Below are 57,671 nucleotides of genomic sequence, written 5' to 3'. Positions count from 1 at the left end.
GCATTATCAATTTCATCATTAACCGATTTTGAACCTTCTGCAATGTCGCCATAAGCTTCAGCCAACGCCTCATCCTGAGCCACTTTTTCTTTCATACGCTCAAGCATAGACACGGTTCCAGCACTATCCAATTCCGCCATTTGCTTGTTTAAGTTTTTGGTAGCGTTACTTACCTTAACACGTGCTTTCAGGGTTTTCAATTCATTTTCCCAATTCCCAATATTCGATTTAATACTTTGAATATTTTTTTGAAGTTGCCCTACATTATTATCAAACTTAACTGTCTCTTCTTTAGCTCTTAAAAGCTGATTTTCTGCAGCTTCTTTTTGCTCCAATGCCAGTTTAGCTAAACGATCGGCTTCAGTAGCTTCAAGCTCTTGTGCGTGACCCTTTTTCAAAATTATAATCGCTTTATTTTTATATTCATCGACTTTATTTTGAAACGCTTCCTGGTCATTTTTAGCACGTATGGCCAAGGCTTTTACTTGCGCTAAAGCTTCTAAACTTTTTTCAAGATCAGATTTCATATCCCTTATGCCTTGCTCGGTCATTTTAATGGGATCTTCCATTTTATCAATTGCAGAATTTGTTTCTGCCTCTCCTATTTTAAATAATCTTCTAAAGATGTTCATAATGTTTGTTTTTAGTATTTTGAAAATTCAATGATTTTATCTGAGTATTCACTCATTAATAGACTTAAAGAATTTAAAGAACCTTCTAATTCATTTAAATCCATATTTTGCACTTGTAAAGTATCCCTAAAAATTACTTTTTCGCCAGAATCGTCTAACACAAAAGCGCCATGAACAATGTCTCTATTCTTTTGTAAAAGGCTTTTAAATATTTTCTCTGACTGATTATTGATCTTAAAAATAAACTGCTCCATGATTAAAATTGGTGGCGCAACGCCTATAATAAGATTTCGAATTCCAGAATTTTCTTTTTGAATTACCAACAAACCATCGTCAGGATTTTCTCGGGTTATATTAAAGTTTAATTCAAGTAAAAAATCTCTCGTAATTTGGAAATGATTTTTCATAATTGGTTTTTACAGTTAGTACTATTTTTTTTAGCAGGCTAATAATACGAAAAAGTATTAAGACCGTGTCAAAGAATCCTACAAGTTACCATTTAAAGCGCTTTAAAAGTGCTCATAAAATTCAGAATTAAGCGCATTAAAGCAGCTGGTTATTTTACTTTAAAATGCATTTTAAACTAAAAATATTAGCAACATATTTTTATTTTCGCTAATATTGTTAGACTAAATTAAGAAAAATAATTCAATTTGCAAATAAAATTAGCAAAAAAATGTCTTTATTCGGAAAAAACATAAAAAAAATAAGAAGTGTAAAATCATTAAGCCAACAGGCTTTTGCTGATATATTTGACTTAAAACGCGGAACCTTAGGCGCTTACGAAGAAGGGCGTAGCGAACCCAAAATAGAGACTATTATTAAGATTGCTAATTATTTTAGCATAACCATAGATGCTATCTTAACTAAGGAACTTACTGTAAATCAATTATTCAAATTTCGTGGTGAACTGGAAGGTAATCATGACATGGTTATAAAGAAGAAATTTACCGAAATACCATGCATCACATTTGAGGATCATAATAATTACATCAAACTGGCTTCAAACACCAATTTTATAAATGACTTAACACCCATCACTTTACCTATTAACAGCGACAAAAAGCTAAGAGCATTTGTGGTAAATAATTTAGAAATGTCTTCTGAAAACAATGGGTTATTCCCAAAGGACATTGTTATTGGTGAGTGGACCTCAAAAAATGATTATGAAAAAATAACCCGTCCGGATGTTTTTTTAATTCTAACCAAGGAGGCATTGCTTCTAAAAAGAATATTTGCCAGCAATAATGAATTTATTCTAAGGGCAGACCACGCTGGCATAGACGAAAGCATATTACCCTATTCTGAAATCATTGAGCTTTGGCATATTAAATATGTATTCCACAACAGAGTTCCAGACATAAAAAACAGTCAAGTTTTAAACAAACTGGCCTTTTTAGAAAATGAGTTTAAAAAATTAAAGGATTCGCTATAGTTTTATAAAGCAAATAGCAATCCTTTTATTTATAAACTGGTTGTCCGAAAACCGTCATGATATTTAAATTATCTTGATTTTGTTATTCAGAAGGCGTTACGACTGAAGCCTTATTTCATAATACGTGAGATTCCTCAATACCATCGCATGACAAAAAAATAAAAACCCGTAGAAAAAAAAACATGCAGCGTTTTAAAGCTAGTTTTTACTCCATCTCGAAACGTACCAAATAAGCTTCTCCCTTTTTAACCTTCATGGCAATACCCCAACCAGGCGTGTTTTCACCTTGATTTCCATCTTCCAAATCAGGACGATATAAGCCTGGCGCTTTAGGCATGTTAGTTAAACCATCTACTAAAGTTGTAAAATGCACACCATCTTTGGCGTAATTAATGGTTTTACTAATGGATGCTAACGATGCTACGCCTCCATCTTTTTTCCAAATAAGTACTTCATGACTTTTATCTAAAAGGGCACCTTCATGCTTAATAAAAGGACCTTCTGGGTTTTCCGCGTAAGCGACACTCATTTCGGTTAATTTTGGACCTTTAGAGCCGTGAATAATGGACCTCCCTTTGTAGTATAACCAGATTTTGTTGTCTTTAACCAACAGGCTGGCATCATCAATTCTATAACTATCAAAAGCCTCAGGGGTCTCACTTATATCCAGCACAGGATTATTTTCAATACGTTTGAATGGCCCGTCAGGACTGTTGGAAACCGCAAGTCCGATGGCTGTAAAATCTGTAGTATGATTACCTTCAAACTCAGCCTTTGCATGGCCTGGCGTTGGTTTTACACCTGTATAATACAGGTAATATTTCCCGTTTCTCACTAATATATTTGGCGTAAACACAGAATGACTATCGAAGGCGCTTTGGGCTCCCAAATCTAAAGCCAAACCTTGTTCTTGCCAAGTGTACCCTTCATCTTTAGAGGTCGCATACCATATATTTGCCCAATACCCAGAAGTTACCGGACTATCCATTCGCGAATACCAGACATAATAGGTGTCTCCAACTTTTATAATATCACTATTATCCCGTCTGTTATACTTGCTGTCTTTTCCAATACCTGTTATATCTTGATATGAAAAGCTTATCGTTTTTGTTAATGTATCGGATGGCTTATCTGTAATTAATTGTGCATCGGTTTTGCTTTTAAAGTTACAACTGGTTAAAACACCCAAAATCATAACTATAAATATGTTCTGTAATCGAATATTTAGTGTCATTCTTTTTTTCATTGGGATGGTTTTATTTTTTATTCATAAAATTTTCAAAAACAGCGCTCAGCTCTAAAGGATCTTTCATTGCCGTTTGTAATGTTTGATATTCCTTAAATAAAGTTTTTAACAGCGTTTGATAAGCCTGTTTATCTTCAGCTAAATCCTTCATTTCCATGGGATCTTTATTCATATCGTATAACCTAATAACATTAGCCGTTGGATAAATAATCATTTTATAATCTTTGGTTCTATACATTCTTTGAGAACCAAAATAAGCACCATAAACCACGGGGTAATTGCTGTTTTTCGCCTTTCCTGTGGCCATTGGTAATAGACTATTGAAATCTATATGAGATGGTTTTTCTAGGCCTGCAAGCTCTAAAGTAGTAGGCATTATATCTTGTAAATAAACAAACTCATCTATAACCTTTCCTTTTGGAATATTAGGCCCGCACACAATCATGGGAACTCGCATACTACTCTCGTACATGTTTTGTTTTCCCATAAAACCATGTTCTCCTACTGCTAAACCATGATCGGAAGTAAAAAAGATATATGTATTATCTGCTTTCCCCGAGGCGTCCAAAGCGTTTAATATTTTCCCAATCTGCTCGTCCATATGAGTGATACTGGCATAATATTCTTGCCTATTAACTTGTACTGAGTATGGCGTTCTAGGAAAAGGCGCTAACTTTTCATCACGTAATTTTCTGCCCGCTCCGGCTTGTACATTATAAGGATATTCAGGTATAAAATTTTCTGGAACTTCAATAGCTTCTGCAGGATACCCATCTACAAATTTTTTAGGAGCTTGTCTGGGGTCGTGTGGCGCATTAAATGCCAAATACATAAAAAACGGATGATCACGTGTTTTAGCAGCCTCTAAAAATTCAGCGCTATTATCTGCTAACACTTCGCTCCAATGTTTACCTCCTTTCCAATACCCTCCTAAGGTTTTATCGTAAGGTGACCAAGTGTCTGGTTTATCTTTTTCAAAAGTACGCTCATATCTTTTAGGTGCTTGATTTGGCATGCCTCTACGCACATCTTTAGTAAAATCAAATATATCTTTAGCTTTTACTTCTGCAACATGCCATTTTCCAGCCATATAAGTATCATAACCAGCTTCTTTCAAATATTGAGGCCAATATTTCTCGGGCATTTTAAAAGGTATATTAAACTTAAAAGTCTGGTTTGGACTATTAGGACCATTAATATTCTGTGCTTTTTTAGAATAAGATGCTGCTCGCCAAAGATGACCACCTGTAGCCAACATGGTTCTGCTCGCCACACAAACCGCAGCCGTAAAAGAACCTTGATTGTAAGTATGAGAAAAGGACACCCCGCGCTCCATTAGCTTGTCTAAGTTAGGCGTTTTTACTGGACAGTTCTCAAGTGCTCCGATGGTATTGAATGCTTGGTCGTCTGCAAAAATAAAAAGGATATTCGGTTTTTTAGTTTCTTGCTTACTTTGAGCGTACAAGCTAGAAGTAAACATAATTAGCATTATAAATAAGAGTTTCAATTGCATCTTTTTTCGGTTATTTAGTTTTAATTCTCGGGAAACACAGGATTAATAATCATTTCCCTCATCACTGTTTTTGCATGATTTAATCCAATCTTGTAATTGAATCTTCATCTTCTCAACCATTTTTGAATGATTGGCCGCTATATTAGCCAAACCATAAATGCTGGTACACGAACCTCACCTTCATACAACGCCACTTTGCTTCCTCTAAAACAGCCTCAAACGGCACATAGGTAAATCGAGAATAATAGTCCGAATCTAAAAAGCTTCATATTTTAAGGCCTATTTTTAGTTGAAAGCGGCTTTAATATCATCAACAGTTACGCCAAATAATTCCTTTATAATAGGGTTTAAACTTTCCGAATCTCCTTCTAAATGACAAGTTAACTGTATATGTGTTCCACTTTCTCCCGCCTTTAAAGCTAAGGCCGGCGATGATGTTTCTAACTCGTAAAACGGCCCTAAAGGTTTTGCTCCAGGTTCTGGTTCGCCATCGTTATAGGCATTAATAACATCGCCTTCAAACGGTTTGTCTTGAATTTCCCACATGGAGTTCACATAATCTGTAATCCCTGCTGGCTTGTTATATTTTACAATAGTTAACACGCCGTTTTCAGAATCGTAAGAGCCTGCAATACTTTTGGCACGCCTAGGCGACAGTCCTATTTTACTGCGGTATTCACCATCACCTTTAAAATAGATGACACCGTCTTTTACCTTTAAACGGTCTGAAGGTACTTTTCCGAAATAATTATCGTTTACCACCTGACCTAATTCGGCGTCATCACCTTTAATAAACGGAATTAATATAGTAGTATGTGGTGAATGATTAAACATTCCAAGCATCCACATAGAGAGTAACCCCGTGTCTTTTTCCCAAGCTGTTTCCCCTAGATTGGTCATGGTATTTTTAGTTTGATAGCCCACTGTTTTAATGCCATCTGCAAGCGATGATAATCCCAATGCTTTTTGAAGTTCTGATTTAGATAGAATACTAATTTCACGCTCAATACCCATATCGAATGTGAATCCAGAATAATTCTCTAAAGACGCTTTTTTAGTAAACACAGCTTTTTCTGAAGACACACTTTTCACCTCAAAAGGCTCTAAATCGATTAGTCTCGGTGTGTACCAATTCTCTAAGGTAAATTCCGCTCCTTTTTTAAAGAAAATAGAATATTGACCGCCCTCTGGCCCTAACCAAAACCGCTCTTCGCCTCCAAACACATTAATATGGTCCAAGGTGTCGCGAGAGGCAAACAACTCACGATTAATCCAACCGTAACTTCTGCCTTGGTCTCCAAATGCACTACTCGTCATAACACGTCCTTGAAGCGCTGCGGATAGGGCTACTTTTGATTCCTGAGATGCATCGGTAAGCTGAATCACATCAATATAATCGGCCATAAATTTAACATCATCTGCATAGTTTATTGAGGCTTCATGGCCTTCTGTATTTTGTAGACTGTCCGCTGAATGGTTTTCTTTTTCCAACTGAGATTTCTTTTTAGACGTACAGGATACGGTTAATAGTATAGCTGAAAAAAGGACGAGATAATTCATATTAACAAGTTTTAGTTTCATAGTTGTGTATTTTAAGCCAATTCTTTAATCATAACAGCATCAATCTTCGGAATCTGTCCTAAATGGATAGGCTGGTAAATTCGCGCCATTTACCAAATTCACATCTGGTTTTCCCGAAAAAGCATAACGAATATATATTGGCCTTTTTATAGCTTTTGATTTTAAAATAACGGTCTCACCCTTGATTTTTGCTTGGGCAGATTTCCATTGCATTGTCTCATCTGAAATCCAAAACCCTGTTGGCGATTTACCATCGGTAGTTTTTAAACCTTCAGCATTATAAAAATTTACAATCAGCTTTTGTTTTTTAAGGACTATCAGCTTCATTTTTGGTCCTTCAGCAATAATATTTTGCCCAAGTGTTTGTTTAGCCGCTTCTAAAGCCAAACGTTGCCCAATTGGTAGTTTATCCTTTGGGTGAATGTTTTTAATCGCACCTAAATCTATCGTATTTATAACACTGGTGTTTGGAAGTTTTAATACTTGAAGTTGTGATTCTCGCATCCACGCCCAAGATTCTGCGGTAGGATCATTCGGGTCAATTTCTGGCGTGTTCACCGTTCCTTTTCCATATCCTGGTAACATAACTACCATAAATTCCATAGCATCATTTTGCCATACTTTTCGATACTCTTCGATCCAAGCGCTCAAAATACCACCATATTCTTTCATCCCAGACACCTTATGAAACCAATTGGCTTTTGTAACTTCTGGAACACCTGAGATGTACCGTGTATTGCGCTCTCCTTGATACCAAACGAGGCCTCGTACAGCGTAAGGAGCCAAGGGTTTCATCATGGCATTGTATAAAATGTTTGGCTGTCTACGAAGAAAAACATCTTCCTTAATCGTGCGGTTTTCACCTTTAGCTACGATATATTTAATACGATTTTGAGTTAAAGTATCATCATCAAAATCATCCATTATAGTCTTGTAATAATCAAACTCCTTGGTCATGGCTCTTGGCATCCAAGCTTCTATAGAAGAACTTCCCCAAGAGTTATGAATAATACCAACAGGCATATCGCCAGCTTCTTCTAAAAAACACGCAAAGGAAAACCCAACAGCACTTTTAGAAGTTTGGGCTGACCATGAACCGTTTACCTCAGCTTCTTCTTGCAATGAAACCGTGCGATTGACTTCGAAACTTCTTATGTGTTTGGCTTTAGAAACTAAGGCTTCAATCTCTGGAACGGCCTTAGGCTGCATGGCCATATTGGATTGTCCAGAGCAAATCCAAACTTCGCCCACCAAAACATCGGAAATAACGGTGTCTTTTTCACCTGAAATAATCAAATCACGTCCTGTTTTTGAGGGTTGCAGTGTATCTAACTGAACATGCCATGAACCATAAACATCTGCTCTTGCGGTTTTCTGTTGTCCAGCAAACGAAACAATAACTTCTTGACTGGCCTTTGCTGTTCCCCAAACTGGTACATGCATGCCGCGTTGAAGCACCATATGATCGCTAAAAAGATTTGCTGGCTTCACATCCGAATTAATGAATTGTGCTTTTAAAAAGGCATAACTTTTTTGCATTAATTCGGTATAAACAATTTTATCGGCTTTATTTCCACGAAAAAAAGAACTATTAAAAAATCCATGACCTTTAGCTTCAAAAGCTTCTAATTGGCAGGTATTTCCAGCTTCTTTCATCGCGCTATAAAAGCGTTCTGCATTTTCAAAAGGCACCGTTTTATCAGCCTTACCATGACATATTAAAGTGGGCACCATACCTTTTTTAATATGATGATTGGGTGAAATATCTGTTTTACGCGATTCTCCAACTTTAGCTAAACCATAGCCTTTCTCGGTAGTATCTAACACAGGGTTATAGAGAATCATCGCATTAGGTTTCGAACTGATGGATAAATCTTCTCCTACTTCGTCATAGCCTTCAATACTACCAGTACAGGCCGCCACATGACCACCTGCAGAGCCTCCTGCTGCCACAATTTTATTAGGATCAATGCCTAAATCGGAAGCGTGTTCACGTACCCAACGCATGACCGATTTTCCATCGGTAACCGCATCAAAAGGCGTGCTCCCATGCGTTTTATGGACTCTATATTCTGCTGAAATAGCCACAACACCACGGTCTGCAAAATAGCGGGATTGCTCATAAAATTGTTTCGGATTACCACCAACCCATCCGCCACCAAAGAAAAAGACAATAACAGGAGTTTGATGGGTGATTTGATGGCCTTTCGGATTAAAAACATGAAGCGATAACTTCGTATTATCTATGGTTTTATAGACCATCGTTTTATCAGGCGTGATGGTATCTTTAATACGAATTGATTCTGCCCGTACGAGTAGGTTTGAAACCAATAGAAAAAATGCCACTAAAAACACCTTCATATATATTTATTTATTTTTGGTTAGCGGTTTAATTGTAATCATAATTTGTTGGAATATTTTGTCTGTCTTAATAGGTCCAAGTCTTAGACTCTCCTGTTTTCAAAGTAATAACATTACTGAGTTTTCCTTCGGAATATACTCTGAAAGCACCATCTGTGGTGGCGTGAATTTTAGCTTCCTTGAGTTTGCCGTTTTCCCAGGCTACATCTACTTCAAATCCGCCACGCGCTCGCAATCCTTTTACGCTTCCTTTAGACCAAGCTGAAGGTAAAGCCGGTAACAAATGTAAAATATAAGGAGCCTCTGCTAAAGTCTCATTAGGCGCAACAGCGATAAAATGATTTGGTGTTTTAGGGTCTTGCTGATAGGCCACAAATGCTGCGGCGTCTATTGTTTTTGCCGTATTATCGGCACTTCTTAGATGACTCTGTAATAACATGTCGCAAACCCCTGAAACACCACCAAAGTTTCCATCGATTTGAAAGGGTGGATGAAAATCGAACAGATTAGCATAGGCCCGCTGAGACGTTAAAAACTGATAAAACTGATGGGCTTTATCGCCGTTATGAAGCCTTGCCCAAAAATTAGTTTTCCAAGCCGTACTCCAACCCGTAGAAATATCGCCGCGATGCTTCATGGTTATAAGGGCTGCATCTGTTAATTCTGGGGTGGTTAATGGTGAAAAATCACGTCCCGGATGCAAGGCAATTAAATGTGAAATATGCCGATGCTGATCGGTTGGGCTATCCCAATCTTCTGGCCACTCTTGTACTTGTCCGTATTGCCCTATTTTTTGAGGTGATAGCTTCGGAATTATCCGCTGAAGGCTTGCTCTAAAGGCTGCGTCTTTATTTAAAACCGTTGCAGCCTCAATACAATCGGTAAATAAATTCAACACCATTTGCTGATCCCAAGCGGCGCCATAGGTTTGCTTATTTAACTTGCCAAATTCTTTAGACAAGTAGGTGTTCTCAGGCGACCAAGTTGGATAAACTACTAGCGAGCCATCTTTCCAAGGTGCTAAAAAGTCCACATAAAACTCAGCCGCACCTTTTAGTATGGGATAGATATCTTCTAAATAAGTTTTATCTTGATTGAAGGCGTAATGCTCGAAAAGATTCTGGCACAACCAAGCGCCAGATTGTTGCATGCGCCTGCCATGAACGTTAGGTGCCGTGAACCCAAAGACATTCGAATTGAGCCCCACACTCCAACCATTTTGTACACCATAGGCCTCTTTAGCTACATATTCACCAGATTCTGCTAGAATTTTCATCCAGTCCACATAGGGCTTAAAAGACTTTGGTAAGTTTGCGGTTTCGACCATCCAGTAATTCATAGCCACATTTATATCGTTATGATAATCGGCATTCCAAGCGGGTTTGAGATGACCATTCCAAAGGCCTTGTAAGTTTGAAGGTACAGGCGCCGTGCGTGAACTACTTATTTGAAGATAGCGCGAATAATTAAAATATAAATTTTCTAATTCTATACTGGCGCCTCTTTTTATTAATTGATCGGTAGTCAACCCTGAAGGTTTGTAATCCAATTTTAACTGACAACGGTCCATAAGTGCAGACACATCGGTTACATGAGCACTCTTTAACTTGCTATAACCCATTGCTAGTGCTTCATCCATCTTATTTTGGGAATCCGTTTTATAATCGCGTCCTTTAAACCTGGGATAAACAGGGAGATAATCGATATAAGCTGTGACATAAATTTTCACATCTGTAGCGCCTTTAACCTGTAAAAAACCATCTTCATTTTGAATTAATTCTCCTTCACCAGCATCGACAAACATGAGTTGTTGAAAGCGGATAGGATCTTGTACCATGGGCGCTTCACCAGTCAATATTATATAAGCTCCATCTGAGGTCACTTGATGAACATCATGCAAAGTAGTCGTCGAAATTTTCAGATTTAATGTCGCATTTTGTGCGGTATACCGCATAGCCATCACCTCGTTTGGATGGCTACAAAAATATTCACGTGTAAAATACCCACTACCTATATTATAATCCACGGTTCCAATGCCTGAGTGAGCATCTAAGCTTCGCGTATAATTTGAAACTGAAGTACTATCATGACCCGTGGTAATAAACACATCTGTAAATGGCGCGTAACTCCCTAGAGGTTGGGTGGAGCTCAAATATTTAGTCGACATCGCTTCCATACTGCCTTCACCGGTTCCGTAACGTCCTTCTTCGTAGACTGCTCGTACTTCTTCAAAATGTTTGTAACCACCCATTTTCACACCAGATTGTGCTACCGAATCTAGGCCGCGCTTAGTATTCATCCAAAGCGTGATATCGTTTAGCATGATGTGGTCTTCTGCGATTCCTCCTGAAAACATGGCGCCCAAACGGCCATTACCTAAAGGGAGTGCCTCTTGCATAAATCCCATTTTTCGGTAATTGTTACGTTCTGCTTTTGTAAACGGACTGGCAGGCGTATCATAGTTTAAAACAGTCTGTGCTCTAGTTTGCCATGAAACTACAGTGAACAGTATTAAAAATAAGGCGTGTTTTTTCATTCTAGTTTTAATTAATAATCGTTTCTATTTGTTTCCAACCGTCCATACCTTCATTTTCCTGAATCGCGCCAGGTGTACTTCTGCCGTCCAAGATGATTGTTTTAAGTGCGGCTTTTAATTCTTCAGCTTGCTCTGGATATTGCTTGATAAGATTTTTTGTCTCACCAATATCATCTTTCAAATTATATAATTGCATGTCTGGTAAATCCAAGTGTTCTTTTTTCACATCTTGTGGTGTTGGGTAAGACCAACCTCCAGAATCTGGACATAAAATCAATTTCCAATCGCTTTTTCTAATGGCAAAAGATCCATTAACCGAATGATGTATGGTATATTCTCGAATTTCGGCATCTTGCTTTCCTGTAATTAAAGGCAACATGCTGTAACTATCTTCGCCTTCAGCATCCTTCATTTTATAACCTGTTACCTCGGCACAAGTCGCGAAAAAATCAGTTGTACAAATGGTTTTATCTGAACTTGACTTTTTCAAACCCCTTGCTGGCCATTCAACAATGAAAGGCACGCGGTGACCCCCTTCAAAAATATCGGCTTTTGTTCCTCGGAAGGTATAACTCGGATCATGATCGACTTTCGCTAATTCTTCAAAATCTGCCTTTGGTGAACAGCCATTATCACTGGTAAACACCAACAAGGTATTTTCTGAAATGCCTTGTTCCTTTAACACGTCTCTAATCTGACGTAACACATCGTCCACTTGCATCACGAAATCGCCATACATATTGGTGTTACTTTTTCCTAAAAATTCTGTAGTTGGTAAAATTGGTGTATGTGGTGCTGGTAATGGGAAATACAAAAAGAATGGTGCCTCAGCATTGGATTCTTTTTTAATATAAGTTACGGCACGATCGGTTAAATCTTGCAACACATTGGTATGATTAAAATCGTCTGACGTTAATCCTGCTCTCCAAATCCCTTTTTCATCAACTGAAACTGTCGTTTTAGTAGGCACCATGGTTGGCTTATCATTTTCAACATATACATAAGGCGCCATATCTAAGGATCCACAAAATCCGAAAGAATAATCGAAACCATGTGTAGAAGGTCCATTAGTAATTGGCGCACTAAAATCTACTTCTGGCTTGGCCTTTAGTTTATCTATGTTTAGGTTTTTGTTATTATTTATAAGTTTCCAATCCCAACCCATATGCCATTTTCCAATATAAGCCGTGTTATACCCTTGTGTTTTTAGCATGTTGGCAACTGTGACACGTTCTGGCTTTATAAGCGATTTTGAATAGCCGCTTAACACAAAACTTTTTAGAGGTGTTCTCCAATTGTAACGCCCGGTTAATATGCCATAGCGCGTTGGCGTACATACAGCAGACGAGGTATGCGCATCGGTAAACATGATACCATTTTCTGCCATTTTATCCATGTTTGGCGTTGGAATTTTCCCTTCAGGATTAAAACTTTTCACATCGCCATAACCTAAATCGTCTGCCAAAATGTAGATAATATTTGGTGATTGTGTCTTCTGTGTTTGACTTACCATAAATAAAGGAGACAAGCACAGCATTAGTAAAAAATATTTCATTAGTTCGTTTGTTTTTTATTAGTAACAATCATTTATAATCCACATACAATGGCCACTAACAGCAACTAATTAAGGTTAAAATAAAACTTATGATAACGCGTGTTTTCTTCATTTTGAAAATGATTTCAATTTTTTCACAATGACTTCTGAATGTCTTTTTTTTAGTTATTTTACTCGTGTCGGTACAAGAATACCTATTTAATTTAAAATTAGATTTACTCAATTCAACCGAAATTATGTACTATTTACACATCTTCAGGAACGTCAATCTCAATAATAGAATATGATGCTTCTGAAGTGGATACCACCCATAAATCCTATATAAAAAACTGGGTACCATTACCAAACGAATTTAAAACCGAAGATCAAAAGCAAAAAGAAAATAAACAAATAGCGAAACGCACCATACTTATTGTTGAAGATGAGGATGATGTTCAAATATTTTTACAAAGTTACTTCGCAAACCATCATAATATTTTAATTACTGAAGATGGTTTAGACGGACTAGAAAAACTTAAAACACTAAAACCAGACCTCATCATTAGTGATGTCATGATGCCTAACATGGATGGTTTTGAGTTTTGTGAAAAAATAAAATCAGATCCAGAGCTGTGCCATATCCCTGTACTGCTTTTAACCGCCTTAGGTGATGACGAAAACCTGATAAAAGGTTTTGAGTTTGGCGCAGACGAATACATTAGCAAACCCTTTTCTTTAAAACATTTAGCTTTACGTGCCGATAAACTCATTCAGAACAATCTTAAATTAAAAGAACACTTTAAAAAACAGTACGCTTCCTAAAGGGGATGTTCAAATGTCTGAACGCGATGAAAAATTTCTAAATGATACTATAAAAATTATTGAAAAAAACCTTCCGAATTCAAATTTTAGAGTGGAAGAATTAGCCTCTCAACTAGGTGTGAGTTCCTCACATTTTTACAGACGTTTAAAACAACTTACTGGACAAGTGCCCAATGCATATCTAAGAAATTTTAGATTGCAACGTGCTGCCGAATTATTAAAAAGCAACAAAGGATATAACGTCACCGAAGTAATGTATCAAATTGGAATAGAATCGCCACCTTACTTTTCAACTTCATTTAAAAAATTATATGGTGTCTCGCCGTCGGAGTTTTTGAAGAAGTAGAATTTTTAACGTCTGAAAAGGTAGGAAAAGAAAAACAATAGAAAAATAACTATACTGGAACGAGCAAAAAACAAAAAAAGCTCCCAATTTCTTGGAAGCCTTATAAACATTGGTGGAGAATACCGGAGTCGAACCGGTGACCTCTTGACTGCCAGTCAAACGCTCTAGCCAGCTGAGCTAATCCCCCATTGATTTTTATTGTAAAATCTACTTGGTAAATGTATAAATTAATATTGTATAATTTATAACTATTTTTTCTTTTTATACTTGCGTCCGTACCAAATTAAAAAGCCTGTAAAAGGTAAACTTGCTATTAACAAACTCGCTAAAAAGGCTAGTATTTTGGTTGGTAAGCCGCAAATAGCACCAACGTGTAAATCGTAGTTGAGCGCTTGTATTTTTTCACCGTTATTTTTATCAGCAAATGTAAAAGTATCTAATAATTCAGCCGTGGTTCTGTCAAAATACAATTCGGTACGCTTATAGTTTTGTTCGCCTTTTTTATAAACACGAACAATGTACGGGATACTAGGTTTAGGGTGTTTACGTATCAGTAGAAACTCATATTCAGGATAATCTGAGACTACCGTATTTAATATCACATCAAACGGTTGTTCTGGGTTTGTGTTTTGTACGGGTTTAGAAAGTGCCGCGTACGGAATCGTTTTTCCACCGTTTGCTACCCATTTCACAGAACTATTAAAACTTTTTGAGGCCCACATTAAACCAGTTAAGGCTAGAATTAGAGCAATAGAAAGCATGTAGAAACCAAAAATACGGTGTAAATCGTAGTTTTTACGTCTCCATTTGGAGCTTTTCTTCCATCGAAAACTAAAGCTTTGTTTACGCTGTGATTTTTTAGGCCACCATAAGACTAAGCCAGAAATAAGCATAAAAACAAAAGTCCATGTGGCACCAGCAATTATGTAATGACTTACATCATTGTAACCCATGAAGAAATTCATGTGTATGGCCAGAGCGACATTAAAAAATTCCCACTTAGTGTTTTCTATAAAAATTATTTTTCCGTTGTAGGGATTTAAGGAAACGGTTTTATAGAACTTCATGTAATTATGATAACCAAAAACCGTATTATCAACCTCTGTAAAGCTAACGCTTACGGCATGATTGGGGTCATCTGTAATAATTACATTTTGGAAGCTATAAGTGTTATTAAAAGCGCCTTCAGCAGTTTCTATAAGCTGCGATATAGGTACTCTAGTAGGGTTTTCAGGAATTGAAACATGATGTCTATCTTTATAGACAACATCTTTTATTTCATATGAAAACACATAAATACAACCTGTAATAGCCACAACAAACACAATCAAGCCAGAGGCCATGCCTAGCCAAAGGTGTAATTTGTGGAGTATATTTTTTAGTCGTGCTTTCATAGAAAAAACAAACCCCAACCCAAATAACATCGTTGGGTTGGGGCTCGCAAATATTCAAAATTTAACTGGATTATATAGCTATATAAAAGTTAAAAATCTTTATAATTAGTTTACTTTTTGTAGCACGTCTACATACACATTGCTACCATCTAACTTCGCTCCTTTTGTAAAGCCATTAGCACCGCCATCAATATTAATTTCATAAATGTTAGCCTCGCCTCCAGCAATACTTACAGGGATATAGAAGTTACCATTTTCAACGCAGTCTAAGGTGAAAATATTCACGAAAGGCGCTTTTGGTAAATTCAATTCAGTGATGGTTTCATTATATAAGTCAATTTCAACTAAAGCACCTGTGTTTTGTGATAAATCACCCCACTCAGGAACATCAGCAGCGCGTACTACGTTCGCGTAAGCGATACCGTTTGCAGCGTACCAAGCATTCCAAATAGTAACAGGCTCACCAAAGTGTGCAGATACATTTAATACGTAAGAGTCGTCATAATCACCATTCGAAATTTTAACAAAAACAGAAGGCTTATCAGCAACTTCTTCGTTTCCGTACCATAACGGACTTGTGATGTTGTATTGGTATAAATCGCCAGTTTCAGTAGCAAAGGTACCGTTAGTTCTATATCCAGCAGTCATTCCGGCAGAAGCAGAAGATTCTAAAACCTCAGGGTTTGTAATAGAAGGGTAATCAAAAGCTACTGTAATTAAATTCTCTTCTAAATTTGCCCAACTAGCATCACCATATAAAGAACCAAAGTAGATTTTTCCATTTTGAACCAAACCATTAGCCCATAAATTCACCTTACCATTTACTTCCGGAAATTCAATAAACCCATTACTTGCAGCAGTAAAAGTATCTAAATCAATAATTCCGTAAGGCATTTTACCACTTTCTTTCTCTGGACTACTTGATAAGAATAAATCACCGTTATCTGTAGCTTGGATATAACGGAAAAAAGCTCCAGGAGCCAATACAGCATTTGAAATAGCATCTACTTTTACAGGACCATTTTCAGTTAATTCAAACTTTTCAGTTAAGCCTTCTGTATTATTAACGATATACAAGTAACCATCTACAGTTACTGATATAGACGCCCAACCTTCAGCTCCATGACCTTGAATAGATAAAGAACCAGATGTAATATTATCGGTTGTAAAATAATAACCTTCTTCATCTACAGCAGCACCTACTAAATACGCCACATCTTGAGTTGAATCTCCATCATCAGTACTGTCATCGTCATTGCTACATCCAAAAAATGTAAGATTTAAAGCGATAAACAAACAAGCTGTTACAGCTTTCCAAGTTTTATTAGTTTTCATAAGTTTTAAATTCATGTTTATAATATTTATTAATTTCTGATTTATTCTGATTTATAGTTTTCTAAAGGAATTGGTAGTTTAATTTTAAGAAAATCGCTCGACCTGGTTTTTGCAGTAAAAAATTATCATAGACCTGCTCGTTTAAAAAGTTTGAAAAATCTACTGAAACATTCAGTTTTTCATTAGGAAACGTATAGCCTAATCCTGCATCAAAGACCAATTGGGTTGGGATTTTATTTTTAGTATCGGCACTTCCAAGGCTTGACCAATTCAGAAAAAACTCGTGCACATAACTGGATTGCAAGTACATAAAAAGCCTAGATTTTTTTTGGATGACATCTTCTAAGGTGTACTCGACACCAGCATTAGCCATCAGATAAGGTTCATTTTTAAGGCGGTCGCCATAAATGATATTGTCATTACCGTTCTCATCAACTTTTAGCGTATTTCTGAAATCTAAATAAGTTCCATTGATATTGAATTTAAATTTCTGATTCAAATCATAGACAACATCCAATTCAACACCTGTTCCGGAAACCTCTTTTATGTTTTCAAATTTCCCTGTTGCTTGTCCGCCTTGAACATTCATCTGAAGTTTATCAGTGGTATTTCTGTAGAAGGCATTCATTTCTAATTTTATACCTTGGTTTCCCCCTAACGGCAGTCTGCCTAATATAAAACCTACATTCGCATTAAAACTTTGTTCTGGTTTGATATCAGGGTTATTGGTAATCGTCACCCCATTACCTAAGGCTTCAGTAGCATTTGGCAATCTCGTGGCTTGTTCTAGAGAAGATTTCAGTAAAAACCTTTGAAAAAGCTTATAGGACATAGCGAATCCACCACCCCAGTTAGAAATATTACTCGTCACGGGTCTCACCTCATATTCGGTGGTATAAACCAATTCATTAATAGAAGAATTAAAACCATACCACTTGACAAATGCATTCGCCCGAAGCCTGTTGTTGAATTTAATGGTCTCTAAAGAAAGTCCTGCAAAATGTGACGCTATGTTTTGAGGGTCGAAATAAGCCAATCTATGCGGTGGTGAGAACGGGTCTTCTCCAGTGCGGCTGGTACTGGTATACAAATAATTGAATCCTAATTTGAAATCTTTAGGCAGCTGGTAGGTGCCATTAAATCTCGCAATAGCAGAATTATCGGTTTGGGTATACAAAGAACGCCCATTTCGGCTGGTTTCGCCTCCAGAAGGATTGGTGCCTATCACCTCACCTCTCCAATCGTATCGTGCTGTGGTCGTATCAATCACCTCAGCTTTGGTATGCGAATACGCCGCAAAAGTACTCACATCTAGGCCTTTTGTAAAAATATCTTTTTTCTTGTATGTTAAACTAGGCATGAGCACCTGTTCATTATTACGCATTTCACCGTACACATGCCCCATGGTTTGCCCAGTTTGAACGCCTTTTTTAAGATCGGAACCCAAAATACTTAAGAAGAGCTGATCGGCCCATGTTTTATTAGTAAAACCAACATCTAGTTTTGTACTGAAGGTTTGAAAATCATCATTAAAACGTTCGGCGGGATTGTCTTTGGTAAATTCAATGGCCTTTCCTGTGCCTTCTTCTCCATAATAAACACCTCTTCCCCAAACCTTATAATTATTGTCTGAATAGGTATAAAAACTAGACAAGCGTGTGGTAAATCCAGAGTCAAATTTCCACTGTCCATTCAAGGCGACTTTATGCGTATTAAAAGAACCAAAGGAATAAGAGACTTCAGCAAAATTTTCAACCTGTTGCTTAGTCACCAAATTTATAGCGCCACCTAAAGCATCAGAGCCTAACTCCACAGGCACCACACCTTTAAAGATATCAATTCGCTCAATAAGCGCAATTGGTAAGTTATTTACAGAATATGAAGAACCAAAATAATCCATTGGAATACCGTCAATAAAAAAACGAATCGCATTTCCAGACATACCATTTAAGGAGTATTCAAAATCAGAGCCTACTCCTCCGGTAGTTCTTACACGTACCCCAACAGAATTATCTAAAACGGTGTTTAGAGCTATACTTTGGGTTTTTATCTTTTGAGTTTCAATAGCATTAACACTAAACCCAACTTCTTTAATTTTATCGGCTTTAGTTTTACCTACCACAAGCACTTGGTCTAATTCCGAGGTGTCTTCTTTTAAAACAAAATTTTTAATGATGTTTTCTTCCGAAACTACCACCACATCGATCTCTTCAGTTTGGTAGCCTATGGCAGAAATTTTTAGTGTATAATTTCCGTAGCGTACGCTATTTATAACATAGTGTCCGTCTAAATCGGTTGCGGTGCCTTGACTTGTATTTTTAAGTAATACTGTAACGCCTAATAGGTTCTGACCAGATTCATCAGTTACCCGCCCCTGAATTTGCCCGAATTGAGATTGGGCTCCAGCAAACACACTGAGAATCATAAAAAACAATACTACGAAACGGTTCATTTATTTAGACTTATTACAAATAGCTGCAAAAATATATATCCTAGCGTACATCTGCAAGTTATTTAAATCAATTATAAATAATGAAATTTGGACCCAAATCACATAGAATAAATAGCGTATAACCTATGATATACCATGAAATAATTAGAATAAAACAAAATATTCTATCAATCAAATAATTAGGCCCCTGGCGTTAATTTGAATTTTTCCTACAAGATTCAAATCATAAGAAATTAAAATGATTAATCTATTAGTAATAAACGTTGTAGTACTATATTTACATGGTAAGTTTTAATTAAAAAAAACCCTTCATGAAACCTCTAAATGCCTACTTACTAACTGTGTTCACTTTATTATTTGGTTTTTCAATCACGGCACAAAACCCTTTTGGTGTTAACCTGGCAGGTGCCGATTTTGGCTCCAACATGCCCGGAACTTTTGGTGTAGATTACACTTACCCTACCGAAAATGAATTAGATTATTACAAAAGCAAAGGGCTTACTTTAGTTCGTTTACCATTTAAATGGGAGCGTATACAACCGAGCCTAAATGGTAGTTTAAATTTAAATGAATTACGACGTATTAAAGACGTTTTAAATGCCGCAGAAAACCGAAATATGCAAGTCATTCTAGATTTGCATAACTACTGTCGTTATAAATTAAACGGACAAGAAGTTATTATTGGTTCAAGTCAATTAAGCATCGCGCATATCAAAGACCTCTGGACAAAATTGGCCATTGAACTTAAAGACCATTCAAACATTTGGGGTTACGGCATCATGAATGAACCTCACGACCTTCTCGCCAATGCGCCTTGGTTTGATACCGCACAAAACATTATTGATGGTATAAGAACCAACGATACACAAACAAACATTATCGTTGGTGGAGACAGTTGGAGTTCGGCTGAACGCTGGATGCAGTACAGTGATAACTTAAAAAATTTAAACGACCCGGCTAACAAGCTCATTTTTGAAGCCCATGTGTATTTTGATAATGACGCCTCTGGGACTTACAAAGGCAGTTATGATGCTGAAGGGGCCTACCCCAATATTGGTATAGATCGTGTTGCGCCCTTTGTAAACTGGTTACAAGCCAATGATCTTAATGGTTTTGTTGGCGAATATGGTGTTCCTGCAAACGACAACCGTTGGTTAACGGCTTTAGATAATTTTTTAAATCATTTAAAACAAAACTGCATTAACGGGACCTATTGGGCAGGTGGTCCGTGGTGGGGAAATTACATCCTTTCTGTAGAACCGGATGGCTCAACAGACAAACCACAAATGGCTATTTTAGAAAAACACTTGAGCACGGCATCGTCTTGCAGTACATTAAGTTCAAATAACATAGAAAGTGATATCAAGTTTCAACTGTTTCCCAATCCCTTTAACGACCATATTATGATTAAAGGTCTTAAAACTGGTGCCGAAATTAATATCTGGGATTTGCAAGGGCGATTGGTTGCTTCACAAGTGGTAGAAAACTCTAAAATATCGAATTTAGACGGACTTCATTCAGGGGTTTATATTCTTAAACATGAACATAAGTTTATTGGACGGGTGGTTAAATAAAACAGCTCTCTTATTTTCCAAAACGTTGAAACGATTACTAAAATTTTATTCCTACACTTATACCATAAGATCTAAAGAAAATGGAGACAGGGTCTTCATTTCCAAATACCAAAGGATCAGTGTCTTCTAGGTCAAAATGATTGATGTCGCCAAAAACATTAAGATTTAAATTGAAGTCATCTCTTTTTAAGAAAGGAAAACCAATACCTAGTCTTAAATTATTCCCGTTACTAAATTTATCTTTATCTACAGTAATGTTTCTAGCGTAACGTAGATAAGCAAAGACATTATCATCATCAACGAAATAAAACTTCAAATTACCGCCTAATCTTAACATAAAAAAATCAGCTTCAAATTGATTGAATATTCCTGCTAACCCACCACACTTAATTTTTTAAAGATTTTGTAATTCATTGAATAATGTAAACCAGCACCGACTTTAGAATCTAAATTAATATGTGTAACAGAATTCATAAACCTATAATGATAGTCTATTTTACTAGGAACAACAAATTCCATTTCTACAGTAGAAAACCATTTATCTTGTGCATAACTGTTTATACAACACAGTGATACTATTGTTATTAAAAATATTTTTTTCATAATGATTGATTTATAACTATTCTACTTTTCAAGCTCAAATATAAGTATATACTTACTTTATTGCCGCTTTAGTTTATTCTAAATAGTATTTGCTTTAATATCATATGATGAAATTAAAGTAGAGTCATTCCGTTAAAAAAAGGAAACAATACCTAATTTCAGGTAAAACTCCTCAAATACCCCAAAACCAAACAAAACGTTAAACATTTTTTTATTTCTAAACGATTGTTTAGTTTTGTAGTGTATTTAAAGGTCATGGCAAGAAAGAAAGCATATATAGAAGAAGAAGTTATCGAAAAAGCCATGCATTTGTTCTGGAAAAATGGTTATGAAACCACCTCGATGCAAATGCTTGAAAAAGAAATGGGCATTAATAAATTCTCTATCTATTCTAGCTTCGGAAACAAAAATGGTGTATTTCTTGAAAGTTTAAAGTGTTATAAAAAGAAATTAAACGCTTTAATTGACGACTTAAAATCGAAGTCTAACGGTGTTTTAGGCATCAAAGCATATTTCTATAATTTTATTGAATTCACTAAAGAAACCGAATTTGGTAAAGGCTGTTTGGTAACCAATACGGCTAACGAATTAGGTGCTCAAGCTGAAGACCGCATAAAAAATGTGCTTTCAGCATTTACAGATGATGTTAAGCAGGTCTTCATTAAAAGCCTCAAACAAGACGCCACGAAGGATGAAGCCACAATTGAACAGCAAGCCGATTTTTTACTTATTGCCATGTTCGGATTAGCCTCTGCAACGAAGGTTTTTAGTAAACCTCAGCTTGATAACTATATTGAAAATACCTTTAAAAATATTTAATACGAATTAAAACTATTTTTTTAATCAATAACTAAACGATTGTTTAGTTATAAATATCTTAAAATTAATATTATGAGCACAACAACAGAAAATTTAACGATTCACGATACCACATCGGCACCAGAAGGAAGCAAAGCATTACTTGAAAAATCTCAAAACGCTTATGGTTACGTTCCAAATTTACACGGCGTATTAGCAGGAGCACCTGGTTTATTAGAAGGTTACCAAGTATTACACGAATTATTTTCAAATTCATCATTCAACAACGATGAGCTTACCGTAGTTTGGCAAACCATTAACGTAGAGCACGAATGTCACTACTGTGTTCCAGCACACACCGGTATCGCTAAATTCATGAAAGTTGACGATGCCATTACTGAAGCATTAAGAAACAAAACGGAATTGCCGAATGCTAAATTACAAGCTCTACACAATATGACTTTATCGGTAACTAAAAACCGTGGTAAGGTATCTCAAGAAGAAATTAATACCTTTTATGAAGCTGGATACAACCAGAGACATGTATTAGAAATCATTCTAGGTTTATCTCAAAAAGTGATTAGTAATTACACAAACAGTATTGCTGAAACTCCTATTGATAAGAGCTTTCAACAATTTGCTTGGAATAAATAAGTAACTCTAAAAAGCCTTTGCAGTCATGCAGAGGCTTTTCTTTTTTAAAACATTTAAAGGAGTATAAAAAGGCATAAATAGCATATAGAATATTAGTTTTGCAGGATAGCTTTTAATGCATTTCCAACAATAAATGATAACTAATATCACCTTAAAACAAATAAATAAGCTTGCTATTCCAGCCTTAATCGCTGGGGTGTCCGAACCTATTTTATCACTTACCGATGCCGCCATCGTTGGAAACATCCCCATTAACGCTACCGAATCCCTTGCTGCCGTTGGCATTGTAACTACTTTCATTTCAATGCTTATCTGGGTTTTAGGGCAAACACGAAGTGCTATATCCTCTATAGTATCTCAATACGTGGGCGCAAATAAGGTAGAGCAAATAAAAAACCTGCCCGCTCAGGCTATTTTTATTATCACTTCCTTAAGTTTACTCATCATCTTAAGCACCTACCCGTTTGCCAAACCCATTTTCAAACTATATAATGCGACCAATCTTATTTTAGATTATAGTATCGCATACTATAAAATTCGTGTTTTAGGCTTCCCTTTTACCTTATTTACCATAGCAATTTTTGGTGTATTCAGAGGTTTACAAAACACCTACTACCCTATGGTTATTGCTATTATCGGGGCAACATCAAATATTATTTTAGATGTGATTTTTGTTTACGGCATCAAGGGTTACGTCCCAGCCATGCATATTGAGGGCGCTGCTTACGCCAGTGTGCTAGCTCAAATTTTAATGGCTGGGTTATCGGCTTATTTTTTACTGAAGAAAACCGATATTCCGCTAAGGCCTACATTTCCTTTTAATCCAGAAATTAAGCGCTTTATTGCCATGATCCTCAATTTATTTATAAGAACCATAGCACTTAATGTAACATTATACTTGGCCAGTGCTAAGGCCACCAGCTATGGCGCCGAATACATTGCAGCCTACACCATCGCCATAAATTTATGGTTTCTGGGTGCCTTTATTGTAGATGGTTATGCCAGTGCGGGTAATATTCTCTCCGGAAAACTATTCGGTGCTAAAGCTTATGACACCCTCATTCTTTTAAGTAATAAACTTATTAAATACGGTCTATTAGTTGGGCTAGCACTTGCAGCCGTAGGTGCTTTATTTTACTATCCTATCGGACGCATATTCACGAAAGAACCTGAGGTTTTAGAGGCTTTTTATAGCGTTTTTTGGATTGTCCTTGCCATGCAACCGCTTTGTACTTTAGCCTTTATTTTTGATGGTATATTTAAAGGACTCGGTAAAATGGGCTACCTTAGAAATGTGTTACTCTTTTCTACCTTTATCGTGTTTGTTCCCATTGTTTTTTGGCTCGATGCCCTAAATTACAAACTGCACGGCATTTTCATCGCCATCACCTTTTGGATCATCGCTAGAGGGGTACCACTAATCATAAAATTTCGTAAAACCTTTATTCCCCTAGCCCAAAACACTTAACTTTGTAAAGAAGTAATTAAGCCCCAATGAAATTTTACCTAACCATTCTTCAAGAAATAAACATTGAAGAAAAAATAAAAGACGCCCCAGATGGCCAATATGAAATCGGTGTATTTATTGGTTCTATGCTCCCCTTTGTCCTGCTTGTATTACTTGCCTATTTAATTTATTATTTCAACAAAAAAAAGAATCAATAAAAGTTATGGATATCATGTCATTTTTAAGCGGAAACGGTTTGTTTCTCATTCTAGCCTTAGTTTTAATTATAGTTTACATCGTAAACCGTAAGCGCCGCCCATAAAAACTGTCCCCTAGAGGGGACCACAGGGGTGTTTTTTCGCAATATTCAAGAGCCCGCAAATCAGCGCGTCTTCAACCAACCCGTTATACTCAAACGTTCCGTTTTTACAGGACGCACTTCATGCTCGATAAGCTGACTTTCAAAAATAACAAGACGCCCAGGGAATGGATAAATAACCTTTTCGGTTTCTTCTCCGTTTTTGTTTAAATACATAACCAGTTCGCCACCATTTTCTGGTAGCCAACCTTCTTCATTTAGATAGCACACGAAAGATAATTTTCGTCGGTCGTCATTCTGAAAAGTATCTAAATGCCTTTTATAAAAGGTGTTTGTAGGGTAAATGGCGTAGTGAAACTCCTTGTGTAAAATTCCTAAGAAACAAGTGCGATTCAGATAACTTACCAAATCATTAATCTGCTCAAAAAAGAATTTTTCTTTAGCCGTTGCTTTGGTTTCATCCATCCAAAGAATCAAATCACCGCGAACAGCTGTTTCAATGGTTTCATTAAGGCGGTTCCCAATGGCGGCCTTTTTAAACCGGTCTTCCTCATACCTCGTGCTCATGGCTTGCCTTAAGATTTCCACCACTTCCAAAGAAAAGAAGTTTTCAATAACACTAAACTGTTGTTTTCCGATATCGGAAATAATTTGCTCATAAAGCGGATTTTCAACAAAATCCAAACCCTCAAAAAGATGACTCATAATTTTCAAAATAAAAGCCTATCCTTAAGTAGATAAAAGCGGGCAAATGTAAACTAAATATCATTTGAATTAACAAAATGAATATCTTTGTAAAACCAACACAAAAAAACAATGGCAAACAACATTCGCATCACTAAACAATTCTCTTTTGAAACCGGTCATGCCCTTTACGGATACGACGGAAAATGTAAAAATGTGCACGGTCACAGTTACAAACTTTCGGTTACGGTTATCGGAAAACCCATTGCCGATAAAGCCAACGTAAAATACGGCATGGTTATCGATTTTGGGGATCTTAAAAAGATTGTAAAAGAAGAGATTGTTGATGTTTTCGACCACGCTACTGTTTTTAACAAAAATACACCGCATGTTGAGTTGGCTAAAGAATTACAAGAACGCGATCATAACGTACTACTTGTAGACTACCAACCTACCAGCGAAATGATGGTTTTAGATTTCGCTAGTAAAATAGCCAAACGTTTACCAGACCATATCAAATTACACTCTCTAAAACTTCAGGAAACCGACAGCTCTTTCGCACAGTGGTTTGCATACGATAATATTTAGGGCGTTACCGCAAGGGTCGGGCTTTTCACTATATCTTTTTTATTACAGGCTTATAGCAACAAAGGGAGTAGCTATGTTTTAAGTCATGGTTAACTACTGGTGTTCGTTATTTTTAATAAAAAAGGATGCCGTTTCAATCCCTAACGCGCTTCACAACAAAAACCAAAGATTTCCGTTAAAACAAGTATTTCAATAACCAATGAAAAAACTACTAATCCTATTCACATTCTGTACATTTACCACCATTTCAAAATCTCAAAATGCAAGCGTAGAAAAATCTACCTACGGCATACAAACCGGATTTTTAGGAATTTGGGCACACAACGAAGCCAAATTAACTAACCGCATCGCATTACGCACAGAATTAGGACTAGATGCAGGCATTTCGGTAAGCAGTTATAACGATTCCACTAAGTTTTTATTAGCTCCTGTTATTACTTTAGAACCCCGATGGTACTACAATTTAAATAAAAGAATAAAAAAATCTAGACGTATTGATGGTAACAGTGGAAATTTTATTTCACTAAAAACCAGTTTTCATCCCGATTGGTTTGTAATAACAAACCACGACAATGCACACGTCATTCCTAATTTAGCAATCATTCCCACTTGGGGCATCAGAAGAAACCTAGGCAACCATTTTAATTACGAAACAGGTATTGGACTAGGTTATTCTCATAACTTTAATAATGACACATATTACATGGTAAATAAGGGTGAAGCCATTTTAAATTTGCACCTACGCATCGGGTATCGTTTTTAACAAAGCTATTTAAACCAATCTACTAGGTCAGCATTTACTAGATTTTTCTATTTTTGGTAGGTGGCATAAATCTATTACACATGGGCACCTTTTTTCTAGCTTTTTCGGCTGGGCTAATCATTTTAAGCATTTTACCGTTTAGTAAAAATCAGCATTGGTTTTTTCGTGTGCCCGAATTTCTTAAAATTCAACTGCTCTCTTTTCAAATTATCGCTTTATTAGGCATGTTTGTTTTTAGTAATAAAACCAGTTGGTTTTGGCTTTTAGCAGGCACTCAAACAGCTTTAATCATCTACCATATTTATATTTTAGCACGCTTTACTAAGTTTTATAAAACACAAGATTACGGTCCAAAACAAGCCAAAACTCTTAAAGTTATTTCGACCAATATTTATCAATACAATCAAGATTTTGAGCGTTTTAAAACTTTCATTAAAAAAGAAAACCCTGATTTATTCATAACCATAGAAAGTAATAGCGATTGGGAAAAAGCCATGCGCGATTTAGAACAAAGCTATCCACATACCCAAAAAATTACTTTGGAGAATACTTACGGCATGCATTTATACTCTAAACTGCCGTTCGAAAAAGTTAACACACACTATTTTGTGGCCAACGACATACCTAGTATCGAAGCCCATTTAAAAACCAAAGATGGCGAGGATTTTGTCCTATTCTCGGTACACCCACCACCACCAAGTCCTACCGAAGAAGACACCTCTAAGGAACGTGATGGCGATTTACTGTCTATAGCAAAACGAGTAAAAGAACTAAATAAACCCACTATGGTTATAGGCGATTTTAACACGGTAGCCTGGTCTAAAATAGCAGCGTTATTTCGTAAAAATAGCGGATTAATAGATGGGCGCACGGGGCGTGGTATACTTTCTACCTACCATGCGAAATATTGGTTTTTCCGTGCACCTTTAGATCTTGTTTTCCATAGTACCACTATTTTCTTGAAAGAATTAAAACTCCTGGAGCACATAGGTTCCGATCATTTCCCGATATGCTGTATCTTTTGTGTGGACTCTAACGCCTATTCATTTACACAAAAAAAAGAAGTGGAACATATTTCTTCCGAAGAAAAAGATGAAACTAATGCACTTATTCAAGACGGTAAAGACGAAATAAACACGAACAGGATGGCTCCGTAAAAATGTGTTAGCACAACAATTTTACACCTAAGCATACGCTTCTCGAAACCTAATTAGGCAAAAAAAGAGAAAAACAATTTATTCTAGACGAATTTACTATGATTTTTTTGTAATATTCCACCTTCATTGTGTCGAATACAATACGGAATATGCTAAAGCCAAAAAAGCACTTTATTATCACGGCAAACGAAGTAGAAAACAATCTCAAAAAACCTATAAAATATTGATAATACCTACTTTAAAACATATTAAATTAAATAAAATAGATTTCAAAAAAACCCAAGCCCTACTGTTTTATATGTTTTTTTCGATGGCTTATAGTCAACAAAAAATAATAAAAACAATTGTTAATCAAGAAACATTATTAACTGTAGCCCATGCAGATGTTGTAAGTAATGACGGTTATACTATCGCTAATTCTGAGGGGAAATTTGAATTGTTTACAGATTCAAAAAAAATTAAAATTAGAAGGATTGGTTATGAAGATTACGAAATTCTTATTGAAAAACTCAAAAAAGTAGATTCTATTTTTTTAAAAGAAAAACACATGGAACTCCATGAAGTAGTCTTAGGCAACACCATGTTAATAAATAAATATTTAGATAGTACTATTGGAAAATTTCCTAAAACAAAACACAGTGAAAATTTCTTCTTAAGAGCCACTCTAAAAAAGGATAATGAACTAGTAAAACTAATCGATATTTCTGGACAACTGGAGCGCCAAAAAACATTTAGCTCAAAAAAGGACTATAAGAAAAATTGTTCCTTTGAAATTAAAAATATTCGTAAAGCGGGCGTATTGGATCATTCGAAAAATACCCCAGATTTTGAAATGTTTTCCCTGAGTGAACTATGTTATAGAATTAATTTCTTCATCTACCGTCCTAAGTTTTTCAATTATGAATACGAGTCTTACATTGATGAACACATCCTTAAAGTAAATTTCACTCCAAAAGATGGTAAAAAAACTTTTAGCGGTCATTACCTTATAGATACAGCCTCTACGACTATAATTAAAGCCCATATCTCGTCAACAACCATTTCAGAATTCACAAAGAAAAACAAAAATAAATGGCGCACCGTAGGCTGGCATTTGGATACACGTTTAGCGCATGAAAACAGCCAAAACAACATGCATGTTCGCCATGCTATTTTAACATTCGATGTTGAATATATCAATAAATTAGGTGAAACAGATTTATACCATATTAGGTATGATATCCACTTTGACAAAAAACTCCATAAGGTACCAGTAATTGAAAACATAAAGGCCAATAAAGAAATATTTACGCTAGATTTTGACTATAATGAGGCATTTTGGAAGAACCAAAATCAACTGCCATTAACCAAAGAAATGGTGGATTTCATCAATGGTCTAGACACATTAAATCAGAATGAATTTCAAGGCATTACGAATATAAAATAATGATAAACCAATTAAGTTAATAGCTAGCCAAAATAATTCGGAACACTTATTGTTGCAAGAAAAATCAAAAGGTTATCAAAACCTTTTTTAAGCAATGCAACAAAACCATAAAATATATGAAAAACCTATGCCGTTTCATCATCATTATAGCATGTTCACACCTTACAAATGCTCAAATTATGAATAATCCTATGATAACCACTTCTAATAAAAACGATAAACCTATTGTTTTAAACGACTTAAAAATAGATGTTTTTGTAGTCGATAATATCGCTACTACAACCATAGAAATGGTGTTTTATAACAACAACAGTAGCGTTATGGAAGGCGAATTAAACTTCCCCTTACCAAACGGTGTTACTGTTTCTCGTTTTGCATTAGATGTTAATGGAGAAATGCGAGAAGGTGTTGTAGTTGAAAAAGAAAAAGCAACTCAGGCTTTTGAAGCTGTGGTACGTAAAAATATCGACCCCGGTATGGTTGAGGTTACTAAAGGCAATAATTTTAAGGCAAGAGTTTACCCTATTCCTGCTCATGGCACTAAAAAAGCACTCATTGCATTCAATCAAGAATTAAAGAACAACGACCAAAATTACATTTACCAATTACCTTTAAATATTAAATACAAACTAAAAAGCTTTCATGTAAAAGCAGAGGTAGTTATGAATAAACCAGAGGTTGTAAAAAGCGCACAACCTACTATAAACTTAAATTTTACCGAAGCACAAAATAGCTACATTAGCGAGTATCATGAGTCTGATGCCCGATTAAACAGTCAGTTATCATTTTCCATACCTAAACCCAAAAAAGTTAAAAAGGTTATAACCTATAAAGGGAAAGCTACTTCTAATAACTATTTTTATGTAAATCTGAACTTAAAGGAAGAACAAAGAACGAAGAATAAGCCTAAAAATATTACCATTGTTTGGGACGAATCTTCTTCAGGAAAAAATAGAGAACTAGGCAAAGAACTTGAAATTTTAACCCATTATATAAAATGGTTAAACCATGGAAATATTACCCTAATAACCTTTGTCAATACCAAAAACACCGAACAAACTTTTAAGATTCAAAATGGCACGTCTCCCAAACTTATTAATGCCTTAAAAGCTATTAAATATGATGGTGGAACCAACATAAATGCTGTTGATTTTTCGAAGATTAAAACCGATGAAATTTTACTTTTTACCGATGCCATTTCAAATTTTGGCGAACAACAACAGGCAGCATTTCGGGCACCAATTTTAGCATTAAACAGTTCTAATATTGCGAATCATAATTTATTGTCGCATTATGCTTCAGCTTCAAATGGATCATACATAAACGCTATTGAAATATCCGTAGAAACAGTTTTGGAGCGCTTAACCCATCAACAAAAACAATTTATAAAAGCGGAATATAATTCAGAAAAGATATCTGAAATCTATCCGAAAAACGGACATCAGATCACAAATAATTTCAGTTGCTCTGGTATCATTGAAGGCGCACAATCTGAACTAACACTTCACTTTGGATTTGGAAAAGAAATAACAGAATCACACACTGTTTTAGTCGATAATAGTATTAGAAAAGATAATGCTCTTGGTGAACGCATTTGGGCTCAAAAAAAATTACAAAATGTATTGGTTGAAGCCGATAATGATGCCATAAAAAATCATGGAAAAAAATTCAATTTAGTCACCCCAAATACCTCGCTTATTGTTTTAGATGATGTTGAAGATTATGTACAATATGAAATCGTACCACCAGCATCGTTACAAAAACAGTATCACGATTTAATAGCAAGACGAAATCAGAAAAACGCAACAAACAAACAAAACAGAATTGAGCAATTGTGCGAACAATTTGAAGAAGACAAACAGTGGTGGGAAAACGCCATTGATTACAGACATGTAAAGGAAGCATTAGATAAAAAACCTAATGAACCCGTTATAGCTGTCTACGAAACATCTCCCCTAGCCACCCCTGAAGTTTTTGGCGATGTAGAAGATGAAATGGAACTAGAAGAAGATGCTATTTTAGAGGAAGTCGTGGTGGTTGGCTATGGAACTCGTAGACGTAATCTATCAAATTCTAATAAAGCAAAAAAATCAGAAAGACCAAAACCATCGCAAGCCACACTAAAAATTACCGCTTGGGATAGCAATGCGCCTTTCATAAACGAATTAAAAGCAGTAGACACTCCAGATATTTACAAGACATATTTAGAGCTAAAACCGGAATATGAAACTTCACCATCATTCTATTTTGATGTAGCAACATACATGTTTCAGAAAAACCTAAGAGATCAAGGCTTAAGAGTTATTTCGAACTTAGCCGAATTAGAGCTAGAAAATGTTGAAATACTGCGCACACTGGGTAGAAAGCTTGCTGAATTTAAATTTCACAAAGAAGCTATTGCCATTTTTAAGGAAGTGATGCAAACCCGTTCCTTTGAACCGCATTCATATATAGATTTAGGGCTGAGTTATGCTGGTAATGGCGAATACCAAAAAGCAATAAACAACCTATACACGGTTATTGAAAAACATTGGGATGACGACATCATTTCACGTTTTAATGGCATAGAGATTATTACGTTACACGATATAAATAACATTATTTACCATCATAAAAAAGAACTGGATACTTCATTCATTAACACTTGTTTTTTAAAACCCATGCCTGTTGATATTCGAGTAGTTATAGATTGGGATGCTAACGAAACAGATGTTGATCTATGGATAACAGATCCACGCAACGAGAAATGCAGTTACAGTAACAAAGAGACTAAAATTGGAGGTAAAATATCCAATGACATTACACAAGGTTACGGTCCAGAAGAATTCCGTCTTAAACATGCTATTGATGGTAAATATATTGTTGAAGCAAAATTCTTTGGCTCAAGCAAACAATCTGTTATAGGTAATATTACGGTACGTGCTTTTGTTTACACCAAGTTTGATACAAAAGAAGAAACCAAAGAAGTACTTACTTTGCAATTAGAACCAACTAAAGGTGGTGAATACACCATTGGAGAAATAGAATTCACAAAATAAATCTGTTAACCAATACGCAAAGATAAAATGCGTAAAAACCAGTGAAAATCAGTGTCAAGAAAACCTAACGTAAGAGTAAGCACCAAAAACCATCAACTAACAACCATCAACCAACTACAGTATTGTGATATCCTTTTTATATCTTTAAGAAGCAAAAGTCATTGCTATCAAATGACAGCTTTCTAATTAAAACACCATAAAACAGCATCATATGACGGATTCAAAATCTCCATTAGCAAACAACCATACAAACAGCCATAAAGATTTAAATCTATCTATTTTTTCGAAGCATTTAAAGTTTTTAGACTATAACAGTATGAGTGAAGCTGTTGCAGAAATGGGATTCAACGGTATTGATTTAACCCTAAGACCGGGCGGACATGTTTTACCGGAACGCGTTCAAGACGATCTTCCTCGGGTTACCGAAGCCATGAAAGCTTTCAACCTAGAACCAAATATGATTTGTTCCAGTGTGAAAGATGCCAATAACCCAGACCATTTAAAAATTCTGGAAGTGGCTAGCCATTTAGGTTACAAGTTTTACAGACCCGATTTACTCACATATACCAAAGAAGAAGGCGTTTTACAGGTGGTTGAAAAAGCTAAAACATATTTTAACTCCTTAGAAAAACTAAATAAAAAATTCGGGATAAGTGCCAGTTACATTAATCTTCCTGGTGAATTTTATGGCTCTGCTATTTGGGATTTACAACAAGGCCTCGAGGGCTTATCACCAAAATTCATTGGAAGCCAATATGATATTGCACACGCCAGTATTGAAGGGGGTACCAATTGGGAAATTGGCCTTAAACTTATCAAGCCGCATATAAACACAATAGTCATTAAAGATTATATCTGGGCTAAGAAAAATGGCCAATGGCATTTTGAATACACGCCTTTAGGTGAAGGCATGATCGATTTTAAAAAATATTTTACTTTGTTGAAAGCATACAAAATTAACGTGCCTATTTCAATACATACCGAATACGATTTAGGAGGTGCAGAAAGTGGTGGTAAACCAACCATTGAAAATAAAGAAGTCTTTAGAAGAATTAAAAAAGATGTAGATTTTACAAGACAACTCTGGAAGGAAGTTAATCAATAAGCAAAATCAAGGTTGCTAGTCTAAAGTGGCGGAGTCGAAAACTACCTGACTAACTTTAGAATTGGGATTAAAAAGTTGTAACTGATTTGAAATAACCTCTCGCGTCTGTGCGTTCAAGACTTTCGTGTCTTCAATGGTTAAACCAGCCGTTGGAATGAACTTATGAATCTTAACACGCATACGACCAGGGCCACCGCTAAAAAATGTATATGATAAACGCTTTTTATTGTCACCAAATGTTATGGGTACAATTGGTATTTGATGGTTTATGGCCAATCTAAAGGCGCCATCCTTAAAAGTATCTAATTCAATATGCTCCTCGGGAACACCGCCTTCTGGAAAAATACAAATACTTAATCCCGATTTAAGCCGCTTCTGTGCTCTTAAAAAAACAGCATGTCTACTTTTTGCCGAACTACGATCAACTAAAATACAAGTACGCTTATAAAAAAAGCCGAAAAGCGGAATTTTAGCCAACTCAGCCTTTCCTACAAATACAAAAGGGCTTTTTACCGAAACCAGCATGAGCATGATATCGGCCATCGATGTATGGTTAGCAACAAACATATAACTTTTGCCCTTTTCTGGTTTTTGATCACGCTTTATTTTATAAGCAAATCCCATACCTATTAAAATAAATTTTGACCAGATACGCGCTAACCTAAAAAAGAAAGGATACCAAGATTCCTTTAATATAGATACTACTAAAATTGGAAACATAACCAAAATTGGCAAGCACACCAAGATGTAGAAATATACCCGGTAGAGGATCCAAAATAAACATTTAAGAATTTTCATACCACTCAAAAATACTATTATAATTTGATTATCTTTAAAACTTACTAACTATAATAATATAAATTATGGGATTACTGTATGCGCTTTTAATTGGTGCTATTGCTGGCTGGTTAGCTGGAAACCTTATGAAAGGTGGTGGATTTGGACTACTAATAAACATTATTATCGGTATTATTGGTGGTATTGTTGGAAACTGGTTATTTGCCACACTAGGTATTTCATTTATTGAAGGTTTTATTGGCGATATTTTAACTGGTGCCATTGGAGCTTCGGCTATATTATTTATTGCTGGCTTATTTAAAAAGTAAACTATTTATACCTTATTTTAAAAAGTGGCACCTGCCACTTTTTTTATTGGGTAACTTATCTTTAAATTTGCGCCTTACAATAAAATTATGGCAAGAATACTTACAGGCATTCAGAGTACAGGAGTTCCACATTTAGGAAACATTTTAGGCGCGCTTATGCCAGCAATCAAAATGGCGAACGACCCTAAAAATGAATCGTTTTTATTTATAGCAAACCTGCACACCTTAACTCAAATTAAAGATGCAGATATTTTAAGAGAAAACACTTATGCTGTAGCTGCAACTTGGTTAGCTTTTGGATTAGATATTGAAAAAACAGTATTTTATAGACAAAGTGATGTACCACAAACCACCGAGCTTTCTTGGTATCTAAGTTGCTTCTTCCCATACCAACGTTTAACATTAGCACATAGTTTTAAAGATAAAGCCGATCGTTTAGAAGACGTAAACTCAGGGCTTTTTACCTACCCTATGCTCATGGCTGCAGATATTTTGTTGTATGATGCCAATATTATTCCTGTTGGAAAAGACCAATTGCAACACATTGAAATGACCCGTGATGTGGCCTCTCGTTTTCATGCAAAAATGGGTGAAGTATTTGTGTTACCTGAAGGGAAAATTCAAGAAAACACCATGCTTATTCCCGGTGTTGACGGTGAAAAGATGAGTAAAAGTAGAAACAACACCATAAACATCTTTTTAACCGATAAAAAATTACGAAAGCAAATAATGGGTATTCAAACAGATAGCACTGCTCTTGAAGACCCTAAAGATTGGAGTACTTGCAACTGTTTTGCGATATATAAATTATTAGCAGATGATGCTCAAATAGAAACTATGAAAGCCAATTATGAAAATGGTAATTATGGTTATGGTCACGCCAAACAAGCGCTATTTGAATTAATTGTTGAAAAATTTGCAACTCAACGTGAACGTTACACCTACTACATGAACAATTTAGAAGAAATTGATAAAGCTTTAGCTATTGGTGCCAAAAAAGCACAAACTGTAGCAAATAAAGTTTTAGCTAGAGTGCGTGCTAAAGTAGGTTTTTAACAAATTCCTGCGAAGGCAGGAATCTCATGATTAAAACAAAGACACTTTTAACTTTGTGAAAATTAAAAGTATTATAGGTAATTTTGAATAACTTCTATTTGAATATCTGCAGACTAGTCTATAGTAGTGATGAGATGCTGAATCAAGTTCAGCATGACGAAATTATTACAACTTCTATTGATGAGATTCCTGCTTTCGCAGGAATTAAATAACCTCGAACAATTTACCTGGCAAAGGCCTAACAACACCTTTAAGCTCCATAGACAATAACAAACTGGCTACTTTGAAAATAGGTAACTCACAATTCATAGCAATGCTATCCAATTGCTGTTTTTCAATATCTTTCAAATAATTAAATATTAATTTTTCGGAAGCATCCAATTCAACAAAAAGTTGCTTTTGAACAACAGGTTTACTTACACCTTCAAGCTCCCAATTTAAAATATATGGCACATCTAAAGGTGTAGTTAACATGTGTGCTTTTTGATGCTTAATCAAATTATTACAACCTAAACTTTGACTATCGCCAATTCTTCCAGGCACGGCAAAAACATCACGATTATAGGAATTAGCAATATCGGCAGTAACAAGACTTCCGCCTTTTTCAGCAGACTCAATAACTATGGTAGCCGAACTCAATCCAGCGATAACACGGTTACGTTTCAAAAAGTTATTCCTGTCAAAATTATCATTACTCCAAAAATCGGAGAGGAAGCCACCATTTTTTTCCATATCCACCATATACTTTTTATGGACTTTAGGATAAATTTGATTTAAACCATGAGCCAGACAGGCCACTGTTTGTAAATCGTGTTTCATGGCTGCTTTGTGTGCAGTAATATCGGTGCCATAAGCAAAACCAGAAACAATAATAGGGTTATAAACCGCCAGCTGCTCTATTAAATCTTCGCAAAAAGCAATACCATTTGTGGTAATTTTTCGAGTTCCTACTATGCTAATAATAGGTTGCTGTTTTAAATTAATATGTCCCGATTGGAATAATAAAATAGGCCCATCAATACAGTGTTTTAGTTTTTCAGGATAATCTTCAGCTTCAAAGTAGGATACTTTAATGTTATTCGATTTAATGAATTCAATTTCCTGTTCAGCATCCTTTAAATGATGTGATTTGTGTAATTCAGCCAGAATAACCTGACCAACACCATCAATTTTAAGTAGATTTTGCTTTTTTTCTTTTATAACACCTTCCGCAGAACCACAGTGTGCAATGAGTTTTTTAGCAGTAATATCACCAATATTAGGTACATGTTGCAAGGCAAGCGCATAAAGCAAATCGTTTTCTGTCATGCTATCTGTTTGATTTTTAATCTAAAATAAAATAATTTTCATTCTGTTAATAAATAGTTAAGCCTAAATTTCATCTAAACCTATAATTTTATAACTTTGAAATATGCAACTAGAAACATACATAAGCGATTTACTCTATAGATATGAGTGCGTTACCATTCCTGAATTTGGTGCTTTTTTAACAAAATCTGTATCGGCAACTATTAATGCGGATACAAATACCTTTCATGCTCCAAAAAAAGTATTATCTTTTAACGAGCAAATTCAGCAAAATGATGGTTTACTAGCACATTATATTGCCGATGTAGAAAAAATCCCTTTTGAAGTTGCAAACAAAAAAATAGCAAAGCGCGTTCGACTAATTAAATCTTATTTAACAGAAGGTGAAACCTTAACTTTTAAAAACATTGGTGACATTGTTCTTAATAATGAAGGTAAAATTTTATTCGAACCAACCTATCACTTGAATTACTTAACCGATGCTTTTGGTTTATCTCAGTTTTCTTCAAACGAAGTCGCTCGCGAAGTTTACAAGAAAGACGTTCAAAAAATTGAAAAAGTAGTTCCTATCGCTATTACTCCAGAAAAGCGTGAAGCTAAATCTTATTTAAAATATGCCGCTGTAGCTTTAATCGCCTTGACTTTAGGCGGATTTGGAGCTTCTAAATTTTACGTGAATCAAGTTGAAACACAAAATCAACTGGCACAAGAAGAAGCTACCAAACAGCTAGACACTAAAATTCAACAGGCTACTTTTAATCTTAATCCGCTTCCAGCAGTTACACTAAACGTCACGAAACAAACTGGAAACTATCACATTATTGCTGGCGCTTTTCGCGTTGAAGAAAATTGTGATAAAATTATTAAAGAGCTAAGAGCCGATGGTTTTAAAGCTAGAAAAATTGGCGTGAACAAATACGGTTTACATCAAGTGGTTTATGCCAGTTACGAAGACCGTTTAGAAGCTTCAAAAGCACTGCGCGACATTAAAAAATCGCACAATTCTAATGCTTGGATGTTAGTTCAACAATTGGATTAATTCCCTGCCCCGTATCCCTTTATATAATTTAATAATCATCCTTTTTCTATAGGTTGATTATTTTGATGTACACTCAATTTACTTTAGTAAGAAAATTAAATAGATAATTTTTTCATGCATTTACTTCATTTTCATCGAAAAAATTAACGATACCTTCACTTAACCCTAAAGAAGTTAAATCGAATCATCAATAATTGGTAAAAGTAAAAGAGCCCTTTAATAGGTGATGAAAAATCTCATAAATCGCAGTACCTTTGCGTTTTAATATTTTGATAATGAACGCTAAAGCACCTCAAGAATCTAGAACGATAATGACCGACTTGGTTTTACCAAGCGAAACGAACCCTTTAAATAACCTTTTTGGAGGCGAATTATTGGCTAGAATGGATCGCGCCGCCGCAATTTCTGCAAGACGCCATAGTCGTCGTATTGTCGTAACGGCCTCTGTGAACCATGTTGCTTTTAATAGTGCCGTACCACTAGGTAGTGTGGTTACTGTTGAAGCTAAAGTATCTCGGGCTTTTAGAACCTCAATGGAAGTGTTTATTGATGTATGGATTGAAGACCGCGAATCGGGTGCGCGCACCAAGGCTAACGAAGCCATTTACACTTTTGTAGCTGTTGATGAAACCGGACGTCCCGTAGCTGTTCCAGAATTACTTCCTGAAACCGACTTAGAAAAAGAACGTTTTGCTGCCGCTTTACGCCGTAAACAACTCAGTTTACTTTTAGCAGGAAAAATGAAACCTCAAGATGCTACCGAATTAAAAGCACTTTTTGAGTAAAAACCATAAAATTTACGAAGTAAAAAACCGAATCACTTAACGTGAAAGGTAGCAGTCTGGGTGCTCAAGCCTCGTGAGATTTGGCATTTCATTAAAAAGCGCCTTAGCAGTTTCAACGGGTATTTTTGTCGCGTATATACTAAGTTCCTGAAGCTTTGTAAGCTTAGTAAATCCCTCTGGAAAACTTACTATAGGACTGCCAGATAATACGAGTCGTGATAAATGACTCAAATTCTTAATAGCCTCAGGAATTGAAGTTATTCCCTGAGAGCTTATCGCTAATTCCTCTAAAGATTCTAATGCGCAGATACTTTCAGGAAATACTTTAAGCTGGGTTTGCGATACATTAAGTGAAGTAAGCTTAGTTAAACTAGAAACATCCTCTAAAAAAGAGCGTATTGGGTTTCTAAACAAATCCAAGGATTTTAAGTGTACCAGGTTTACCATTGCATTAGGAATGGTTGCTAATTGCCCATCATCTACTTTAAGTTGCACTAAGTTTTCTAAATTCCCTATAGTATCGGGCAACTTTGTAATGGGGTTTCCACCCATACTAAGAATTTTTAGATTACTAAGCGCCCCAATGGCTTCCGGTAATACTGTTAACTCATTGCCGTTAAGATATAATTCTTTTAAATTTGGTAAAGCACCAATCCACTCGGGTAAAGACGCTATTTTATTATTTTGAAGTGAAAGAATTTCTAAATTCAAACATGATTTAATTGCTGGATTAACCGCTTTTAATCTTTTACCATCCAAGTTCAATTCTATAAAATCAAGTGGCGCTTTAGAAATTTCTCTAATGGACGTGCTGGATTTTAACATAGGTTTTTTAGATTGAATTCATATAAAAATAAGCAATATTACCCTTTTATTAAACTTTAAAATTTAAATCACATCTTATAAATCCAACTTGCCGGATTTTTAGTTTCCCTACCTTTAGACAGAATAAAACTTAAAATCGTTTCACCATTACTTGGGTTAGTGGCTATCTCACCAATTTCTTGTTTTGTGGAGACTTTATCACCTTTCTTGACATAGACTTTCGATAAATTCTTATAAATCGTTAAATAATTACCATGACGAATCATCACAATAGGGTTCACGTGTTTCATTCTTAAAATCTCACTCACCTCACCGTTAAATACGGCACGTGCTTTAGCGCCTTTAGCAGTAGCAATACGCACACCATTACTTTTTATGGTTAATGAATTATCGATAGGGTGACGCTGCGTACCATAACGCAAACGTACGACCCCACGCTCAACAGGCCAAGGCAACTTCCCCCTATTCGCTATAAAGTTAGAAGCTAAAACCTTTTCTTCCGCCGTTAAGGCAAAACTTTTAGAACTTGCTTTTTTTCCTGCCTTAGCATTCGATTTTGCTATCGCTTCTTTAATTAAGCGGTCAATCTCTTTATCAATCTTAGCGGCTTCACGTTGTTTCTGCTTAATTTGAGAAGCATACATAGAAAGGTTCTTCTTTATAGATTGCATTAAAATCTGATGATCCTTACGCTCCTTTTCTAAAGATTTTTGAGTAATTCTATTCTCGGCAATCAAATTCTTTTTCTCTTCTTGCTGCTTTAATAGTGTCACATTAGTTTCTTGTAATTCTTCCGTTTTGGCTTTTATAAGTGCGCCTTGTTTCTTTTGGTAATTCGAGTATTGCTTGATGTACTGAATACGCTTATAGGCCTGTTTAAAGTTTTGTGAAGAAAGCAAAAACATAATACGACTTTGTTGATTCTTACTTTTATAAGATTTCACAATCATATCGGCGTAAGCTTCCTTAAGTTGCTTTAATTCTTCCCTTAGTTCGGTAATATGATTTTGATTGGCACTAATTTCTCGCGATAGTAAATTGGCTTGCTGGTTGGTAACTTTAATTAAATTAGAAAGGACATTAATCTTATAATTAAAATCTTCTATTAAGGACAACTCCGATTTCTCCTTCGTTTTATGTTCAGAACGCAATTCATTTATTTTCTGAATTTCCCTGCGCAACTCTTGGCGGCGTGACTCCAGCTGTTTTTGCTTATTATTTTGAGCAAAACCAATCGTACTGCAAATTAATGCAACGAATAAAAAAAGAGTTTTATATGAATTCACTATGTGCATTTACAGTTTTATTTTTTTAAATCCAGAAGGAATTTTAAACGGAAACCTAAAATCTTCATTTAAAGTGACATTCTTAAATTCTAAACCAATAATCGTTTCTTCGTTCGCTTCAACGGCCATCACTTTAATGCGCTCTGGTAGTCTTTGCTTATCAATCAATTGATACGATTCATAATCAACTTGTAAATGTCTAAATTCTGAAGGTTGTGAGATTTGCTGAGAAGTGACTTTGAAGTTTTTCGGACTTATCAAAAAGAAAATCTCAAATAAGGCACGTTGCTGTTTCGGGTTTACCACATACGAACCATCTGCAACAGAAGAACCATAGGTACTACTATTCAAACTAAAAATAGTTTCGCCAAACAATATATTCTGAACCTTCTCAAAATCAAGTTCGGTACCCAATAAATCACTTAAATATTCATAATCGCCATCAAAATAAGTATGATCCAACTTATTATAAAAGCCAACTCTTTCGGGTGTCACCATAGCTCGCACTACCGAAAAAGGGGCGTTAATCCATAGCACTTCATCCTTTTTTGCTCTTAAATTTACCGTGTACGTTTGGGATTTCTCAGCATGAGTAAAAGTGATTTTAAGTTTCGATTGTAGCGTTTTAAAATCTGAAGCTTGCTCCTTATTCGCCTTAATTAATTGCTTTGTAGACAATTTATAATTCACCTCGCCAGGTACAATTGTTTTCGCCGATTTACAATTAAACAGAAATAAAAAGACTAAACTTAAACTAAAATATAAGTGTTTACGCATTAATTTGAGGATTGTATTTGTTTCGCTTTATCACTAAACGTTTTCGCTTTAGCTGTATTGTTTAGCAAGGTATAAGCCTGACTCATTTGAACATAAAAATCGGCTTCCATTTTAGAATCTTCTATGATAAAATCTAAACCCATTTCTAAAGATTCCAGCGCAGCTTTAGGCGCATTCAGTTTATTAGAAGACACACCATTAACCAAATAAAATAATGGTTGTGAAGGGAATTTCTCCAAGGATTCGGCACTTAAAGCTCTCGCCTGTTCATAGTGTCCTAAATCAATATAGAGCAACATCACATTACGAAGCATATTAAAATTATTAGGCTCCAATCGTAATGCCGTTTCAAAGTGCGTTAACGCCTTTTCTTTATCTCCTTTAGCCAAATAATACTGCCCTAATTCCATAACAGTTTTACTAGTGTTGGAATCACTAACCAAAGCAGTCGCTTCCATTAAATCGGCTTCAAATTCGGGATGGGCTTTAACAAAGGTCATGAAATCTGTGAGCACTTTCATTTTAGTATCGGGCTTAATTTCATTGCTTTTTACCACAATTTTCATCGATTCAACAGCCTTAGCGGTTTCGTTATCGTCTAAGTAAAATTTGTACAAAGCCATATGTACTAACTGGGAATTCGGATTGATTTTAAGCAATTCCTTAGCCGTTTCAAAAGCCTTATCCTTTTCATTATTTTCGCTATAGCGGAAAATTAAAGCCAAATAATTAGATTCCTTCTCGGGGTTGTTCTCAACACGAGCTTCTAAATTTTCAATGCGATCTTTAGTATTCCCTGTGGCTTCATAAATTTTATTGCGCATGATATCACGACTCATTGTTGTGCCAAATTCAGCATCTAACGCGTCTAGTATCTTCAATGCATCATCATACTTTTCAGTACGTGCATATAAACCAGCCAAATCCTCCTTATAATCGGGATGATATTTAACCAATTGCTTTACTGTTTTTATAGCTTTATCATGTTCATTATGTGCGGCATAGTACCCGTATAGCTCATCTAAAAACCATTCGTTATCCGGATCCTTATCAACCGCTTTTTTTAAAGCATCTTCGGCAGCCCCGAAATTTTTAAGATGGTTATAGCACTTCCCCAATTCAAAATAAAGCACCGGAACCGATTTATCCATTTTGATACACTTTTTCAATGCTTCGGCCGCGCGATCGTAATTCTCGATACCTTTTTGCTTTAAGGCCTCATAAAAAAGTTCTTGAAATTCATCTTCATGATTACCCAAATCGTCATCAGGCTTTTTATTAAAATCTACTTGGGCATAACCAAAGCTCGGAAAAATTAATATTCCGAAGAGAAAATAAAATATGTAGATTTTGTGCTTCATTTTTAATATAGCAATTCGGTTTTCATTTGGGCGTTACCACAAGGGTCGGGATGTTATTTATCTTGAGCGCAGTCGAAAGACTATATCTTTTTACTTTTCAAGGCAAAAAGGATGCCGCTTCAATCCCTAACGCGGCTGTAACGTGTAATTCATAAGTATTACTTCTTGCATCAGTACAACTAACATTCATGAGATTCCCGCCTTCGCGGGAATTAATCTAATACAGAGTAATCCCCAATACTAATACTTGTAAACGCCCCGTTATATTTCACATGATTCCCAACCATAGCCTGCTCTAAATTAGCGTTTTTGATGCTCGTGTTGGTTTGAATCAAACTGTTTTTAATCGTTGAATTTTCAATCACACTATCTTTACCAATAGAAACAAAAGGGCCTACCGTAGCATTTTTAAGTACTACATTTTCACCAATAAAACAAGGTTCGATAATGTTCGCGTTGTCTAATGTCACAGAATCGGCAATTAACTGCTCGTCACCATCAGTCTTTAAAAAACCTAACATGCGTTCGTTGGTTTCAATAGTAATGGCCTTGTTTCCGCAGTCCATCCACTCATCCACAGTGCCTGTTTTAAAAACTTTACCTTCGGCCATCATGCGCTTTATACCATCATTAATTTGGTATTCGCCACCGTTCATAACGTTCTCATCTAGTATTTCTTGTAATTTCCCTTTTAAAACCGCAACATCTTTAAAGTAATAGATTCCAATAACGGCCTGATCACTCACAAAAGTTTCTGGTTTTTCAACAAGCTCAACAATTTCTTGATTGTGGTTTAATTTAACCACTCCATAAGCTTCCGGATTGGCAACTTGTTTGGTCCAAATTACGCTATCAGCCTCAGGATCTAAATCAAATTGCGCACGAATTAAGGTATCCGCGTAAGCGATTACTGCAGGTCCAGATAAAGAAGGTTCGGCACACATAATGGCGTGGCCTGTACCAAGTGGTTTATCCTGGCGGTAAATAGAAGCCTTGGCCCCTAAACCTTTAGCTAAATCTTCTAAACTAGAAACCACATCATCGCCAAACCAAGCCGGATCACCCAAAACAAAAGCAATTTCATCAATTGGTTGTTTTAAAACTTTAGCAATATCTTTTACCAAGCGGTGAACAATTGGTTGTCCAGCTACTGGAATTAATGGTTTTGGTACGGTTAAACTGTGCGGACGTAAACGTGAACCACGTCCTGCCATTGGTACTATTATTTTCATAAGCCCCTCTTAATCTCCCCACAGGGGAGAAACTATTATATTATTAAATTAATTTTTTATTTACTATATGCATAACGTGCGAGTTCCCCCTTCTGGGGGTTAGGGGGCCTATTTCACCCCAGTGCTTCCAAAACCACCTGCACCTCTGTCGGTATCGGTAAGTTCCTCAACTTGCTGCCATTCGGCACGTTCGTGTTTCGCGATTACCATTTGTGCAATTCGCTCACCGTTATTCACTGTAAAATTCTCATGGGATAGGTTTACTAAAATCACACCTATTTCACCTCTATAATCTGCATCGATAGTCCCTGGCGCATTAAGTACTGTTATGCCTTTTTTAGCCGCTAAACCACTTCTAGGGCGCACTTGGGCTTCAATACCAACTGGTAATTCTATAAATAAACCAGTACCCACAACGGTACGCTCTAAAGGTTTCAAAACTCTAGATTCTGATAAATTTGCTCTTAAATCCATCCCTGCCGACGCCAAAGTTTCATAGTTTGGTAAATCGTGTTGAGATTTGTTTATAATTTTAATTTGCATGCTTTTTAATTAATAGTTGCCTGATAAATTTCTGTTCAGAATAAATTACAATACCCAAAAATACAATTAACATGGAAATTCCGATGCTATAATTACCCCGAAATTGATAGAATGACAGCAATGAAAGACCGATAGATGCTCCCAGGTACCACCCTATTTTCTTTAAATTATATGGAATTGGATAATATTTTCTTCCGAAGTAAAACGATAAAAGCATCATTGAGGCATACGCGGCTAAAGTCGCAATTGCAGAACCTTTATAACCTATAGTTGGAATGAGCCAAAAGTTTAATACTAAGGTGACCAAAGCTCCAAAAATAGAAATATAGGCCCCAAACCTTGTGCGGTCTGTAATTTTATACCAAACAGACAAGTTGTGATAAATACCTAAGCAAAAGTTAGCGATAAGTATAAGTGGTACGATCCACATGGCTTCCCAATACCCTTGCCCTCTAACTATAATAATTTTCAATATATCAACAAATACAATGGCACCTAATAGAATTATAGAACCAAAAATGACAAAAAACTCTAAAATTAAGGCATAATTTTTTTGAGGGTCTTTGGCTTTTGCATGACTGAAGAAAAAAGGCTCTATACCTAATCTATAGGCTGTAGCAAAGAGGGTCATAAACAATGCCAATTTATAACAGGCCGAATACAAACCAATTTGAGTTTTTGCAATATCTGCCGGTAATAAATGATTTAATAAAATTCTATCGAATGTTTCATTAATGGAAAAAGCAACACCAGCAATTAATACTGGAACCGCATACTTCATCATCTTTTTCCACAAGGTGACGTCAAATCTGTATTTTACCCGAGTATAAAATGGCAACATGATTAAAAGCGTAATACCACTGGCTATAACGTTCGCAATTAGAATATAACTCACACCAAAATTTGGAACATAAAGACTTTCAAAAATTACGCCTCGTGACACTAAATTTTTCAAGGCCAATAGAAAGAATAAATTCAATCCAATATTCACCATGACATTAAAAATCTTTATCAAAGCATAACGCATGGGTTGTTCATTTGCTCTTAACCAAGCGAATGGAATAATGACCAAGGCATCTAAAAGCAAAATCCAAAATACATATTTAAGATACTGTACCTTAACATCGATGAGATTGGCGATATAATCTTTAAACAAGAACGCCAGAGCAAAAAACCCTATAGAACTAATGATGAGTGATACTGCAACCGTACTCGTCACCTTATCTTGATCTTCTTCCTTATTAAAAAACCGAAAAAAAGCAGTTTCCATGCCGTAAGCCAAAATAACATTGAAAAGCACGAAATAGGAGAAAATTACAGATACTTCACCATACTCGGCAACAGAGGAAAGCACGCCTTTTGTAGTATATAGAGGTACTAATAAAAAGCTTAGCATTCGAGGTAAAACCGTAGCTAAACCATAAATAAATGTTTGTTTGAATAAATTTTTAAGTGCGCCCAAGTATGTCCTGTTAGTTGTGTTAAAAGTACGTTTTTAGAAAACGTAAAACAAAGAATAGTTTGTGTTGTCTGTAATTCTCTAAAAATAGAAAAGCCCCACTAAAAGTGAGGCTTTTTATTCTTGCGTTACGAAATCACTTTCGTTACAAATTTTTAATTATTTAAGGCTTCTGCACCACCAACAATCTCAAGGATTTCGTTAGTAATAGCTGCTTGACGTGCTTTATTGTACGTTAATTTAAGTTGATCTCTTAATTCGGTCGCATTATCGGTTGCCTTATGCATTGCTGTCATACGTGCACCGTGCTCACTAGCAAATGAATCTCTAATACCTCCGTATAATTGAGTTTTTAAAGACTTTGGTATTAACTGATCAATAATCTCAAGCTGAGAAGGTTCAAAAATGTAAAAAGTATCGCTTGTATCTTCAGTTTCCACTGGAACAATTGGCAAAAACTGTTCGGTCGTTACAATTTGAGTTGCTGCATTTTTGAATTTATTATATACAATTTCAATTTTATCAAACTCACCTTCAACGAATTTCTCCATTAAAGATTCTGCAATTACAGCAACGTTATCAAAAGTTAAATCGTCATAAAGATCACTTTCATTTGCAATTACTTTATTGGTTTTTTTGAAAGCATCATTAGCTTTTTTACCAATTGCTAAATACGAAACCTCTTGGTTAGCATATTTTTCAGAAGTCAATTTATTAACTTCTTTAATAATATTTGCATTGAAAGCTCCTGCTAAACCTCTATTAGACGTTATTGCAACAATAAGTACTTTCTTTAACTCACGTACTTCAGAATATTTGCTTTCAGAATCTGCATCTAGAGTAGCACTTAAACCTTGTAAAAGTTCAGTAAGCTTATCTGAATACGGACGCATTCCTGTAATAGCATCTTGGGCTTTCTTTAACTTCGCAGCCGATACCATTTTCATGGCACTGGTAATCTGCATCGTTGAAGATACCGATGATATTCTGTTACGTATTTCTTTTAAATTTGCCATTTTTTCCTCTCCTAACCTCTCCAAAGGAGAGGGATTGATTCGTTAAAATATGAAATTCCCGTTTCTATATTCTCCCCTCTGGGGAGATTAAGAGGGGCTTACCCTTTATACTGTGCTGATAAATCTTTTGCTACAGCTGTTAATGTATCTGTAACTTCATCAGTTAATTTTCCTGCTTTTAAAGTTGCTAAGATATCACTATGCTTAGACCCTAATAACTCTAGGTAGTTTCTTTCGAATTCTTTTACCTTTTCAACAGGCACATCTCTCAATAAGTTTTTAGATCCTGCATAGATAATGGCTACTTGATCTTCCACTCTAAATGGATCGTTTTGTGCTTGTTTTAAGATTTCAACGTTACGTTTACCTTTGTTAATTACGTTTAAAGTAACAGCATCTAAATCTGAACCAAACTTCGCGAAAGCTTCTAACTCACGGAACTGCGCTTGATCTAATTTTAAAGTACCAGATACTTTTTTCATAGATTTAATCTGTGCGTTACCACCAACACGAGATACCGAAATACCTACGTTAATTGCTGGACGTACACCAGAGTTGAATAAATCTCCATCTAAGAAAATTTGTCCATCGGTAATCGAAATTACGTTTGTTGGAATATAGGCCGAAACATCTCCTGCTTGTGTTTCAATAATTGGTAAAGCAGTTAAAGAACCACCACCTTTTACTAAAGTTTTTAACGAATCTGGAAGATCGTTCATGTCTTTAGCAATTTCATCATTGTTAATCACTTTTGCAGCACGCTCTAATAAACGCGAGTGTAAGTAGAAAACATCACCTGGATACGCCTCACGTCCTGGTGGACGACGTAATAATAAAGATACCTCACGGTAAGCAACAGCTTGTTTTGATAAATCATCAAATACAATTAAAGCTGGACGACCAGTATCTCTAAAATATTCACCAATAGCAGCACCTGCAAAAGGAGCATATACTTGCATTGGAGCAGGGTCTGATGCGTTTGCTGCAACAATAGTAGTATAAGCTAAGGCGCCTTTTTCTTCTAATGTTTTAGCAATTAAAGCTACTGTTGATGCTTTTTGACCAACGGCAACATATATACAATATACAGGCTCACCTGCATCGTAAAATTCTTTTTGATTTAAGATGGTATCAATACAAACTGCTGTTTTTCCAGTTTGACGGTCACCAATAACCAACTCACGTTGACCACGACCTACAGGAATCATCGCATCGATAGATTTAATACCAGTTTGTAATGGCTCGGTTACAGGCTCACGGAAAATAACACCAGGCGCTTTACGCTCAAGTGGCATTTCGTAAGTTTCACCAGTAATAGGACCTTTACCATCAATTGGTGTTCCTAAAGTATCAACAACACGACCTACAATACCTTCACCTACATTAATAGAAGCAATACGGTTAGTACGTTTTACTGTAGAACCTTCTTTTACACCTACTGATTCACCTAAAAGTACGATACCAACGTTATCTTCTTCTAGATTAAGTACAATACCTTCTAACCCGCCTTCGAATTCTACTAACTCACCATACTGTGCGTTAGATAATCCGTAAGCACGTACAATACCATCACCTACAGTTAATACAGTTCCTACTTCATCTAATGAAGCGCCTGCCTCAAAACCTGAAAGTTGTTTTTCTAAGATTGCTGATATTTCAGCTGGTTTTACTTCTGCCATCTTTGTTTAGTATTAGACTTTAGACATTCAATGCTTAGCGCAGTGCTATCTAAAAACTTTTAATTTAATGTAAATTCTCTTTTTAAATTATTTAACTGATTTGCAACACTTGCGTTGTACTGCACATCACCTACACGTAAAATGAAACCACCAATAATGCTTTCATCAATAATATTTTCAAGGTCAACTTGTTTCCCTGAAATTTCTTTAGCTTTTGCTAAAACCTTCTGTTCTAAATCTGCCGATAATGCCACTGCTGTAGTAACCGTTGCATGCTCAATACCTTGAGACTCATCGAATAATTGATTGTATTTAGAAGCGACATTTTCAAAAATGTTGATTCTGTTATTTTCAATTAATAAATCTATTAAGTTTGAAGTGATTATGTTCACCCCATTAAATACTTCTAATAATACAGATTTTTTTACTGAAGAAGGTACTACAGGACTTTGAAGCATTTCGCTTAAGTCTTTACTATCTGCAATCGTATTAGTAATTAGCTTCATATCCTCCCCTACCACTTGGGCAACGTTTTGATTTAATGCTACATTTAATACTGCTTTCGCATAACGTATTGCTGCTCTTGCTCCTGCCATTATAATATTAGTTTAATGATTTTTCAGCTAACATAGACTCAACCAATTGTAATTGCTTGTCTTTGCTAGATAATTCAGTACGCACTACTTTTTCAGCGATCTCTAAAGATAAATCGGCTACTTGCTTTTTAAGCTCTACCATAGCAGATTTCTTTTCGCTTTCAATAGCTACTTGTGCTTGCTCAATCATTATATTGGCTTGAGTTTGCGCTTCATCTTTTGCGTCTTCAATCATTTTATTTTTGATATCACGTGCGTCTTTTAATAAAGTCTCACGCTCTACTCTTGCGTCTTGTAATAACTTTTCGTTATCCGCCTGAAGATTTTGTAACTCTAATTTTGCATTTTGTGCAGCATCTAAAGCGTCTTTAATACCATCTTCTCTAGTCTGTAAAGACTCTAAAATAGGTTTCCAAGCAAATTTTCTCATTAATACAATTAAGATTAATAAAATAATGGCTTGCATAAAAAACAATCCTGGCGAAAAATCATTTAACAACTGATCCATGTGTAACTATATAAAAAGTTTTACTTCTGTTTTTTTTGTTTAATTTAAAAACAGCTTCTGTAACCAACCGTTACAGAATGCTGTTTTTGCTTTGTCTCTTGCAGGAATTATTTACCTAAGATTAACGCACCGAATGCTAAACCTTCTAATAAAGCTCCAATGATGATCATCGCAGTTTGGATTTTTCCAGCTGCTTCAGGTTGACGAGCAATACCTTCCATTGCTTTACCACCAATTTGACCTAAACCGATACCTCCACCGATTACGATTAATCCTGCTCCAATTAAATTGTACATACTAATTGATTTTTAAAATATTAATTAAACAAATTCTTATTAATGATGGTCATGTTCTTCAACAGCCATACCTATAAATAACGATGATAACATCGTGAAAATAAATGCTTGTAAAAACGCTACTAAGATCTCAATTACCATAATAAATAATGATAATACTAAAGACATCCCTGTAGACCCTACTGGCCCAAACGCTTCTTTCATTGTTATCATTAAAGCAATTAAACTCATGACTACGAAGTGACCAGCTGTAATGTTGGCGAACAAACGAATTAATAATGAGAATGGCTTAATAACGATAAATCCTACGAGCTCAATAACAGCTAAAATTGGTCTTAATATTACTGGTACGCCTGGCATCCATAAGGTGTGTGCCCAGAAATCTTTACTACCACTAAACATATAAATAACTACAGTAAAAATAGCTAAACATGCTGTTACTGCTATTTGTCCTGTTACGTTAAACCCAAGTGGTGTTAACCCTAATAAGTTTAATATCCAGATAAAGAAAAACACGGTTAATAAAAACGACATGAATTTTCTATATTTTTTCTCTCCAATATTCGGACGTGCAATTTCATCACGTACATAGATAACTAGTGGCTCTAAAACTCTAGAAAAACCAGTTGGAATAGCGCCTTTTTTGTATCCTCTTGCTAGAGCAACAAAACCTAGAAGCATTAACAGTCCAGTTAACAACATACCAAATACACTCTTAGTTATTGAAAAGTCTAATACTTTATGTGCATTTTCTGCATGGTGATGATCATCAAAAACAACAGCATCGGCTCCTGCTTCTAATTCGTATATTTTACTATGGATTTTAGTTAATGCAACACCACCTTTATTTACGATAACTTGACCGTTATCATTGTGGTGAAATTCTGAAGACATAAATGTTTTTAATCCTGCACTTGTCCAAACAATTACCGGTAACGGGAAACCGATATGGGCTCCTGTTTCGTTATTTGTATATAAATGAAAATCGTGAGAATCCTTTAAGTGATGCGCAATATATGCATTAATTTCATCTGGAGTATCTACTTTATTCCCTCCTGCCTCTTCGTGTTGGTTATCATGCTCTCCGCTATTTGCAAAGGTCGAAACTGAAGTCATCAATAAAACTAAAATTGCAATAAACTTGGTAGTTTGTTTTACTAGCATCATATTTTTATAAACTAATGAAATTACGCTCTCTAAAATTTTGTGCAAATGTACACAATAATTTAAAAAGGCAAACTCTTTTTTTCATTTAGTGTTTATACTTATAAAAATTTAACGATTTTTAGATTCAAGGCGCTTATCTTTGGTTATTTAACAATCGAGCAACTGCAACAGCTTCGGCTATTAAAAACAGGAATAATGGCAGTACTAAAGCCAACCTTTCCACCTTTGTTAAAGCATCATTTTCCAACACTGAATTTTTAAAAATAAATACAAAAATTCCTATTTTTAAAAGCATAAGCGCGAGGTAGGCATATCCTGCTTGATTTGGAACCATACTTGCAACGCCTTCTATACTTATATAAACAACAAGTGCCGCTATGGCGTGATACAAATACACATGCCACAATTCGAAGGCCATAGCTTGTTTTATAAAATAACTATGAGCGGTATATGAAATAGCAAAAAGCAAAAAAATGCTTAATGTAAAAATGAGGATTCTTTTAATCATTATTATTGGTGATATTAAGAACTTGTCTAATAACAGAAAACATTGCTAGAAATACAGCTAGCAATGTTATTATTTTATAATACAACTGGTTTGTGTTTCCTGTTTTAGAATCCACCCACGCACCTAAAACACTTCCTAAATAGATTGTTAAACCCATTTGAAGTGCGATAGTGGTAAACCTGATATATTTATTAAGCTGATTTTTCGGCTTTTCCTTTTTGTTGTCCATGGTTAGATCCTACTCCCGTTCCATTCATGGAACAGGTTACATTAAAAGTTGCTCCAGGTTCTACTGCTAATTTTCCAGAAACGACCTCACCTTCAATTTGAGCTGAAGATTTCAAGGTTAAAGTTCCCGATAAGGTTAATTTACCAGAGAAACTCCCTTCAAAATAAGCATCTGTTCCATCTAAGGTCCCTTTTATTAATCCTGTTTTACCCACAACCACTTTACCTGTGGTTTTAATATTGCCTTCAATCGTGCCATCAATTCTAAAATCGCCTTCGCTACTTAAGTCTCCAACTATTACTGTACCTTGAGCTATTAAATTTTGACTTGATCCACTTTCTGCCATGCTTTTTTCTTTTTTATTATCTGAGAACATAATCGGTTAATTTTTATTTATTGTAGAGATTCAAATAGGCATCCAAATTTTTATGAATTTGAATGATTTGATAATTTGTAGATGATACTACAAAATAAGGGGCTTTTATTTTTTTCTTGTCTTTACTAAGTAAAATCTGATCGAATGTTTCGGCTACTTGCTTTGAATTTAAACCATGTACGACCACAAGGGAAGTGTTAGGGTTATAGACATCTACTGAAGACTTTAAAACATAGTAATAACGTATGTTTTTCAAAACTTCATCTAATGTTTTTTTAAATTTTAAAATGGTTTCCTTTTCAGCATCCTTGAACTGAAAGACAACTTTATAATTTTCTGAAACACCATCTTCGGCCTCAACAAAATTTGTCGCTGCTAATTTAGGTAAAACATTTTTTACAATATGCCTAGCCTGCTTTCCTTCGTCGGTATTCGCATAGGTAACGGCAACACGTTTTACACCTTCGCTATAAGCCTCGAAACCATAAAGCCTACCAGAGGCTGTTGCTTTTAATAATTCAAACTTTGCAACAATAGCATCGCCATCAAAACGGTTAATATATTCGTCACATTTTGAAATAACGGCTTCGTATTCTTGATTCTCGTGCTGAATATAAAGTGCTTCATACAAATTCTGAGGACTATTTTCATCTTCGGAAACCAGTTCTGGGTGCTCCAAAATATGTGCATATCGCGAATCAGGATAATTTGAAATAATATCGCTTTTGGCTATTTCGGCTTCATCATCTTGCCCCAACAACTCATAAATTTTATATAAGTTGTATTTTGAAGGCAACACCAAACGTTCTTCCGGCTTGCGTTCTAATAAATTCTGAAATTTATCTTTAGACAACTCATACTCTTTAAATTTCTCCTTATAAATTAAGCCTAGTTGATAGTAAGCATAATTACGTTCTTTGGAAATACTATCAATTACTTTTTGGTCGGAAGGAATTTGAGAAATATAAAATTCAGGATCAAATCTTTGTTCATCAGTCGCTGTATCTGCAACATCAATAGGATCAATAATTGCGGCCGAGCTAGCAACTCCACGGCTAGACCAACGCCAATCATCTTCCAAGGTTCTATCGCCCCAAGTTTTAACAAACTCATTCTTACCGTAAGCAACAGTAGTTGGGTTATAGAAATAAAACAAAACGGCTTGCCCAGGGGTCCCTGTTCGTACTTGTCCGCTCAATTGATTATTAACCGTTGCTAAACCCGTATTTCGACTAGCAGCTTCTGCCTTGGCTTTAGCCTCCTCATCTTTACGTTTTAATTCGGCAACATATTCACTAAAATACACCTTACGATTGCCATCGGGCATATTTACTAAATTTATGATACTATCATCGACTTTAGCAATACCTTCATATAAAATAACATCTTTTAAGTTATCGCGTTTTCTTTTCATCAATCGAAAAGGCTTGGAGTTAGAAGTCATGTTAGTCATTGTACTGTCGTAATACAAACCAGCTTTGGCATAGACAGAATTATCAAAAAATAGATCACCTAGAATCTCATAATTTCGAGAGTTTAAATAAGTATCATTTGATTGTGTTCGTAACGATTTATTATAATATTTAATAGCTAAAGATTCGTTGCCATTCTTTTGATGATATAGACCAATTTGATGATAAATTTTATCTAAATACGGGCGATTTTCCCTGTTTTCCTCAATTTTGGTAAGTAATTCGGTAGTTTCAAGCCTATTACCATTTTCATGATCAAAATTATTAATTTTACCGAGCTGAGCCGCAATCCTATAAATTCTTGGTGTTTTGCGATTAAGCGCTATAACCTTATCGAAAGCGAAATTAGCACTGTCTCTTTTCCCTAACTGGTTGTATAATTGCCCTTGAATAATACGATAACGCCCACGTTCATCATGATTTTTCGTGGCTCGTGCAGCAATATCTAATTGGGTAATGGCGGTATCAATAGATTTTGTATTAATATAAGCCTGAGCTAAAGTGGAAGTGGCATCGGCAAGATCTTGACCTTCAATATCGGCATATCTTAATAAACGCTTTAAGTTTAAAATAGCCAATTCGTTATTATCTAAACGCATATTAGTTTTTTCACGCCAGATTTTTGCTTGGTTTATTTTATCGCTTGCCGCGTATTTGTAAAGAATATAGTTAAACGCTTCTAAAGCAGGAATAAACCGTTGATCGAAATATCTGGCTTTTCCCAAAAGAAGATATGCTTCATCGATTTGCGGATTCCTTTCTTTACCATCGATATCCATCCCGTGCTTTTGTATGGCTTTCGCGGCCTTCTCTTCAGCAATGTTAAAATTTTCATTTCTGGATTGCCCAGGAAGCAAAATATCCTCGGTAATTTGCATGCGCTCTACAGGAAGCACCTCCCAGTAGTTGTCAAAATAAGCGTCATTTAGTGTGGATTTACCATCTTCCAATGCATTGTAACCGTTAAAAAGCGGATTGTATTCGGCTGTAACGGCGTGGAAATTTCTACTAATGAATTTGTCTTTTTTTCTCGAACAACTTAACGCGAATAACGCAGAAAAGGCACAAGTTGCTAAGACTTTAAAATATGTGTTCAACGTTGGTTTTTTTAGTCTAAAATAATAACTACAAAGACTTGCTATTATTATATATAGTGGTAAAAATAAGCAACTTTTTGAATTAACCTAACTATTGAACCGACAAATTGGCTATTACGCAGCGATGCACTGAAACGACACAGAGGTACACTGAAATTTTTAGACACAGATTTACACAACGCGAAAATACCAGAAACTTTGCAACCGCTGTGTTACTGATCGTAACCCCAAATAACTAAACCGAAAGTGTTTCAGAAAAATGAGCCTCGAGTGCTTTTAAGGTCTCTGTATTGGTTTCTATATCTTTCACAATTTCACCTTTTTCTAACACCACAATACGCTCACAAACATCGGTAACATGCAATAAATCATGACTAGAAATCAACACCGTAACACCTTTGGTTTCGGCTAAATCTTTAATAATCCCTTTTAACCTAATTTGCGTTGAAGGGTCTAAATTCGCGAATGGCTCGTCCAGAATAATAACTTCAGGATTCCCTATTAAAGCGGCCACAATACCTACTTTTTTCTGGTTTCCTTTACTTAAATCCCGTAAATATTTCTTTTTCCCTAATATTTCATCATGAAAGAAGTCTTTAAACTGAAGCAGTAAGGCGTTTACATCGGCCCTATTTTGCCCACGTAAATCACCAATAAAATAAAAATATTCTTCGGGGGTTAAATAACCTATAAGAAAGCTTTCATCAATAAATGAGGACGTAAACGGTTTCCACGATTCGCTTTTGTTAACTTGAACATCGTTATTTTTTATAAATCCTGTTGTTGGCTGAATTAAATCGAGCAACAAACTAAAATAAGTGGTTTTACCAGCACCGTTGTTACCCACTAAACCGAAACTCTGGCCCTTCGGGATTTCTAAAGATTCTATATTTAATACCTGATTTCCAGAATATTTCTTTGATAATTTAGAAGTTGTAATCATAATTTTAATTAGTTGTCTTGCTCGAAAGCATGAATCATTGTGTATTTAGAATTTTGATATTTAGTTGTGATGGTTACCATGATTTTCTTATGAAAAACAATACCCATCACCCCTAATAATGCGAGTACCGCACAAGCAATTTCAAAACTTGTAAAGTAACTTAAAGTTGCAAATAAAACCATAGGCACAACAAGCAATGGAATACCTATAAGCCATTGCATTGCCCCTGTTCCTTGATAATTAAAAGCTGCTTTTTTATCCAAATCAATTTTTTTTCTATTAAAAGACCCGCCATAAAGCATGACGTGTGTATTAACACCAACATTATAAATGGCTGCAACGAAGTGTGCCAAAAGAATTTTCCAACCAAAATAAACGTAGGGAATTCCAAGAACAAAAAGAATAACAACACTAGCGGCCATTAATGTGAATTTCGATTTTAAATATTGCTCGTATTTTATATTCTGACTCATTAAAAGTTTATAATAACTGGCATCCCAAGCTGGAATAAACTGACCAAAATTGATTAAAAAACTTCCAGTTGAAAACACGCCTATGAAAATGTAAAACCACGGCATCCCCAGATACTTACCATTCGAGTAGAAAAACAGACCATAAAGCAAGCCAAAAAACAGCATCCAAACAGAAGATTTTGTTCTTTTATTTCGCCAAATAAGCTTCAAATCTAATTGCAAAAATGGTGCGATATCTCCGAAATTATTGGTCCATTCTAAATTTGAAGTCTTGACCTCTTCTACCTTGTTTTTGAGACTACTATCTAGAAATAATTTTTGGCGCAGCATCTTAAAATTAACCAGATACAAACCCACTAAAACCAAAATAGGGGCCACTATAAAAACGGGGTTCTCGAAAATAGCCGTAAATCCCTTTCCGAAAGCACTAGAAATCGATAAAATATTGAAATAATCTAACGCAAATAGACCACCTGAAATAGCAATTATGGGAAGTGCAGATAACTCGTTTTCCGAAGTTACACTTTCAATAATAAAATTTAAAAAATTCACAACGAGTGTTACCAAAAACAGAGAGAACATCCAAGTGATTACATAAGTAACAGCAAACCCACCTTTTACAATTAAAATAATTCCAAAAGGTATTATAGCAAAAAGAGGTAAAAAATTGAAGAATGAAAGTACAGATTTACCTAAAACAAAATTTACAATTTTACTTCTTTTAATTGGTAAAGTCAACAATGGTTTTACAGACATTACTGGTAATTTCTGGAAGAAAAACCGAACTACCAAATCGCCTAAAACCCAATAAAACAAATAACTATTAACAATCAACAACGGGTTTTTATCTGGAAACTCTTCAGTTAAAACAAAATAGCCCGACACCCCAAGACCTAAAAAGATTACAATAAAATATAAGGCAATAAATGCCATAAATATTTTTAAGCCTAAGCTTTTACCAAAACTAGCGGATCTAAAAAAAGACTTCCACTCTAAATTAAAAAAAACTTTAATCATTACCATTGGTACTTTTGTGCTAAACGTTGCACCTTTACAGCAAAACCTTTACCTAATTCTATTCCTTTTTGAGTCATTTTCAATTGCTTAGAAGTGAATTTTTTTCCAATTGGAGAATTATAAAACGCCAACAATTCCTTTATTTCTGCTTGCGTAAACTCTTCCATATACAAA

General features: G+C 35.5%; 54 protein-coding genes and 1 tRNA gene (1 of these 55 running past the window's edge). 18 read left to right on the top strand and 37 right to left on the bottom strand.

The annotated features are described in order from the left end of the window. On the bottom strand, positions 1-632 hold the 5' portion of the coding sequence (locus tag KO493_RS06775; protein WP_216067189.1) for a PspA/IM30 family protein. Its footprint begins 85 nt before the window's first position; the window shows 632 of its 717 coding nt (coding positions 1-632); its start codon is at positions 630-632; the stop codon falls past the left edge of the window. A gap of 11 nt (positions 633-643) precedes the next feature. After that, positions 644-1,039, bottom strand: a complete 396-nt coding sequence (locus tag KO493_RS06770; RefSeq protein WP_216067188.1) for a YbjN domain-containing protein — start codon at positions 1,037-1,039, stop codon at positions 644-646. 269 nt (positions 1,040-1,308) lie between these two features. Here KO493_RS06770 and KO493_RS06765 point away from each other — a divergent pair, with 269 nt between their 5' ends. Next, a complete protein-coding gene (locus KO493_RS06765) occupies positions 1,309-2,067 on the top strand; it encodes a helix-turn-helix domain-containing protein (RefSeq protein ID WP_216067187.1) in 759 nt (252 codons plus the stop codon). 205 nt (positions 2,068-2,272) lie between these two features. Here the strand turns inward: KO493_RS06765 and KO493_RS06760 are convergent, their stop codons facing one another. The 6 genes from KO493_RS06760 to KO493_RS06735 all read right to left on the bottom strand — a co-directional run bounded on the left by KO493_RS06760 (position 2,273) and on the right by KO493_RS06735 (position 12,859). After that, positions 2,273-3,313, bottom strand: a complete 1,041-nt coding sequence (locus tag KO493_RS06760; protein WP_216067186.1) for a family 43 glycosylhydrolase — start codon at positions 3,311-3,313, stop codon at positions 2,273-2,275. A gap of 10 nt (positions 3,314-3,323) precedes the next feature. Beyond that, on the bottom strand, positions 3,324-4,793 hold the full coding sequence (locus KO493_RS06755) for a sulfatase-like hydrolase/transferase (RefSeq protein ID WP_252723172.1): 1,470 nt from the start codon (positions 4,791-4,793) through the stop codon (positions 3,324-3,326). Positions 4,794-5,111: 318 nt separating this feature from the next. Continuing rightward, positions 5,112-6,407: a DUF6786 family protein gene (locus KO493_RS06750; RefSeq protein ID WP_216067184.1), complete on the bottom strand. Its 1,296-nt coding sequence runs from the start codon at positions 6,405-6,407 to the stop codon at positions 5,112-5,114. A gap of 39 nt (positions 6,408-6,446) precedes the next feature. Then, positions 6,447-8,768 (bottom strand): alpha/beta hydrolase, encoded by a 2,322-nt coding sequence (locus tag KO493_RS06745; protein WP_216067183.1) that lies wholly within the window; start codon positions 8,766-8,768, stop codon positions 6,447-6,449. A 67-nt stretch (positions 8,769-8,835) separates the two neighbouring features. Continuing rightward, positions 8,836-11,304 carry a glycoside hydrolase family 95 protein gene (locus KO493_RS06740; protein ID WP_216067182.1) on the bottom strand — a complete coding sequence of 823 codons (2,469 nt, stop codon included), beginning with the start codon at positions 11,302-11,304 and terminating at the stop codon, positions 8,836-8,838. Positions 11,305-11,311: 7 nt separating this feature from the next. Next, on the bottom strand, positions 11,312-12,859 hold the full coding sequence (locus tag KO493_RS06735) for a sulfatase family protein (protein ID WP_216067181.1): 1,548 nt from the start codon (positions 12,857-12,859) through the stop codon (positions 11,312-11,314). A 297-nt stretch (positions 12,860-13,156) separates the two neighbouring features. On the opposite strand from KO493_RS06735, the gene KO493_RS06730 reads away from it, so the two are divergent. Together KO493_RS06730 and KO493_RS06725 are read left to right on the top strand one after the other, a co-directional pair. Then, positions 13,157-13,660 carry a response regulator gene (locus KO493_RS06730; protein WP_216067180.1) on the top strand — a complete coding sequence of 168 codons (504 nt, stop codon included), beginning with the start codon at positions 13,157-13,159 and terminating at the stop codon, positions 13,658-13,660. Between the two features lie 13 nt (positions 13,661-13,673). Beyond that, positions 13,674-14,006, top strand: a complete 333-nt coding sequence (locus KO493_RS06725) for a helix-turn-helix domain-containing protein (RefSeq protein ID WP_216067179.1) — start codon at positions 13,674-13,676, stop codon at positions 14,004-14,006. A gap of 110 nt (positions 14,007-14,116) precedes the next feature. Here KO493_RS06725 and KO493_RS06720 read toward each other — a convergent pair. The 4 genes from KO493_RS06720 to KO493_RS06705 form a co-directional block, all read right to left on the bottom strand. Then, positions 14,117-14,193, bottom strand: a tRNA-Ala gene (locus KO493_RS06720). A gap of 61 nt (positions 14,194-14,254) precedes the next feature. Continuing rightward, on the bottom strand, positions 14,255-15,400 hold the full coding sequence (locus KO493_RS06715) for a PepSY-associated TM helix domain-containing protein (RefSeq protein WP_216067178.1): 1,146 nt from the start codon (positions 15,398-15,400) through the stop codon (positions 14,255-14,257). Between the two features lie 105 nt (positions 15,401-15,505). Continuing rightward, positions 15,506-16,735, bottom strand: a complete 1,230-nt coding sequence (locus KO493_RS06710; protein ID WP_216067177.1) for a hypothetical protein — start codon at positions 16,733-16,735, stop codon at positions 15,506-15,508. Between the two features lie 61 nt (positions 16,736-16,796). Continuing rightward, complete coding sequence (locus KO493_RS06705) at positions 16,797-19,187, bottom strand: TonB-dependent receptor (protein WP_216067176.1); 2,391 nt, start codon at positions 19,185-19,187, stop codon at positions 16,797-16,799. A 311-nt stretch (positions 19,188-19,498) separates the two neighbouring features. Between KO493_RS06705 and KO493_RS06700 the strand changes: the two genes are divergently transcribed. After that, on the top strand, positions 19,499-20,761 hold the full coding sequence (locus tag KO493_RS06700) for a cellulase family glycosylhydrolase (RefSeq protein WP_216067175.1): 1,263 nt from the start codon (positions 19,499-19,501) through the stop codon (positions 20,759-20,761). A 37-nt stretch (positions 20,762-20,798) separates the two neighbouring features. On the opposite strand, the gene KO493_RS06695 is transcribed toward KO493_RS06700, so the two are convergent. Next, on the bottom strand, positions 20,799-21,098 hold the full coding sequence (locus KO493_RS06695; protein ID WP_216067174.1) for a hypothetical protein: 300 nt from the start codon (positions 21,096-21,098) through the stop codon (positions 20,799-20,801). A 35-nt stretch (positions 21,099-21,133) separates the two neighbouring features. After that, entirely contained in the window at positions 21,134-21,364 is a 231-nt protein-coding gene (locus tag KO493_RS06690) for a hypothetical protein (protein WP_216067173.1), read from the bottom strand. Between the two features lie 255 nt (positions 21,365-21,619). Between KO493_RS06690 and KO493_RS06685 the strand changes: the two genes are divergently transcribed. The 4 genes from KO493_RS06685 to KO493_RS06670 all read left to right on the top strand — a co-directional run bounded on the left by KO493_RS06685 (position 21,620) and on the right by KO493_RS06670 (position 24,481). Beyond that, positions 21,620-22,183 carry a TetR/AcrR family transcriptional regulator gene (locus KO493_RS06685; RefSeq protein WP_216067172.1) on the top strand — a complete coding sequence of 188 codons (564 nt, stop codon included), beginning with the start codon at positions 21,620-21,622 and terminating at the stop codon, positions 22,181-22,183. Positions 22,184-22,255: 72 nt separating this feature from the next. Beyond that, positions 22,256-22,816 (top strand): carboxymuconolactone decarboxylase family protein, encoded by a 561-nt coding sequence (locus KO493_RS06680; protein WP_216067171.1) that lies wholly within the window; start codon positions 22,256-22,258, stop codon positions 22,814-22,816. Between the two features lie 133 nt (positions 22,817-22,949). Continuing rightward, complete coding sequence (locus KO493_RS06675) at positions 22,950-24,284, top strand: MATE family efflux transporter (protein ID WP_216067170.1); 1,335 nt, start codon at positions 22,950-22,952, stop codon at positions 24,282-24,284. Positions 24,285-24,310: 26 nt separating this feature from the next. Beyond that, the gene (locus KO493_RS06670; RefSeq protein ID WP_216067169.1) at positions 24,311-24,481 is read left to right on the top strand and encodes a hypothetical protein; all 171 of its coding nucleotides are present in this window, start codon (positions 24,311-24,313) and stop codon (positions 24,479-24,481) included. 164 nt (positions 24,482-24,645) lie between these two features. On the opposite strand, the gene KO493_RS06665 is transcribed toward KO493_RS06670, so the two are convergent. Next, entirely contained in the window at positions 24,646-25,287 is a 642-nt protein-coding gene (locus KO493_RS06665) for a 2OG-Fe(II) oxygenase (protein WP_216067168.1), read from the bottom strand. Positions 25,288-25,398: 111 nt separating this feature from the next. Between KO493_RS06665 and KO493_RS06660 the strand changes: the two genes are divergently transcribed. From KO493_RS06660 to KO493_RS06635, 6 genes are all read left to right on the top strand, one after another. Continuing rightward, positions 25,399-25,854, top strand: coding sequence for a 6-pyruvoyl trahydropterin synthase family protein (locus tag KO493_RS06660; RefSeq protein ID WP_216067167.1), 456 nt, complete (start codon positions 25,399-25,401; stop codon positions 25,852-25,854). A gap of 199 nt (positions 25,855-26,053) precedes the next feature. Then, positions 26,054-26,617 (top strand): hypothetical protein, encoded by a 564-nt coding sequence (locus KO493_RS06655; RefSeq protein WP_216067166.1) that lies wholly within the window; start codon positions 26,054-26,056, stop codon positions 26,615-26,617. Between the two features lie 80 nt (positions 26,618-26,697). Beyond that, positions 26,698-27,774 (top strand): endonuclease/exonuclease/phosphatase family protein, encoded by a 1,077-nt coding sequence (locus KO493_RS06650; RefSeq protein ID WP_216067165.1) that lies wholly within the window; start codon positions 26,698-26,700, stop codon positions 27,772-27,774. 310 nt (positions 27,775-28,084) lie between these two features. Beyond that, positions 28,085-29,200: a hypothetical protein gene (locus KO493_RS06645; protein ID WP_216067164.1), complete on the top strand. Its 1,116-nt coding sequence runs from the start codon at positions 28,085-28,087 to the stop codon at positions 29,198-29,200. A gap of 116 nt (positions 29,201-29,316) precedes the next feature. Then, positions 29,317-32,238, top strand: coding sequence for a VIT domain-containing protein (locus KO493_RS06640; RefSeq protein WP_216067163.1), 2,922 nt, complete (start codon positions 29,317-29,319; stop codon positions 32,236-32,238). 211 nt (positions 32,239-32,449) lie between these two features. Further along, positions 32,450-33,343 carry a sugar phosphate isomerase/epimerase family protein gene (locus KO493_RS06635; RefSeq protein WP_216067162.1) on the top strand — a complete coding sequence of 298 codons (894 nt, stop codon included), beginning with the start codon at positions 32,450-32,452 and terminating at the stop codon, positions 33,341-33,343. Between the two features lie 15 nt (positions 33,344-33,358). On the opposite strand, the gene KO493_RS06630 is transcribed toward KO493_RS06635, so the two are convergent. Further along, positions 33,359-34,141, bottom strand: coding sequence for a lysophospholipid acyltransferase family protein (locus KO493_RS06630; RefSeq protein ID WP_216067161.1), 783 nt, complete (start codon positions 34,139-34,141; stop codon positions 33,359-33,361). 65 nt (positions 34,142-34,206) lie between these two features. Between KO493_RS06630 and KO493_RS06625 the strand changes: the two genes are divergently transcribed. Together KO493_RS06625 and trpS are read left to right on the top strand one after the other, a co-directional pair. Then, positions 34,207-34,449 carry a GlsB/YeaQ/YmgE family stress response membrane protein gene (locus tag KO493_RS06625; protein ID WP_216067160.1) on the top strand — a complete coding sequence of 81 codons (243 nt, stop codon included), beginning with the start codon at positions 34,207-34,209 and terminating at the stop codon, positions 34,447-34,449. Between the two features lie 87 nt (positions 34,450-34,536). Then, positions 34,537-35,505: a tryptophan--tRNA ligase gene (trpS, locus tag KO493_RS06620; RefSeq protein ID WP_216067159.1), complete on the top strand. Its 969-nt coding sequence runs from the start codon at positions 34,537-34,539 to the stop codon at positions 35,503-35,505. A 204-nt stretch (positions 35,506-35,709) separates the two neighbouring features. On the opposite strand, the gene dprA is transcribed toward trpS, so the two are convergent. Next, positions 35,710-36,813, bottom strand: coding sequence for a DNA-processing protein DprA (gene dprA / locus KO493_RS06615; RefSeq protein WP_216067158.1), 1,104 nt, complete (start codon positions 36,811-36,813; stop codon positions 35,710-35,712). Positions 36,814-36,916: 103 nt separating this feature from the next. Here dprA and KO493_RS06610 point away from each other — a divergent pair, with 103 nt between their 5' ends. Together KO493_RS06610 and KO493_RS06605 are read left to right on the top strand one after the other, a co-directional pair. Further along, entirely contained in the window at positions 36,917-37,852 is a 936-nt protein-coding gene (locus tag KO493_RS06610) for an SPOR domain-containing protein (RefSeq protein ID WP_216067157.1), read from the top strand. Between the two features lie 275 nt (positions 37,853-38,127). Next, a complete protein-coding gene (locus KO493_RS06605; protein WP_216067156.1) occupies positions 38,128-38,637 on the top strand; it encodes an acyl-CoA thioesterase in 510 nt (169 codons plus the stop codon). Between the two features lie 36 nt (positions 38,638-38,673). Here KO493_RS06605 and KO493_RS06600 read toward each other — a convergent pair whose 3' ends face one another. The 20 genes from KO493_RS06600 to KO493_RS16035 form a co-directional block, all read right to left on the bottom strand. Then, positions 38,674-39,462 (bottom strand): leucine-rich repeat domain-containing protein, encoded by a 789-nt coding sequence (locus KO493_RS06600; protein WP_216067155.1) that lies wholly within the window; start codon positions 39,460-39,462, stop codon positions 38,674-38,676. A gap of 68 nt (positions 39,463-39,530) precedes the next feature. Continuing rightward, positions 39,531-40,757, bottom strand: coding sequence for a murein hydrolase activator EnvC family protein (locus KO493_RS06595; RefSeq protein WP_216067154.1), 1,227 nt, complete (start codon positions 40,755-40,757; stop codon positions 39,531-39,533). Continuing rightward, positions 40,758-41,525 carry a DUF4292 domain-containing protein gene (locus KO493_RS06590; RefSeq protein ID WP_216067153.1) on the bottom strand — a complete coding sequence of 256 codons (768 nt, stop codon included), beginning with the start codon at positions 41,523-41,525 and terminating at the stop codon, positions 40,758-40,760. Next, a complete protein-coding gene (locus KO493_RS06585) occupies positions 41,525-42,886 on the bottom strand; it encodes a tetratricopeptide repeat protein (RefSeq protein ID WP_216067152.1) in 1,362 nt (453 codons plus the stop codon). The genes KO493_RS06590 and KO493_RS06585 overlap by 1 nt, the downstream gene beginning before the upstream one ends. Positions 42,887-43,098: 212 nt before the next feature. Then, the gene (locus KO493_RS06580) at positions 43,099-44,118 is read right to left on the bottom strand and encodes a sugar phosphate nucleotidyltransferase (RefSeq protein WP_216067151.1); all 1,020 of its coding nucleotides are present in this window, start codon (positions 44,116-44,118) and stop codon (positions 43,099-43,101) included. 108 nt (positions 44,119-44,226) lie between these two features. Continuing rightward, positions 44,227-44,661, bottom strand: coding sequence for a dUTP diphosphatase (gene dut / locus KO493_RS06575; RefSeq protein ID WP_216067150.1), 435 nt, complete (start codon positions 44,659-44,661; stop codon positions 44,227-44,229). Continuing rightward, positions 44,651-46,123, bottom strand: a complete 1,473-nt coding sequence (locus KO493_RS06570; RefSeq protein ID WP_216067149.1) for an oligosaccharide flippase family protein — start codon at positions 46,121-46,123, stop codon at positions 44,651-44,653. Before KO493_RS06570 ends, dut begins: the two co-directional genes overlap by 11 nt. A 152-nt stretch (positions 46,124-46,275) precedes the next feature. Continuing rightward, positions 46,276-47,136: an ATP synthase F1 subunit gamma gene (gene atpG, locus KO493_RS06565; protein WP_216067148.1), complete on the bottom strand. Its 861-nt coding sequence runs from the start codon at positions 47,134-47,136 to the stop codon at positions 46,276-46,278. 98 nt (positions 47,137-47,234) lie between these two features. Beyond that, positions 47,235-48,815 carry a F0F1 ATP synthase subunit alpha gene (gene atpA / locus KO493_RS06560; RefSeq protein WP_216067147.1) on the bottom strand — a complete coding sequence of 527 codons (1,581 nt, stop codon included), beginning with the start codon at positions 48,813-48,815 and terminating at the stop codon, positions 47,235-47,237. A gap of 59 nt (positions 48,816-48,874) precedes the next feature. Next, positions 48,875-49,411 (bottom strand): ATP synthase F1 subunit delta, encoded by a 537-nt coding sequence (gene atpH, locus KO493_RS06555; protein ID WP_216067146.1) that lies wholly within the window; start codon positions 49,409-49,411, stop codon positions 48,875-48,877. A gap of 7 nt (positions 49,412-49,418) precedes the next feature. Beyond that, a complete protein-coding gene (locus KO493_RS06550) occupies positions 49,419-49,919 on the bottom strand; it encodes a F0F1 ATP synthase subunit B (RefSeq protein ID WP_216067145.1) in 501 nt (166 codons plus the stop codon). A 107-nt stretch (positions 49,920-50,026) separates the two neighbouring features. Beyond that, positions 50,027-50,215 carry an ATP synthase F0 subunit C gene (gene atpE / locus KO493_RS06545; protein WP_004569351.1) on the bottom strand — a complete coding sequence of 63 codons (189 nt, stop codon included), beginning with the start codon at positions 50,213-50,215 and terminating at the stop codon, positions 50,027-50,029. Between the two features lie 39 nt (positions 50,216-50,254). Next, positions 50,255-51,382: a F0F1 ATP synthase subunit A gene (gene atpB, locus KO493_RS06540; protein ID WP_216067144.1), complete on the bottom strand. Its 1,128-nt coding sequence runs from the start codon at positions 51,380-51,382 to the stop codon at positions 50,255-50,257. Positions 51,383-51,515: 133 nt separating this feature from the next. Next, positions 51,516-51,890, bottom strand: a complete 375-nt coding sequence (locus KO493_RS06535; protein ID WP_216067143.1) for a DUF6168 family protein — start codon at positions 51,888-51,890, stop codon at positions 51,516-51,518. After that, a complete protein-coding gene (locus KO493_RS06530; RefSeq protein ID WP_216067142.1) occupies positions 51,883-52,119 on the bottom strand; it encodes an AtpZ/AtpI family protein in 237 nt (78 codons plus the stop codon). Before KO493_RS06530 ends, KO493_RS06535 begins: the two co-directional genes overlap by 8 nt. Next, positions 52,082-52,495: a bactofilin family protein gene (locus KO493_RS06525; RefSeq protein WP_216067141.1), complete on the bottom strand. Its 414-nt coding sequence runs from the start codon at positions 52,493-52,495 to the stop codon at positions 52,082-52,084. The genes KO493_RS06530 and KO493_RS06525 overlap by 38 nt, the downstream gene beginning before the upstream one ends. A 13-nt stretch (positions 52,496-52,508) precedes the next feature. After that, entirely contained in the window at positions 52,509-55,064 is a 2,556-nt protein-coding gene (locus tag KO493_RS06520) for a tetratricopeptide repeat protein (RefSeq protein WP_216067140.1), read from the bottom strand. A gap of 235 nt (positions 55,065-55,299) precedes the next feature. Next, positions 55,300-56,007 (bottom strand): ABC transporter ATP-binding protein, encoded by a 708-nt coding sequence (locus KO493_RS06515; RefSeq protein ID WP_216067139.1) that lies wholly within the window; start codon positions 56,005-56,007, stop codon positions 55,300-55,302. A gap of 8 nt (positions 56,008-56,015) precedes the next feature. Beyond that, complete coding sequence (locus KO493_RS06510) at positions 56,016-57,497, bottom strand: DUF5687 family protein (RefSeq protein WP_216067138.1); 1,482 nt, start codon at positions 57,495-57,497, stop codon at positions 56,016-56,018. Continuing rightward, positions 57,497-57,664 carry a DUF2059 domain-containing protein gene (locus KO493_RS16035; RefSeq protein WP_354667428.1) on the bottom strand — a complete coding sequence of 56 codons (168 nt, stop codon included), beginning with the start codon at positions 57,662-57,664 and terminating at the stop codon, positions 57,497-57,499. The genes KO493_RS06510 and KO493_RS16035 overlap by 1 nt, the downstream gene beginning before the upstream one ends. Positions 57,665-57,671: the final 7 nt, after the last annotated feature.

The sequence above is a fragment of the Pseudotamlana agarivorans genome (genome assembly GCF_018860245.1).
GTDB lineage: Bacteria > Bacteroidota > Bacteroidia > Flavobacteriales > Flavobacteriaceae > Pseudotamlana > Pseudotamlana agarivorans_A.
The sequence above is the reverse complement of the archived record's forward strand: the minus strand, read 5'-3'. Positions and strand labels throughout refer to the sequence as shown.

What these genes read in the sequence shown, in the direction of transcription:
- KO493_RS06670 (WP_216067169.1), top strand. Translation starts at nt 24,311, where the DNA reads ATGAAATTTTACCTAACCATTCTTCAAGAAATAAACATTGAAGAAAAA.
- KO493_RS06645 (WP_216067164.1), top strand. Translation starts at nt 28,085, where the DNA reads ATGGCTTATAGTCAACAAAAAATAATAAAAACAATTGTTAATCAAGAA.
- KO493_RS06725 (WP_216067179.1), top strand. Translation starts at nt 13,674, where the DNA reads ATGTCTGAACGCGATGAAAAATTTCTAAATGATACTATAAAAATTATT.
- KO493_RS06765 (WP_216067187.1), top strand. Translation starts at nt 1,309, where the DNA reads ATGTCTTTATTCGGAAAAAACATAAAAAAAATAAGAAGTGTAAAATCA.
- KO493_RS06650 (WP_216067165.1), top strand. Translation starts at nt 26,698, where the DNA reads ATGGGCACCTTTTTTCTAGCTTTTTCGGCTGGGCTAATCATTTTAAGC.
- KO493_RS06635 (WP_216067162.1), top strand. Translation starts at nt 32,450, where the DNA reads ATGACGGATTCAAAATCTCCATTAGCAAACAACCATACAAACAGCCAT.
- KO493_RS06695 (WP_216067174.1), bottom strand. Translation starts at nt 21,098, where the DNA reads ATGTTAAGATTAGGCGGTAATTTGAAGTTTTATTTCGTTGATGATGAT.
- KO493_RS06580 (WP_216067151.1), bottom strand. Translation starts at nt 44,118, where the DNA reads ATGAAAATAATAGTACCAATGGCAGGACGTGGTTCACGTTTACGTCCG.
- KO493_RS06610 (WP_216067157.1), top strand. Translation starts at nt 36,917, where the DNA reads ATGCAACTAGAAACATACATAAGCGATTTACTCTATAGATATGAGTGC.
- KO493_RS06595 (WP_216067154.1), bottom strand. Translation starts at nt 40,757, where the DNA reads ATGCACATAGTGAATTCATATAAAACTCTTTTTTTATTCGTTGCATTA.
- KO493_RS06525 (WP_216067141.1), bottom strand. Translation starts at nt 52,495, where the DNA reads ATGTTCTCAGATAATAAAAAAGAAAAAAGCATGGCAGAAAGTGGATCA.
- KO493_RS06605 (WP_216067156.1), top strand. Translation starts at nt 38,128, where the DNA reads ATGAACGCTAAAGCACCTCAAGAATCTAGAACGATAATGACCGACTTG.
- KO493_RS06700 (WP_216067175.1), top strand. Translation starts at nt 19,499, where the DNA reads ATGAAACCTCTAAATGCCTACTTACTAACTGTGTTCACTTTATTATTT.
- KO493_RS06770 (WP_216067188.1), bottom strand. Translation starts at nt 1,039, where the DNA reads ATGAAAAATCATTTCCAAATTACGAGAGATTTTTTACTTGAATTAAAC.
- atpH (WP_216067146.1), bottom strand. Translation starts at nt 49,411, where the DNA reads ATGGCAGGAGCAAGAGCAGCAATACGTTATGCGAAAGCAGTATTAAAT.
- KO493_RS06640 (WP_216067163.1), top strand. Translation starts at nt 29,317, where the DNA reads ATGAAAAACCTATGCCGTTTCATCATCATTATAGCATGTTCACACCTT.
- KO493_RS06745 (WP_216067183.1), bottom strand. Translation starts at nt 8,768, where the DNA reads ATGAAGGTGTTTTTAGTGGCATTTTTTCTATTGGTTTCAAACCTACTC.
- KO493_RS06690 (WP_216067173.1), bottom strand. Translation starts at nt 21,364, where the DNA reads ATGAAAAAAATATTTTTAATAACAATAGTATCACTGTGTTGTATAAAC.
- KO493_RS06625 (WP_216067160.1), top strand. Translation starts at nt 34,207, where the DNA reads ATGGGATTACTGTATGCGCTTTTAATTGGTGCTATTGCTGGCTGGTTA.
- KO493_RS06755 (WP_252723172.1), bottom strand. Translation starts at nt 4,793, where the DNA reads ATGTTTACTTCTAGCTTGTACGCTCAAAGTAAGCAAGAAACTAAAAAA.
- KO493_RS16035 (WP_354667428.1), bottom strand. Translation starts at nt 57,664, where the DNA reads ATGGAAGAGTTTACGCAAGCAGAAATAAAGGAATTGTTGGCGTTTTAT.
- KO493_RS06655 (WP_216067166.1), top strand. Translation starts at nt 26,054, where the DNA reads ATGAAAAAACTACTAATCCTATTCACATTCTGTACATTTACCACCATT.
- KO493_RS06715 (WP_216067178.1), bottom strand. Translation starts at nt 15,400, where the DNA reads ATGAAAGCACGACTAAAAAATATACTCCACAAATTACACCTTTGGCTA.
- KO493_RS06675 (WP_216067170.1), top strand. Translation starts at nt 22,950, where the DNA reads ATGATAACTAATATCACCTTAAAACAAATAAATAAGCTTGCTATTCCA.
- KO493_RS06535 (WP_216067143.1), bottom strand. Translation starts at nt 51,890, where the DNA reads ATGATTAAAAGAATCCTCATTTTTACATTAAGCATTTTTTTGCTTTTT.
- KO493_RS06750 (WP_216067184.1), bottom strand. Translation starts at nt 6,407, where the DNA reads ATGAAACTAAAACTTGTTAATATGAATTATCTCGTCCTTTTTTCAGCT.
- trpS (WP_216067159.1), top strand. Translation starts at nt 34,537, where the DNA reads ATGGCAAGAATACTTACAGGCATTCAGAGTACAGGAGTTCCACATTTA.
- atpA (WP_216067147.1), bottom strand. Translation starts at nt 48,815, where the DNA reads ATGGCAGAAGTAAAACCAGCTGAAATATCAGCAATCTTAGAAAAACAA.
- atpB (WP_216067144.1), bottom strand. Translation starts at nt 51,382, where the DNA reads ATGATGCTAGTAAAACAAACTACCAAGTTTATTGCAATTTTAGTTTTA.
- KO493_RS06515 (WP_216067139.1), bottom strand. Translation starts at nt 56,007, where the DNA reads ATGATTACAACTTCTAAATTATCAAAGAAATATTCTGGAAATCAGGTA.
- KO493_RS06590 (WP_216067153.1), bottom strand. Translation starts at nt 41,525, where the DNA reads ATGCGTAAACACTTATATTTTAGTTTAAGTTTAGTCTTTTTATTTCTG.
- atpG (WP_216067148.1), bottom strand. Translation starts at nt 47,136, where the DNA reads ATGGCAAATTTAAAAGAAATACGTAACAGAATATCATCGGTATCTTCA.
- KO493_RS06680 (WP_216067171.1), top strand. Translation starts at nt 22,256, where the DNA reads ATGAGCACAACAACAGAAAATTTAACGATTCACGATACCACATCGGCA.
- KO493_RS06685 (WP_216067172.1), top strand. Translation starts at nt 21,620, where the DNA reads ATGGCAAGAAAGAAAGCATATATAGAAGAAGAAGTTATCGAAAAAGCC.
- KO493_RS06665 (WP_216067168.1), bottom strand. Translation starts at nt 25,287, where the DNA reads ATGAGTCATCTTTTTGAGGGTTTGGATTTTGTTGAAAATCCGCTTTAT.
- KO493_RS06660 (WP_216067167.1), top strand. Translation starts at nt 25,399, where the DNA reads ATGGCAAACAACATTCGCATCACTAAACAATTCTCTTTTGAAACCGGT.
- dprA (WP_216067158.1), bottom strand. Translation starts at nt 36,813, where the DNA reads ATGACAGAAAACGATTTGCTTTATGCGCTTGCCTTGCAACATGTACCT.
- KO493_RS06735 (WP_216067181.1), bottom strand. Translation starts at nt 12,859, where the DNA reads ATGAAATATTTTTTACTAATGCTGTGCTTGTCTCCTTTATTTATGGTA.
- KO493_RS06550 (WP_216067145.1), bottom strand. Translation starts at nt 49,919, where the DNA reads ATGGATCAGTTGTTAAATGATTTTTCGCCAGGATTGTTTTTTATGCAA.
- KO493_RS06710 (WP_216067177.1), bottom strand. Translation starts at nt 16,735, where the DNA reads ATGAAAACTAATAAAACTTGGAAAGCTGTAACAGCTTGTTTGTTTATC.
- KO493_RS06600 (WP_216067155.1), bottom strand. Translation starts at nt 39,462, where the DNA reads ATGTTAAAATCCAGCACGTCCATTAGAGAAATTTCTAAAGCGCCACTT.
- KO493_RS06740 (WP_216067182.1), bottom strand. Translation starts at nt 11,304, where the DNA reads ATGAAAAAACACGCCTTATTTTTAATACTGTTCACTGTAGTTTCATGG.
- dut (WP_216067150.1), bottom strand. Translation starts at nt 44,661, where the DNA reads ATGCAAATTAAAATTATAAACAAATCTCAACACGATTTACCAAACTAT.
- atpE (WP_004569351.1), bottom strand. Translation starts at nt 50,215, where the DNA reads ATGTACAATTTAATTGGAGCAGGATTAATCGTAATCGGTGGAGGTATC.
- KO493_RS06530 (WP_216067142.1), bottom strand. Translation starts at nt 52,119, where the DNA reads ATGGACAACAAAAAGGAAAAGCCGAAAAATCAGCTTAATAAATATATC.
- KO493_RS06585 (WP_216067152.1), bottom strand. Translation starts at nt 42,886, where the DNA reads ATGAAGCACAAAATCTACATATTTTATTTTCTCTTCGGAATATTAATT.
- KO493_RS06630 (WP_216067161.1), bottom strand. Translation starts at nt 34,141, where the DNA reads ATGAAAATTCTTAAATGTTTATTTTGGATCCTCTACCGGGTATATTTC.
- KO493_RS06510 (WP_216067138.1), bottom strand. Translation starts at nt 57,497, where the DNA reads ATGATTAAAGTTTTTTTTAATTTAGAGTGGAAGTCTTTTTTTAGATCC.
- KO493_RS06760 (WP_216067186.1), bottom strand. Translation starts at nt 3,313, where the DNA reads ATGAAAAAAAGAATGACACTAAATATTCGATTACAGAACATATTTATA.
- KO493_RS06705 (WP_216067176.1), bottom strand. Translation starts at nt 19,187, where the DNA reads ATGAACCGTTTCGTAGTATTGTTTTTTATGATTCTCAGTGTGTTTGCT.